Genomic DNA, 55817 nt, shown 5'->3' with positions numbered 1-55817 from the left:
GTCTTTTTTAGCAAACAGAACAACATAGCATTATTTTGGCTTTTGCACAACTTCTTTCTAACTGCTTAAATCTTGATAAATAGGGTATTAAAAAATAAATGCTACCGATCGTTCTAATTATATAAGAAAAGAGGAAAATAGCGATGACCGTATCTGCTTTAGAACAAGAAAAAGTAGAATTATCAAATGGAGAAATAATAAATTACCGAATGAAAAAAGGCGGAAAAGAGGTACTTTTGTTAATTCACGGAAACATGAATTCTTCCCTTAACTGGGATGTGCTAATGAACAAACTTCCAGAACATATCACGGCTTATGCCATCGATTTAAGAGGATTTGGAGACTCCACTTATCATACACCTATCCACACAATCAAAGACTTATCAGATGATGTCAAACTGTTTGCAGATGCTTTAAAGTTGTCTGCTTTTACAATAAGCGGATGGTCATTAGGAGGAGCAGTCGCTATGCAATATGTGATTGATCATCCGAATGATGCCAAAAATTTAATTCTCTTAAGCTCCGTCAACATCAAAGGATATCCCATTCCAAGAAGAACGTTTCTAGAATTGCCTATTCCTAACAACTTTATACAAACCAAAGAAGAAGTAAAAGAAGCATTTAGAATGGTAGAAAACGCAAAAGAAACAAAAAACACATGGTTTTTAAAAATGATGCTGCGTCAATTTTTATATACAAAAAATAAGCCGTCTGCTGATCAATTTGAAAAATATTTAGAAGGAACGATCAAGCAGCGCAACTTAATTGATATCAATTACGCACTCATGAGATTTAATATTTCAAACGATTTTAACGGTGTTGTGGAAGGGACAGGAGAGGTGGAAAAAATTACGATTCCTACTATGGTTATTCAAGGAGATGAAGATAAGATGGTTTCGACAAGAGATGCATCTGACATCGCGAAAGGCATAGGGGAAAATGCGACGTTAAAAATTATGAAAGGTGTGGGTCACTGTCCATTGTTAGATGATTTAAGCAGTTTAATGGACTTATACAACGCTAATTTAAGCAGGGCTTAGAAAAAGTGAGATTTTCGCTACTAACAGAAGTTTGATTATTGCTAGATGCAGCATGTTCTAAATTAACACAAGAAAAAGGATCTGCCTGCAAAATGCTGTGAGATAAACAAAGCCTGTTACCTTCTAAGGAAGCAGGCAACTAGTAAATAAAACAATTACAAAAAACGTAAGGTCTTTTTGAAGAGGCTTACGTTTTTTTGAGTGCACTTAGCCTATTCGATTCTGTTTTTCAAAATAAAGAAACAGATTGGTAATCCATTTTGATAGCAGTATCACACCGAGATAAAATACAAATAAATGACCGTAAGTAGCCCATTCATGCAGCTGGAAAAAGCCAATCCCTGTTAATAACGGTTTGAAAATAAAAGCAAAAAACAAACAAAGAGCAGTTGCATATACATAGTAATTTTTATGATGGTTAATTGTCCATTGATAAAGAAGCATAAAAGAGACAGGAATAAGCGAAGCATCTAGGCTAAAGCTTACGGGTATGATTGTGTTGATTTGGTAAGGATACGTCCACAGCCCGTTATAAACTCCAGCGGTGTCACTATAGTGAAACCAAACGTGCACGTTAAATCCATAAAACCCTAAATGAAAGGCTTTTTTTCGATCAATAAAAAAATAGAGAATGACTAAAGGCAAAATAAAAGCGCCCAAGGTAACCCAAAACTGCCAAGAGCCTGGACTGGAGTAGTGATGCCAATATTCAGCCCACGCTTTGGCTAGATTTTCTTGTATGCTATGTATTTTTTTTAGATATTCCTGTTGGTTTGGTGTCAATGTAATCCATCCTTTTAAGTAAGAAAAATTTCGTTACTTTTAAAATGCCCTTTTCTTAAGTTTTGGATACCTTTCCCTGTTGAGTTGTTTGTATTTTTCTGCACGTAAAACGATGTACGTATTTGGGGTGATCTGCATACTTACGTCGGTTTTGCTGCTCGGAGGGGCCGTTTATCAGCTCATCATCTAAAAATAAAAAGCAGTTACAGCGACTGCTTTTTTCCATTTTTATGAAACTTTTAGCGCGGTTTTTACGTATAAAAGGTATCAATAAAACAGTAGAAAAAAGGAGAGGTTTTTTTGTCTGAAGAAAAGAAAAAGACAGATTATCTAGGAATGGGATTAGGTCTGGGCGTTGCGATGGGGGCTTCTCTTGGGATGTTGATGGATAATATTGGGTTCGGTATTGCGATCGGAACGTCCTTAGGAGTTGCTTTTGGAACGGCAATGAATCAAAGAAATAAAAAGGAATAAAATTCTGAAAGAAGGAGTGCAGAATGAAATATTTTGACGAAGCAAAAGAACTATGGTTAAACTATGTTCCGAGAAATGGACAGTCGGATATCGTAGAAGGAGAGGTCATCCGAGCCATTGAAAAGCTTCGCTGTGAAGCTCAAGGCAACGGAAATGCCAATTGGGACGGCGGATTTGAGATGCTAGTGTTATATATACTAGACGTATTAAATGACCCGGATGTATTCAGCGCGGCTATGTTAGCCGAAATAAAAGCCGATGTTCACACCTTGCTCACTTCGGCAGAAAATCCGTATTTAGAAGACGACGTATACGATCGTTTAACGGACCGCGTCATTGAGTGGCATATAGCCAAAGGCGGACCTATCAAATGAGAAATAAATCCTCAATTGTATAGATAAACGTGAGAAAGGAGCTGTTTTAAACAAGCTCTTCTTTTTTTGAGTTCCTGAAGCTTTATTTAACTAACATGCATCTAATTGCATCATGTGCTAAATAAATACATATAAAAAATCAGCGGTTTACATCGCAGCAGTATAGCATAAGCTTCTTAAAAAATCGGTTCATAAATGGTTAAATGTTTGCTGACCTCCATAAAAAGTTCATAACTGACGCTGTTGTAAACACGTATAGTATTATATCTTTTACTAAATAAGAAATAAAGGAGAAGCGCCGATGTATATTCCAAAGTATTTTAAAGTGAATGATGAACAAATAATGTATGATTTTATTGAAGACAATGGATTCGCCACTTTGTTTTCATATCATAATGAAAAGCCTTATGCTACTCATTTGCCCCTGATGTTAAACCGGAAAGAAAAAGCTTTATACGGACATTTCGCTCGGCCGAATCAGCAGTGGAAAGATGCTGAAAATCAAGAAATTTTGGTTGTGTTTCAAGGGCCTCACTGTTATATTTCATCGTCTTGGTATGAAACGAATCAAGCTGTACCAACATGGAATTATGAAGCTGTTCACGTGTATGGCACCATGAAAATGATTGAAGAACCAACAGAACTGCTTGGGCTGCTGAGGAAGATGGTGGAGAAATATGAAAGCCCGAGCAGTACATATACACTAAATGAAGTTGATCCTGCTTATATGAATGGTTTAAGCAAAGGAATCATTGGGTTTAAAATCGACATTAGCAAAATGGAAGGCAAACAAAAGATAAGTCAAAATCATTCAGTCGAAAGACAGCAGTTAGTCATAGAAAAATTAGAGCAGACGTCTCGTGAAAATGAAACGAAAATTGCGGAGCTGATGAAGCAAAATGTGCAGCGCGTGCTTAAGAAGTAACCGCTGTTGGAAAAGATCAGCAGTTTGTTAAAGGGAAGATAAAGAGAAACTAACTATGTGTTTAGTTTCTTTTTTATGTTCACAACATTTTCTTGTTATTGACAAACAGTCTGTACATCCTTTAAAATTATCTTTAATTAGAGATAATTAAATTAAAGATAATTTTAGTGAAAGTTAAAAAATTTATATATTACGAAAAGAGGCGGAGCAGATGGAATTGTTAGGGTTGCATCATGTATCTATTTTGACGGGGAAAGCTGAGAAAAACTATCAGTTTTTCACCAAAGTTTTAGGCATGCGATTAGTAAAAAAAACGGTGAATCAAGATAACACTCAGTCTTACCACTTGTTTTATGCAGATGGGGAAGGGACGCCAGGAACGGAAGTAACGTTTTTTGATATTCCGGGGCTTGCAAGAACGCATCAAGGTTCATCTGACATTTCGACTGTTTCGCTTCGCGTTAAAAGCACGGATTCTTTACACTTTTGGAAAGAGCGCTTCGAGCAGTACGGAGTGGAATATGAAGAAATAGCTAAACGAGCTAATCGTGATACGTTAGCATTTAAAGATTATGAAGGGACACGTTTGCTTCTTGTCGCGGATAACGGTGAAAAAGGGGTAAGAGCAGGCGTGCCGTGGAAGCGCGAAGACATTCCGTTAGAACATGCGATTATCGGCTTAGGACCGGTCACGCTAACGGTGGGCACGGCAGAACCAACTGTTGATGTACTAACAAACATTATGGGATTTCGCTACGTGGGTTCTTATCCATCTCTTGCAGGAGATCATGGAGATATTTTGATTTATGCAACAGGTGAAGGCGGAAGCGGAGCCGAAGTTCATATTGAAACGAGACCCGATTTGCCGAAAGTTCGCTTAGGGCGCGGTGGCGTTCATCACGTTGCATTCCGTGTTCCAAATGAAGAAGAATACAATAAGTGGGCAAGTCGATTAAATGAAAACAGTCTGCCGAATTCCGGTAAAGTAGAACGATACTATTTTAAAGCACTTTATTTCAGAGAACCAAACGGCATTTTATTTGAATTATCAACGGACACACCTGGATTTGCGACCGATGAACCGCTTGAAACGATGGGCCAAACATTAGCCCTGCCGCCATTTTTAGAGCCGAAGCGCAAAGAGATCGAAGAGAAGCTGAGACCGCTAGATTTGGATGAAACGTTATAGGGTTTGTAGCTATTAAAACATGAAAAAACTCCAGTATTTATACTGGAGTTTTTTAGGTTAACACTCATCGTGCCAGAAACCGCAACCACATGCACCAATAATAATGAGTAAAATAAACAGTACGATGATAATGGCGAAACCATTACATCCATGATGAGGAACGCCATATCCACATTCAGGAACCATATATCCATAGTCAGGCATTGAATATCCGCAGTGTGGCATCATATGCTCATAAGCAGGAGCTGTATAGCCGTGGTGAGCCATAGCAGGTGAGAACGGCATATTTTCATTAGAACCAAAAGGTGCGTTTACGTTATTATGCATTTTGATATCTTCCCTTCATTTATAAAACTTTTATAAAGCTTTAATAACTTATTCATATGTTCCAAGGTCCTCATATGAAGCTTATTCACAGCCCAATTATGGTTAATTAACTATATTTTATGGTGAATGGAAATGAAGCAGTGAGTTTTACGGTGCTTGTGGCCTTATAAGTTATGTCAGAAGGGAAGGGGTTTACCTGTTTTCGATTGCATACCGCTGTTTCTAGAGTGGTTATGATGAACGTTTTGATTTTCTTAATTCTATATCGTATACGTACCCAAGCTTTCGATGGTTCATAACGTCTTCAGGAATTGTATTCCAAGGATACATCGGATCTCTAAAGTTTTGACCAAATGGCCCGTTTCCCATTCCCAATAAGGAAGGGTTACTTCTGGATTGATTGACTGAAGGTCACGTTCAAATCGTAAAAGGTATTCACGATGCCACGGCAAAAAAGCAGAACTCATATGTGCTGCATTTCGATCGCTGCCCGGAGGAGTATGAAATTTACCCGCTGCACCATGCCAAGCTATATAGCGGTCATATATCCCTTTTTCCTTTAGTATTAGCACGGTACGAACAAAATCTCTTTTTTCCATGTCGGTAAAATGCAATACGTTCTTTCTAACTCTGTACTTGTTACTCATTTTTTAACCTCTTTCTAAAAAAAGGATCCAGGGGCTGTTTCTTTTTTACATTTAGAATATGTCCAAGAGGTAAAAGTGCTACTGTAAATTTACAGAGACTTTTTTAAAGGTGTAAATCATAAATAGAGGTAAAATCAAAAAAAGCAGGCATGCGCCTGCTTTTATTCACTGCATTATTATTAATGACCAATTGGATACATGGTCGTTACGCTGTAGTCGTAGTCTTTGCCTCTGTAGTCAGTATACACAACTCTAACTTCTTGGTTTAAAGAACTAATATACTTTTCTTTAACGTAGTTGCCAGATTTATTGTTGGTGCCGTCTTCACCTTCGTTGATGACTTCTTCAGCAATAGACATCGCTTGTTTTTCATTTAAATACTTGCTGAATTGGCTTTTCCCTTGATAATTGTCAACGCCTGGTTTTTGCATATGGGCGACAATGTGGCAATATCCGTATTTATCATTTCCTTCTTGTAAGACAAGTTCTTTGCCGGTAAATAACCTGTCGCTTTGAGTCTCTGCAGAGCATTGGTTACTTGATGTACTGTCCGATGTGCTACTCGATGTGCTGCTTGAATTTTCATGCTGCTGAATGAGGGAAATAGGCGAATTGTTGGTAGATACAGCGATGAGGGCAATAACAAGTGCTACAATAGTGTATAGTATTTTGCTGTTTTTAAAAAAATCCATTCCTTTATGCGTCTCCTTTTTGAATCAACGTTAAAATCAAATCGACTTTCTTTTCTAGCTGATCAATTAAGTTTTGTTTTACTTGTTCTGATTGTAATAAAGCGCTTCTTAGTTCGTCCATATCTTTTTGCATATACGCACGGTTTTCTTTTTCTTGCTGCAGCTCTTTTTGAAGAGCGTGTATCGTGGACAGCAATTCTTTATCTTGGTTCATTTCTGCGTTCACCCCCTCTGTGCTGATAAAAGGCAACTTATGCCCACTATATAAAATACCACTATCTCCGCTGTAAATCGACTATTTGGATAGGAAATGAGTCCTCCCGGGTGAGGTTTTAGCAGGATATTGCTAGTTGAGAGGAGAATAGTATGGTTTACCGTAGATAGATAAGCTGCGCAGGAAAGAGGGAAGAAAATGTTTCCGGAATTAGAGACAAAACAGCTGATATTAAGAAAAATTGTAGAAAATGATGCGGGTGAGATTTTAGAATGCTTTTCTAATGAAGAGGTGCTGCGCTATTACGGGCAAAAATCTTTAGAATCGATCGACCAAGTGAAGGAGATCATTAAGAATTTTTCCAAAGGCTACGAAGAAAAGCGATTAATTAAATGGGGAATTCAGCTAAAAGGAAAAGAAAAGCTGATTGGAACAATAGGGTTTCAAGAGTGGTATTCTGAGCATAGGAAAGCAAACGTAAGTTATGCTCTTTTTCCAGAGCACTGGAACAAAGGATACGCAACAGAAGCCGTTCATGAAGCAATTTCTTATGGCTTCAACGAACTTCAATTAAACCGCATAGGAGCGATTGTGTTTACGCAAAATAGTGGATCTATCGCCTTGTTGAGCAAATTAGGATTTAAAAAGGAAGGGACGCTAAGAGAGTACATGTTTCAAAACGGCCTCCCGTTTGATACATATGTTTATTCGCTGCTGCGCGGGGAAGCAAAGATATAATTGCAAGCATAAAAAAAGGAACATGGGGAGATGTTCCTTTTTTTATGCTTATATTTGTTATTAGAACGTACGTGCAGCTTCTTTAGCGCGAGCAATGCCGTCTTCTTTAATTTCTTGTGCTTTATCTGGCATTGCAGCCTGTCCTTCTACAAATAGGCTTCCGATAGAAGGAACCCCGAAGAAGTTCATCATAATGCGCATATAGCGGTGACCCATTTCTAGTTCACCAGCAGGGCCGCGAGAGTAGATACCGCCGTTTGCTTGAATATGATACGCTTTTTTATCTGTTAATAGACCTACAGAACCTTCTGCTGTGTATTTAAATGATTTTCCAGCTACTGCTACAGCATCTAAGTATGCTTTCATCACTGGTGGGAATGAGAAGTTCCACATTGGTGTAACAAATACATATTTGTCTGCTTGAGCAAATTGGTCACTTAACTCGTTTAAGCGAGCAACTTTGCGCTGTTCTTCAGGAGTAAGCGCATCAAATTCTGCGCCGCTTCCAAGTTTACCCCATCCGCTGAATACATCACCGTCGATGTGAGGGATATGTTCTTGATATAAATTAACGTGAACAATCTCATCCGTTGGGTTTACTTCTTTATACTCGTTAATGAATGCGTCTCCCGCAGCCATACTGAATGATTGCGTAGCATCGTTAGGGTTTGCTGTAATATATAATACTTTTGCCATAATTCTTTTCACCTTTCTGTCTTCAATATATAAATGTTGTTTCGTGAATTAAAGATAATATGTTCGAAAACATCTACTACGTTATTAATAGTAACTTACGTAACAAATTTAGTCAAAGGTTTTTTATTGGATTTTATCATATTCACAAACGTCTTTAAGAGTATTACGCTTTTGGATTTTGTGGCTAAATCCTTTAAAAATAAGAGTTTATTTCATTTTAAAGCGTGATTTTAAACGTTATTCATTTAGAGGAACTATCTTTTTAGAACGTAGATAATAAAAAAATAAAAAAAAAATCGTGTATTTTTGTTTCGTGCGTTATTAATAGTAACAAAAAATAACAGCATTTAATGGTTCATTTAAGACATATTTTTAGCGTAGAACGATTTAGAAAGAGTGGATTATTTCAAGGGAAATATAAGATAGAAAGGAGGAAAGAAAAGAAAAAGACCTCGATCGGTTTCGAGGTCTTTTTGATTTTTATTGAATTTAAAACGTCTTGGCCATTGAATGGGCTTTTTGGAGTGCTTTTTCTTTAATTTGCGGAATTTGATCCGGGAATTTCACTTGCCCTTCAATAATAATGCTTTCAAACGCTTCGATTCCAAAGAAGTCCATCATGATTTCTAAATAACGATGGCCCATTTCTCTTGCCATTTCAGGGCCTTCTGAATACACATCTCCGCGGGATTGAATGTGAATTGCTTTTTTTCCTTTAAGCAATCCCTGAGCGTCTTCTTTTGTATATGTAAAGGTTTTGCCTGACACGGTAATCGCATCAATGTACGTTTTCATAATCGCAGGAACGGAAAAATTCCACATTGGCGTAACAAAAATATATTTGTCAGCGAGTACGAACTGTCCGCCTAGTTCGGCTAATCGTCCCACTTTTAATCGTTCATCGGTTGATAAATCCTGGATGGAAGAGTGAGAACGAAGCTTTTTCCATCCGTTAAATACGTCTGCATCTAAGTATGGAATATCTGCTTGATATAGATCTAAATGAACCACATCATCTTCTGGATGTGTTTGCTTATACACGTCGATAAATTCTTTCCCAACAGCCATGCTAAGCGATTCGTCTTCAGCTAAAGGGTGTGCAGTAATATAGAGAACATTTGCCATGATGCTCATCCTTTCTATGGAGTAATTTTAATAACGAAAACTAATCTTGGACCCAGCTTTCTGCCCACTGGCTAATCGGCCCTAATATTTTACCTAACTCCGTTCCTTTTTGAGTCAGCGAATATTCAGAACGAATAGGGCGGTCCGGAATGACATTTCGGACAACGATTCCGTGGTCTTCAAGCTCTTTAATCCGTTCTGTCAAAAGCCTTCTGCTTAAGGCTGGTATACTTTCATTTAATTCACTAAAGCGTTTAGGACCGCTCATAAGTACATAAATGATTAATCCTGTCCACTTCTTGCCAATCAGTTCGAAACTTTTTTCTACTTTAGGTTGAATATCTTTTGGCTCGTCCATATTACGTATCCTCCTTCAAACAATATGGATGAAAAATAACTTATGCATTTATTGTAACAGAAAAAGCATAAAAACATGTGGAAACTTTGGGTGAAGAAGGGTAAAATGAATAATTTCACTAGTATTTGTACCTTGCTTTTCACTTCTTGAAAACCTTTCACACATAGGCTTGTCACAGCATACGATGTATGAATTCATTTTAAGAAAAGGTGGTATGGTCATGGCAGGAGTTATTAACATCTGTAACACAAGAATTAATGGTATGGCGAGAAACGGATCGATGAATTTTGGAGAAGTTCTTCACAACGGACACACAGCGGATGTTAAATCTGTTGGAATTAACTCAACCTATGGAGACATTTCAGCTGCTTGTGCGCGAATGAAAAATACGAACCTGGATCCGGATATATTTGATCAAACAGATTTAGCGAATATTGATAACGCATATGGCAATCAGATATAAAAATGAGCAGCTTATACCAAATAAGGTTATAAGCTGCTTATTAGTTGCCTTTTTTCTAGGCGCATACTGGACAAGCATTTGAGCTTTCCATTGTTGTACGCTAAAACTAATTTCTTTATGTTAATGGTAAAAAGGTGGTAAGGTATGACATGTGCCAGAAAGAGGAGAGACTATAAAAAGAAGCGTTATAGGCACATTATCACGCTAGTTCATCTGTTTATTCTTAATAAAATTGGTAAAAAATGAATCTTTTTAGAGCTTGGTTCGTACTAGTAAGTAGATACATAATTTTGATGAAGAAAAGAGGTAGTACATTGAAAAACAAAGGTTTGATCGCTACGATCATTGTGTTAGTGCTTTTTGTGATTTACGGAGTGAGCTCTTACAACAGCCTCGTTAGCGCAGAGGAAGATGTAGACAATAAATTTTCACAAATAGATAATCAGCTAAAAAGAAGATCGGATTTAATTCCGAACTTAGTGGAAACCGTGAAAGGCTATGCTAAGCATGAGCAGGAAGCAATTGATTCGGTCACTCAGGCAAGAGCGCAGCTAGCGGGAGCTAAAACTCCTGAAGACAAAGCTGATGCTAATCAACAGTTAAGCGGTGCATTAAACCGCCTGCTCGTAGTGGTTGAAAAATATCCGGATTTAAAAGCGAATGAAAACTTTAGAAGCTTAATGGACAGTTTAGAAGGAACGGAAAATCGACTCGCTGTAGCGCGTAAAGACTATAACGATGAAGTTGCAAAATACAATAAATCGGTTAAGAGATTTCCTAAAAGCATCTTAGCGGGTACGTTTGGCTTTGAAAAAAAGCCATATTTTGAAGTAACAAATGAAGAAAAAAGAAGCGCCCAAAGTTGATTTTGGGAGCGATAAGTGATGAAATTTCTTGCTTCGTTTGCTTTATTATTGTCTCTTTTATGTAATATGGTAAGCGTTGCTTTTGCTGCACCTGATATTCCAAATCCGGTAGGCGATATTTACGTTCAAGATTTTGCTCATCTATTAAACGATCAGGAAAAAGCTGATATAAATCAAATGGGCAGAAAGTTAGATGATGAAACGAAAGCTCAAGTAGCGATTCTTACCGTGAATTCATTAGGTGATTCGGATGTAGAAGAGTACGCGAATGAAGCGTTTCGAAAGTACAAACTCGGTGATGAAAAGCTGAACAATGGCGTTCTTATTTTACTTGCTAAAAAAGAACGAAAAATTCGAATCGAAGTAGGATATGGGTTAGAAGGAGCCATCACCGATATCAAATCTGGAGAAATCATCGACTCTTATGCCATTCCTAACTTAAAAAATGGTAAATACGATACAGCCCTAGAAAGCACATACAAAGCTGTTTATAACCAAGTCGTAAAAGAGTATGATTTAGGAACAGATTTTGAACAAAAAGCACCAAAAGCAGATCCTCCCTCTGATAGCGGCGTTCATTTAACAACTCTTCAAACGCTGCTGATTGCAGCTGTTATTGTGGGCTTGCTTATTATCGACTTCGTCTTTTTTAAAGGAGCGATTACGCAATTTCTGCTAAACTTTCTTGTGATGTTTGGAGGAAGAGGCGGCGGAGGTGGCGGCAGTGGAAGCGGTCCTCGCGGAGGGGGAGGCGGCAGCTCTGGAGGCGGCGGAGCGAGCCGGGGCTGGTGAGAAGATGAGAGTAAAAAACCAAGCAGGTATAGAACCTGTTTGGCTTTTTTGCTTTGTGTACCTATATCTTAAAAAAAGATTTTTTTCCATTATATAAGCATAATCAGAAAAATTTAGGGAACTAAGAAAAAAGTTAGAGATTTACAAATAAAAAGGAAGGTCTTATATGAATACATTTAGATGGATAGCGGCAAGGAAACAGCTTTCTCCTCGTGCGTTCAAAGATGAGTTAAATAGCCAAATATGGTTTAGCCCCTTAATTTATGCTCTTTTTTCTGTTCTTTTAGCTGCACTGACGCTGTTTCTTGACTATTACTGTAAAGTAGGAGAGAAAGTTCCTTCATTTTTTTCAATCAACATGGATTTAACGAATACGTTAGTGAGTACGATTATGCCCGGAATTCTATCGATTACGACGTTTACCTTTAATTTAATGCTTGTTGTGTTTACATCCTTTGCAGCTCAGTTTTCTCCTCGCGTGTTAAAAAACTTTGCTTCTTCTAAATCTACTCAGCGAATTCTGGGGATTTTTATAGGGAGTTTTTTGTATACACTTTTTGTCTTTCTCTTTTTAAACAGTTCACAAGTAGACGGATATTTTGCGATTCCATTTGTGACGACGGCGCTATCGGTTTTTAGTGCGGGCACGTTTGTCTACTTTATTAATCACTCTGTGAAGTGGCTGCAAGTAAATCATATGACTCAATCGGTGAAAACAGCGTCCATAAAAGCAATTAAGACAACGATTCGAGAGGAACTGGAGATTCATCGAACGCAGTCTAGTCATAGCGAACAATTTTCCTTTCCAGAAGGAGAAAAAAACCGGTATGTATTCAAACATCTGGCTATATTCAAACAGTGAACTACAGCCAATTGATTCACTGTGCCAAAGAGCATAATTTAGTTATAAAAATGGAGCGTGAAGTAGGGGATTATGTGCTAAGCGGAACCGTATTGTTTTATTATTGGCATAGAGATTCGACAGAGCACGATGAAATAGATTGCACCGTTTTTCACCAATATGTCCATGTAGGGAAATCTCAAACTGATATTCAAGACACTACGTATATTATTACGAAGTTTGTGGAGATGGCGATTAAATCACTAGGAAATGATGACTTCAAAACGGCGGTTAACTCCATTCACCAAATTAGCGATATTCTTCGGGAAATTTGTGACGCTAGCCAATTTTCTTCTTACTTAGTTGATGATAAAGGCGTCATACGAATGGTGATACCAGACAAAAAGTTTGAGGACTTTTTATATGATGGATTTGCTAATATCCGCCACTATGCGAGACGTAATATTATCATTACAATGGAGCTGCTTAAAACGCTTGGAAATCTCGCTGAGGCCATTGGGCCAGCTTATTACGACAACATTTGGGAGTTTGCCGTCTACACGTCTCAAGGCTTTGAAGAAGAATATTTATTTGTTCAAGATAAAAAATATTTTTTACATATTCTTTATGATTTAGCTATTTCTACAGAAAAGGAAGAACAATATGAACAAATAACTAAACAAATGAAGAAGTAAAAAAGCCGAAGTCAACTCGTGACGTCGGCTTTTCTTTTCTTTATTTATTTGAACGTTTTAAGATGCTTTTAGCATGTGAAAATGTATCAAAGCTTGCTTTTCCGTGATACGCACCCATTCCGCTGTCACCAACACCGCCAAATGGAAGGTAGTGAGACGTCATGTGGTTAATTGTATCGTTAATAGAACCGCCGCCGAATGACACGCTGTTTAAGATGTGATCTTGGACTGCTTCATCTTCAGAGAAAAGATAAAGTGCCAATGGTTTTGGACGTTTTACGATTGCTTCAATTACTTCTGAGATTTCATCGTATACGATGACTGGAAGAATTGGTCCAAAGATTTCATCTTGCATCACATTGTCTTCCCATGAGATGTTGTCAAGAACAGTTGGTTCAATAAACAGACGAGAACGATCCGTTTTGCCTCCAAAAACGATATCTCCGTTTGTTAAGAAGCTGTTAAGACGATCAAAATGTTTTTCGCTCACTACGTGAGGGAAGTCTAGATTTTGTGAAACATCTTCGCCGTACGTGTTTGTTACGACTTGTTTTAGGTTAGCTAGCAGCTCGTCTTTTACATTGCGTTGAACAAGAATGTAGTCTGGCGCTACGCAAGTTTGACCAGCATTTGCAAATTTTCCGCGCGCAATACGTTTTGCTGCTTCTTCAATATTTGCATCTTCGTGTACAATTGTAGGACTTTTTCCGCCTAGCTCAAGCGTAACAGGAGTTAAATGTTTAGCTGCAGCTTCTGCCACAATTTTGCCGACCATTGTACTTCCTGTAAAGAAGATGTAATCAAAGTTTTCTTTTAGTAAAGCCGTGCTTGTTTCCACTTCACCTTCGACTACAGTCATGCATTCTTCAGGGAAGTTCTCATTAAACATCTTAGCAAGAAGGCTTGACGTGTGAGGTGTTAATTCAGAAGGCTTTAACACCACGCAGTTTCCTGCAGCAATCGCGCCTACTACCGGTGATACAGCAAGTTGGAACGGATAGTTCCAAGGTGCAATTACTAGAGCTAAACCGTACGGATCTTGATAAATGTAGCTTTTTGCTCCAGCGTGAGTAGATGGTGTTTCTACTTCTTTTGGCGCTGCCCATTCTGCGAGATTCTTAACTGCAAAGTCAATTTCGCTTAGCACAAGGCCAACTTCTGCACGTTTTGCTTCAAACTCTGGTTTATTAAGGTCAGCTTTTACTGCTTTTAAAATGTCGTCTTCATGACGTACCACAAGTTCTCTTAATTTCTTTAGCGTTTCGATACGGAACGCAACGTCTTTTGTTTTACCGCTGCGAAAGAATGAAAGTTGTTTTTTTGTAAGTTCTTGATAGTTATTCATTAGAAAGTCTCCTTTTACTTCACATTTTTACGGACCTTAATTTCTTATTACTTATTTCCAAGTTGTAACCGTATTGACTGGTAAACGGTAAGAAGCATGGCCTTCGCTTGCTGCTTTACCGATTGAGATAAGCATAATTGGAAGATAACGTTCTTTATCTAGACCGAATTCTTCTGCGATTAAGTGTTTTTCGTATCCGCCGATTGGATTTGTATCATATCCGTGAGCACGAGCAACAAGCATAAGCTGCATAGATACAAGTCCTGAATCAATCAGAACGATGTCTTTCATATCAGCTTTTGGCATGTTTTCATAAATCGGCTTAAAGAAATTCAGCTGCTGTTCTTTAATGTCTTGAGGCATATAGCCAAGCTCTACTGCTTTGCCGAAAATTTCATCTGCATATTCAACGTTGTTCATGTCACCAAACACGGCAATAACAGCTGAAGATGTATTAACTTGTTCACTGTTAAATTTCGCAAGTCTAGCTAGCTTTTCTTTTCCTTCCGGCGTTTCAATTACAACAAAGCGCCACGGCTGCATATTAACAGAAGAAGGAGCGCGCATAGCTTCTGTAAGAATTTCTTCCATTTCCTCACGGCTAATTTTTACTGAAGGATCATATTTTTTAATTGAACGACGTTTTAAAGCAATTTCGTTAAAATCTTTTATAGTCATAGTTATTATTCCTTTCTTTTTGGGCGTTAAGCTTATTTATTGTCATTTCCATACTTTTGATTGTGGACAATTGTTTGACATATCAATAATTGATACATCAACAATATAATACATTGATTTAAGAATTGCAAGGGAAAAAGTTTAAACTTTTGAAGTGGAGTTAATTGGAAGTGTGTAACCAAATCCTGCGGGGAACAGAGATGAAGAGAGTAAGTGGTGAAAATAAATAATAAGAATGATAAAACAAAAAGTTTGACTACTTTATTTCCCTTGGTTACTATAAGTAACTAAAAGAAACAAAAGTGAATTTGCTGTTTTTCAAATGAATGACAGTTTGAGAAAGAAGAGATAGAGAAACGCTTATTCTTTTTTTAAAACCTAAACTGTATTTGTAATTAGTACAGTATAGCAAGGCATATCACATAGAAAAAGTAGGAGGACTTCAAGATGTATACAGATTTAAAAGATAAAGTAGTAGTTGTAACAGGGGGTTCAAAAGGAATAGGTCGCGCAATGGCCGTTCGTTTTGGTCAAGAGCAGTCAAAAGTGGTTGTAAACTACCGCAGCAATGAAGAGGAAGCGCTAGAAGTAAAAAAAGAAATTGAACAAGCTGGCGGTCAAGCAATTGTTGTTCGAGGTGACGTAACAAAAGAAGAAGACGTTGTGAACCTTGTAGAGACAGCTGTTAAAGAATTCGGCACATTAGACGTAATGGTTAATAATGCTGGTGTTGAAAACCCGGTTCCTTCTCATGAATTATCATTAGAAAACTGGAATCAAGTCATCGATACAAACTTAACAGGCGCGTTTTTAGGAAGCCGCGAAGCGATTAAATATTTTGTTGAAAATAACATTAAAGGAAATGTTATCAACATGTCCAGCGTTCACGAAATGATTCCTTGGCCACTATGCAGCAAGTAAAGGCGGTATGAAACTAATGACGGAAACATTGGCTCTTGAATATGCGCCAAAAGGTATCCGCGTGAATAACATTGGACCTGGTGCAATCGATACGCCAATCAACGCTGAAAAATTCGCAGATCCAGAGCAGCGTGCAGACGTAGAAAGCATGATTCCAATGGGTTACATCGGCAACCCGGAAGAAATCGCATCAGTTGCGGCATTCTTAGCATCATCACAAGCAAGCTACGTAACAGGTATTACACTATTTGCTGATGGCGGTATGACAAAATATCCTTCTTTCCAAGCGGGTAGAGGTTAATAGGTAGAACTGAAGGAAAAAGACCTCGGAATATTCCGGGGTCTTTTTTGTATCTTATAAATGCATCAGGTATTTACCGAATATTGAAACTTTTATTAAAGTGCTACGTATATAAGCTAACGACAAATAAAGGACGTGTTGATATGCTACCGGAAACGATTCAACAAAAAGTAGATCAGTATAGAGGTTTTTATATCAGCTTAAAAAACGAGCTAAAATGGAAAGTGGCAGATCCCAAGCAGTTTATGGCTATCGCTTCTATGTATGCAGTGAAAGGCAAATCGCTCAAGCTTCCACAGTATATACAGTTAAGTGACTATATTAAGAATCAAGTAGGAATGTTTTCTACATTAAAATCATCACAGCGGTTTACGATCGCAGCCATGCTAGATACCAGCTATGAGAATCCAAAAGAAACGTTTCATGAATTTCTGGATGTATATGATCAATTAGTACAAGGCGGGTTTACTAGAGGCCCATTTACGTATATCGCGGCTTCCGCTATGCTGTCGAATGAGTCGAGTCGAAGTCATAAAGAAATGGTTCGAAGTTCAATAGAAATTTATCAAGGCATGAAAAAAAAGCATCTCTTCCTCACATCAAGCGGTGATGTACCTCTTGCCGTTTTATTAGCTGAAACGAGCGAGTCTGTTGACGATTTGATGCATGAAATTGAACACTTTTATACCACATTGGGGCAGCATGGATTTAAAAAAGGAAATGACCTTCAATTTTTAAGTCATATTCTCGCAATCGATAAAAACTTACATGGGGATACCCTTATTGAAAGGTGCCTAGCAGTAAAAGAAATCTGTGAATCGGCAGGTATGAAAGTAAAAGCAATGCATTACCCATTCATTGGCTTATTAGCACTGTTTGAAAAACCGGAAGCTGAAATTGAAATTATCCATGAAGCGGTAAAGCAGCTGAATGCAGATAAACTTTTTAAGTGGCAGAAAGACATCAATGTTATGCTGGCGGTTAATCTGGTTATCAGTGAAAAGCTAAAGGATTCTAGACTGGTCGAAACAGGCATCTATACAACGATTGAAACCGTTATTCAAGCCCAGCAAGCGGCTATACTAGCGGTTATTGCGAGCACTTCAGCGGTTGCTACTACGACTACTACTTGATAAATGAAACGGTTATAAAAAGAGGCTGGGGCAAAAGTATGTTAGTTGAAGGGTGACCTGAACGATGAATCGGTCGAATTTTTTTATTGGTAGAGGGAAGGTAGGTTTACTCAATTTAGTTACTTCTAGCTGTTGATTGGAGGGCAAGGCGAAGACTCCTGCGGGAAAAGCGGAAAGGGATGAGACCCCGCAGGAGCGCAAGCGGAAAGCGAAGCCTTGCACGGAAATCAACAGCGGTGTCATAAGCGAGCGATCCATGCGATCTCATTTGTCTGTCTTTAGATTGGAATGATTTTTTTATGTCTTAATCCCTTTTACTTATAGAGTATAAACCTCGCCATCATCTGGAACAAAGACGCGGGACGCCATATCTTTTTCGTTGATAAAGCTTTTTAACTCTTCTCTTGATAACGTCCAGTGATTTGCAGCTTCCATATGGACAGAAACAATCGTAGCATGAGGGGCCGCTTTAAAAACTTGGTAAATATCTTCTTTCCCCATCACAAGAGAACCGCCTTCTAAAAACTGATTATCGCCGCCGTTTACGACAATGACATCCGGTTTATGTGTGTTGATTTCTTTTCCAACAGCAGGGTACCATACCGTATCTCCAGCTACATAAAGCGTTTTTTCACTCTTATGTTTAAAAACAACACCGCATACTAAACCAGTACGCTTTAAAATTTCTCCTCTTCCGTGTTCGCCTTTTGTTTTGATTAATTGGATGCCTTGAAAGACTGTATTCTTTGTGAGTGCTTCTACATTTTTAAAACCAGCTTCTTTTACTACTGCGGTATCTTCTTCATTTTGAACGAATATTTTGATGTCTTTTGGCAAAGCCTGCTTAGCCGCATCGTCAAAATGGTCTAAATGGAGGTGAGTGACAATAACCGCATCTACACCATCAATAATCTCTTCAACGGATATCGGTAAGTTCACTAAAGGGTTGTTTTGATCTTGTCTGATCGAATTTGGGAAAGGAGGGTAAGTGTCTTTTTCCGCTAACATAGGATCAATTAAAAACGTTTTTCTTCCGTATTCAACAATTAGAGTAGCGTTACGAATATGTGTAATCTTCATCTGTATCTCTCCTTTTTTTGATCTACGTATAGTTTATAGGATAATCTACTCGCAAATACATAGGTAAAATCAAGTCTTTTAACACTTTCACTTGATAAATGAAAGAATAGTAGTCAAAAGCAAAAAGAACCGAAACAGTGCTGTTTAGGTTCTTTTTAGGATTTCTTTTATCTCTTTATATCTCCGTACTTGGTTGCGTCCATGTTGTTTGGCAGCGTACAGGGCGATATCTGCTTTATTCAACAGCTCATCTAACGTTTCATTTTCTTGTTTTTCCGCTTGTGCTACTCCAAGACTTAGCGTAACAGAAATGGTTTCTTCATTAATCAGTAAGGGCTGAGTCTCGACGTGACGGCGAATTTGGTCAGCAAGCGTTTCGCCTTCGGATAAAGTATAGCCCTTTAGCGCGAGTACAAATTCTTCACCGCCGTACCGAGCAAAAAGGGCTCCTTGCGGTAATACGGACTGGCAGGCTTTTACGACATGTACAAGCACCTGATCGCCGGTATAATGACCATACGTATCGTTCACTTTTTTAAAATAATCAATATCAAGTAAAAGAAGTGTGAAAGAAGATGCGGACTTTTTTGCTTCATCGAATGCTTGCTTGCTGTGCTGAAAAAATGCTCTGCGATTATAAATTTGCGTCAGCTCATCGTAATAAGCTTGATTTTCAAGCTTTAGCTGAAGTCTTTTTAGCTCCGTGATATCCGTAAAAATAAGCAGCAAGCCGGGACTGTTGTTAGCATACTGCAAAGGAGAGGTGCGAACTTGATACGTATACTGAGATTGATCCCCAGAAAAAAGCTGCAGCTCTTGACTGCTGTTTTTATTTTCTAATGTAAAAGGAAACGAACTGCCTGATAACGTTAACCAAATATCAGCAAAACGTTTTCCGAACATCGCTTTTTTTAGCTGCGGAAACATGTTTTTAGACGCTAGGTTAAATTCAATTAGCCTGTAGGATTCATCAAGTACGATAACACCGTCATTAATACTGTTAAATATGGCGTCTTTCGCAACGGGCATGACCGTAAACATACGCGATGAGTTAATGGACCATAAATATAAAAAAGAAGAAACCCATAAAACCATCGGAACTGGATCAATTCCCTGCGGCGTAAAGCCCATTAAATAGACAAAAGCTGTGACGATAGGGACTAATTGCCCGACCATTAATGCAATTAACTGCAGGCGGTAAGCTTTGGCTGCTTCTTTCCAGCGGTAAACGGCGAGCAAAAAAGCAACGAACATAGACGAAAAGATGAACATGCCGTGAATCGTGTACCATGGTCCAATTTCTTGATGAACGTAAGGAGCACCTAAAACTGGGTCAATTTCAAACACTCGGTAATGAAGGTGATGCCAGTCATTTGTTGCGACCATAATCAAACTAATAAACGGAATGATAAAAAGTGCAAAAATATGTTTTTTCCTCACCTTTATGCCGACATACTGCATAACAAACAGCAGTCCTGCAGGAGGTGAAAAAGGCATGCCCACGTATTGAATAACGGTCCAAAATTTCATTTCCACGAGGTTAACGGATAGTAAGCTAAATGCCGCACCAATACAATAAACGGCGGTGAATCCCGTATGAAGAATAAATAAATGCGCAATGTTAGCGTAGTGGTGACGCTTAATAAATACGTAAAAACATAAGTATAGATTAAGAACACCGGACGTGCAGATAAGCGTTATATAAGCTGTTAAATCTAAATTCACAATTGTATCCCTCATTAAGAAAGCATTTTTAGTTAAATGTAGCACAGTTGAAATAAAATGTGGATATTTTATGTAGGAAATTAGTAGTGTTGGAGATAGTAGAGGGACTATAAGGATAGGTCAGGATGATGAAAAAATGGTGCCTAAACAACAAGTAATTGAAACGAACGGAGAAGATTTATCTTCATCTCCAAAAGTCAAAGTTTCTCAGTAAAAAACACATGCCTGAAAACACGCGGTGTTCCTTCATCTGCGTGTTTTCAGGCTTATTTTTATTGTGAGTCTATTTAAATTTTACAAAGGTGCCACCTGCATTTTTTTCTGTCTAAAAAAGACCCAATCTGTAAAGCCTATTTCTTTAAGACGCTTTTTTACTAGTTCAAAGTCGTCGCCAATGCGCTCCGGGTCATGAGCATCAGAACCAAATGTAATGTTTACCCCGTAGTGCAGGGCTCTTTCTAAAATATCATCTGCAGGATACCAGCCTCCGCAGTCTTTGGTTTTACCTGATGTATTCACTTCTATGGCAATGTCATGTGCTGAAATCACTTTTAGCGTCTGATCAATTACAGCTGTCTCGATAGAAGAAAAAGAGGGATAGAATCCTTTCATGGCATCAATATGGCCAAGAATTTGAAACATTCTGCTCCGGGCGGACTCTTCGATCAGCTGATAATACGTTTCTTTCGTGCGCTGCTTTTCTTGCTGAGAAAGTCCTTCCCAGCGCGTTTTATGAAAGATGCTGATTTCATCAACTTGGTGGACAGAGCCGATTATGTAGTCAAACGGATATTTTTCATAATGGCTACGATATATCGCCGCATGCTCTGGGAAGAAATCAGACTCCACACCTAACAGCACTTCAATTTTTTCTTTATATTCTTCTTTTAGTTTCAAAATCTCAGCTACATATCCGGAAAATGCGCTTTTTCCCATCGCAATGTGAGGATACGGCTGATCTTCTTCGCTCGCAAAATAAGGAGAATGATCCGAAATTCCAATGATATCAAGGCCTTTATCAATAGATGCCTCTATATAATCTCGAATCGTACCGCGAGCATGTCCGCATCGGTCGTGATGGGTATGAAAATCAAATTTTAACTCAGTGTTCATGTATCATCACCTCTGTTATCTTTTTATGTAGTTTATAGAATAATTCTATAAAGAAACAACGTATTCCCCTGTAGAAATGGATTAAGAGAATATTTCTTAGGCTTACTGGTGTTTCATCTACTAAAAAGATTGTACAGAAACAAGTTATTTTATTTAATTTGCTGCAAAAATTGAAATGGAATCCATACCAAAAGTTACATTTGATTCGGCAAGCTAAAACGCATATACTACTCATAGACGATCTGAAATAACGTTCAGGTAATCGCTGCATCATTTGATGTAGAGGAAAGTCCATGCTCGCACGGTGCTGAGATGCCCGTAGTGTTCGTGCCTAGTGAAAAAATAAGCTAGGGCAGCTTGGCTTATAGCTTAGCTGACGGCGGGAAAAACCACCTAAGTCCTCGGATATGGTCGAGTATCCCTGAAAGTGCCACAGTGACGAAGCTTTGCTGGAAACAGCAAAGGTGGAACGCGGTAAACCCCACGAGCGAGAAACCCAAACAATGGTAGGGGAACTGTCTCTAAGGAATCAAACCGAGAGACGGACGGTTACATGTGTAATCGTAGATAGATGATTACCGCCTGAGTACGAGAGTGAAATCGTTTGCAGTACAAAGGTACAAAACATGGCTTATCGAACGTTGTTGAACAGAGACTGACTATAAAATACGTAACCAAAACAAACCAATGAGGTTTGTTTTTTTATTTGTTATTTTTCAAATCATAGCGCAGCTGCATTGATAGAGTGCTTGAATTTTCCTAACCATAGTATGAGAATTCAAGGTATATGGAAATACATATTGCCTAAATTGCGGTATAGTTTACTTGTACTTACTAAATACGGGAAAAGGGAGGAATATTCATGATTAAGAAAATGGAACATACAGCAATTATTGTTGGAGATATGGATGAAACGATTCACTACTACGGAGATATGTTTGGCTTTAAAGTTCGCCTTCAAGGCTCTACCGAAAAAAAGAGAGATGGCTTTTTTGTATCTTGAAGAACAGCTGGGTATCGAAATTGAGCTTATTCGAGATATTGATCCGATTGGCGAATACAACAAAAGCGGGATTGTGAACCACCTTGCGTTTACGGTAGAGGATATAAATAAGGCGATTCAACATTATAAGAGCAAAGGAATTGAATTTTTATCATCTGAGCCTCAGCCAACACTTGAAGGCGGCCGTATGATTTTATTTCACGGACCTAATGATGAACTGCTGCAGTTAGTAGAACGGGTTAAACTTTAAAAAGTTTACTTTAAGAGGTACATACAAGAAAAAATGTGTTTTACATTCTCAAAAAAGACCTTTCTTTGATTGCGATAGAAAGGTCTTTTTGATGTGAATTTACTACGATATCTTAGTTAGCTTTTTAATAACTTTCCTTACGTTTCATGACAAATTCTTCTTTCTGCTAAAAAATGATGAGTATAAAATTTTATAAGTGCCGTATACAGCAATCGTCAAGATGAATTAAAAACTTCCTCGAGTATGTTTCCATTTTTTATCGTAACACCCGCTATTTATAATGTATAATTCATTATAATTACATTTTCCATGTATCTGTGTAATGAATGAAGTAGCTTGATAAGGAGATGGTACAAAGTGGAATGGCAGCAGTTTAAATATTTTCAAACGCTAGCACGTACGCAGCATATGACGCGAGCAGCAGAAGAGCTGTTAATTACGCAGCCTGCGCTCAGTCGTTCAATTGCTCGTTTTGAAGAGGAAGTAGGAGCGCCTCTATTTGACCGGCAAGGACGTTCCATTCAATTAAATCAATATGGTAAAGTTTTTTTAAAGCGTGTAGATAACATAATGAAAGAATTTGATCAAGGACAAGAGGAAATTCAAGCGCTGCTAGATCCTGAAAAAGGGCAGGTGTCACTTGGATTTTTACATACGCTCAGCACAGATTTGATTCCAGATTTAATCGCGTCATTTCGCAGCTTATATCCTAAGGTTAATTTTCAACTGAGGCAAAGCCCTTCTCACGTTCTTCTTGAGCAGCTGCAGCTGGGCGAACTGGATCTTTGTTTGATTGCGCCTATGGAAGAGAAATCGGTCATCAAGTGGCAGCATCTTTGGAGTGAAGAGCTGTTTGTGATCGTACCGAAAAATCACCGGTATGCTGATCGTGAACGTATCCCGCTAGAAGAAATTGCTGAAGAATCATTTATTCACTTAAAAGAAGGTTTTTCTCTTCGTCTTACGTTTGAGCAGTTATTTGAAGAGACAGGGGTAAAGCCTCACATCATGTTTGAAGGAGAAGAAGCTGATACCGTAGCGGGACTTGTAGGAGCCGGCTTAGGAATTTCTATCCTTCCAGATTTACATGGAATCGATCAAAGTAAAATAGTGAAAATCCCATTAGCTAAAGCCAACTGCCACCGAGTAATTGGACTAGCATGGATTGAAGGAAGATATCTATCACCGGCTGTTAAACAGTTTAGAAACTTTGTTTTACATAAATTTAATGACCAGAAATAAAGGAGTTTCGTAGCCTAGACTTGTTTACAAACTTAGTTCTTTTTTCGTTGGAATAATCGTTTTAAAATCGATCTCTTTTTACCTACTACGCTGCTTTCTTTTGAAGCTTCTACTAATTCTGAAATGGCCTGCTGTTCACGCAAGCTTTTACGCAAAGATTGAATAAGCTGCTTATCTTTTTCCTGAAGAATTTGTTTTGTATCAGGCTCTTGTTGGGGTGAAGGCTGTACCGGCTGTTCGGGAGATGTCGGCTGCTGGTCGTCGGCCTCGGGCTGGTCAGCTGCTTCTGCTGTGTTCTCTGTGTCCTCTTTGTCTTCGGCTTCTTCTATAGACACGGCAGCTTGATCCTCGCTTGTAGTTAAAGAGAATTCTTTTTGCAGCGCTTCATTGATTTCTTCTGCTTGACAGCCCTCATCATAAAGCTGCTTAATTTTCAGTAAAACGGTCGCAGCCGCAGCTTCATATTGTTTTGGTCGATGATCTTCTTTTTGTATAAAGAAATATTGGAATTTATCTATATATCTTCTAATCGTTGAAGTAGGAATACTCGTTTCTTCAGATAACTCTTTTACACTAAGCCATTTTGTCATTTTCTCACCACTTTTTAAATGATTACTTATTCGTCAGCATCAATTTGAATTTGTACTAGTATCTACTGTTTATCTTATCATGTAACGCTTCTACGTACCTTGCTGTGTTGGTTTCTGTAACGTTTTTATAATCACAGTGTCATAAATGAGGTATAAGCTGCCACTCGCACAAAGATTTGTTAGTTGAAGAATAGGAAATAATCAGTAAGCATTTGTTTGGAGTATGTTGAACAATGATGAGCGTACTTCTTATTATTATCTTATAATGTTGCTGAAGAAAAATCGAGTGATTACTTCAATGTTTAATGATTATGGTAATGTTGTACTAAAGAATAAAAGGAGGGGCAGCATGAGTTTTACAGAACGAGCAGTAGCACTTATTAAACAAATACCATCCGGGAAAGTAATGACATACGGACAAATTGCCGGCCTGGCTGGTAGTCCGCGAGGTGCAAGGCAAGTTGTACGAGTACTGCATTCGATGAGTAAGAAACATAATCTCCCCTGGCACAGAGTCATTAATTCTAAAGGAGAAATTGGGTTTAAAGACGAAGGAATGTACGTTGTTCAAAAACTTTCACTCGAAGCGGAAGGAATACTCGTTTCTTCGGATGGAAAGCTTGATCTTAAAGTCTATCTCTATGAACCTGACGTGTATAAATGACGAAACAGAATGAGACAGAACGAAACCAATTTCATCTAAAGGCTAACAAATGAGATAAAGGAGCTGAACTGCTTGTGACACCGCTATTAAATTCCGTGCAAGACTTCGCTTTCCGCGGGCGGTCGGTGAGCCTCCTCGTCGCTTGCGCTCCTGCGGGGTCTCACGATTTCCGCTTTTCCCGCAGGAGTCTTCGTCTTGCCCTCCAATTAATAGCTAGAAGCACTTACATTTACCCTGCCAATGAAAAATCCGAACGAGTTTGATTCTCCATCAAGAATCAAACTCGTTCGGAACTTCCTTCAACTAACATATTTTCTTATTTATGTTTTTCAAAAGCCAGCTTTAATCCAAAACCGATTAAAACGACTCCTGTTGCTTTATCCATAAAGCGCTGAACGCTAGGTGTTGTGAGCCATTTTCGTAAATAGTTAATAAAAAAGACGAATACGAAAAACCACGTGATAGCAAGGATCGTGTATGTTATTCCCATAAGAAGTAATTGAAGCGTTACATTTTGATCACTTTGAACAAATTGAGGTAAAAAAGTTAAGAAAAACACAGCTACTTTTGGGTTAAGAACGTTTGAGACAAGGCCTTGACGAAAAGCGGATGTTTCTTTTGACTGCTCCTCTTTTATAGGAGAAACTGTATCGGTTTTTTTAGAAAGAAAAGCAGAGATTCCTAAGTACATTAAGTACAGGGCTCCTGCATATTTTACGATTTCAAATGCCAGAGCTGACTGAAGGAGAAGAGCAGATAAACCAAACGCGGCGGCGAATGTATGAACTAAAGAGCCGCTCGCTAAGCCTAATGCCATTTTATAGCCGCCCGTTTGTCCATCTGCCATCGTTCGTTTGGTAATAAGAGCAGTATCAATACCAGGACTCATAATAACAAATAATGTGAGAATCAAAAAAGTGAAGATGTCGTTCATTTTTTCTTCCTCCATACTGTGATAGTATTAAAATATATTTTATTTATTAAATATAATTTAACATAAGTAGTGCCGTTTATTAAGTTTAATTTAATAAAATTAAATGTGATTAAACATCTTTTACGGAGGAATCATCATGGAAAACATAGATATTGGAAAAAAAGTAGAGAAATTTCGAAAAGCAAAGGGGCTAAGCAGTCGGGAATTAGCCAAATTAGCGGAGATTACGCCGTCTATGTTAAGTCAAATTGAACGGGGATTAGCTAATCCGTCCATCTCAACGCTTAAAATTTTAGCTAAATGCCTCGATGTTCCTACTTTCAGCTTTTTACTTGAAGAAATAAACACCTCTCATTTAGTCGTGCGGGCGAACGAGCGTAAAACGATGAAAGTAAAAGAGTTAACGTATTCGCTAGTATCACCAGACTTTACGGGAAATCTAGCTACAGCGATCATGGAAGTACCGCCGATGAAGTCTTCATCAGAATCTCCTTTAGCGCATAAAGGGGAGGAAGTGGCATATGTCTTAGAAGGAAAAATTAAGGTGTCTTTGGAAGAGGAAGTATACGTGCTAGAAAAAGGAGACAGCGTCAAAATCCCTTCGCATCTGAAGCACAAATGGGACAATCCGTTTGAGGAGAAAGCGGCGATTTTATTCTCAGTTACGCCGCCTGTTTTTTAAAATACTTACGGTTTTCATACTGCTCATCTTCAGTGTTAGACACTTTTATTATATAAATGTGATAAAGCTATCATGTTTTTGGGGATAAACAATTGATAAAATAGCATTGTTGGTAATCTCTACTTAAGAGAATACATACTAAATACTTTTTTGAAAGGTGTTGAAGGGTAATGAAGACATGGAAAGAGATGTTTCGTACTTCAAAGCTTAAAAAAATGATGCCTGTACTCGCTCTGTCGTGCGCGGCGGCTGTAAGCTTTTCAAGCAGCGAGGTGCATGCTGAAACGGTAAAATGTCACAGACAAGAAACTAAGAGTGATCGAGAGTTTGCTAAGCTTGAAGAAAAATATGATGCGAATCTTGGCGTTTTTGCATTAGATACGGGTACCAATAAAACGGTAACGTATCATCCGGATGAGCGTTTTGCTTATGCGTCTACTCATAAAGCTCTTGCTGTCGGTGCACTTTTACAGCAGAAGTCAATCGAAGATCTCAACGAACGAATCTTTTATACGCGCGATGACCTTGTAAACTATAATCCCATTACAGAAAAACACGTGGATACAGGCATGACTCTTCGAGAACTCGCGGATGCATCGCTTCGCTACAGCGACAATACGGCAGGGAACTTAATTCTGCAGCAGCTGGACGGACCGGATGGATTTAAAGAAGCTTTAGAAAAAATAGGAGACGATGTGACGCTGCCTGAGCGCTTTGAACCGGATTTAAATGAAGTGAATCCAGGAGAAACCCACGATACAAGTACACCGAGAGCGCTCGCTACAAGTCTTCAAACGTATGTACTTGGACAGGCACTTCCTGAAAACAAACGTGCACTTTTAACAGATTGGATGAAGCGAAACACAACAGGGGATGCGTTAATACGAGCGGGCGTGCCGAAAAGCTGGGAAGTAGCCGATAAGACAGGCGCAGGCTCATACGCGACGCGAAATGATATTGCTATCCTTTGGCCGCCAAAAGGAGATCCAATTATTCTTGCGATCCTCTCCAATCGTACGGAAAAAGATGCGAAGTATAATGATAAACTGATTGCAGAAGCGGCTAAACAAGCGGTGAAGACTCTTAAAGTTACTCGCAAATAAAATTGGATAATAGTAGTTTAAATGTAAAAAAAAGATTGAAAAGATTGATAGAACATTCTATTATTAATTAGAAAAAATATAGGAAGGAAGTATCCATTATGAAAAAGATTTTTCCAGTTGTTCTATCTTTCGGTTTATTAACGAGCGTATCTTTTAGCACAGTTTCAAACGTAGATGCGGCAGCTAAATCTTACAAAAACTGCACGGAATTAAACAAAGACTACAAAGGCGGCGTTGCTCGTGCGGCTAATGTGAAAAATAAAGGCGGCAAAACAAAGTACAAACCGTATGTGTCAAAATCACTGTATGATGCCAATACAAAGCTAGATCGAGATAAAGACTATATCGCCTGTGAAAAATAAATACTAGCTGACTCATCCAAGCGCTTATAGTAAGCGCTTGGATTTTTTATTACTATCAACTTCTGTATGTTGCGAGCCGAGGTCAAAAATTAGTCAAATCGCACAAAAAAATATCAGAAAATTCACATAAATAATAATGAACTTACGGCAAAATTCATATACACTATGTACATGTTAAGTTAACTTACATCTAATGTTAGAAATAAGAGTGGGAATATTATAAAAAAGGAGTTGGTTGTATAGTGTCTACAAATGCAACAAGTACTGTTATAGAAGAGGTGCATTCTCATCAAGATGCAGGTCTTGATCCGTCACTGAAGCCAAAAGCGGAAAGTGATCGAAAGCTAACTCCGATGTCCTATATGTTTATGTGGATTGGAGACGGCGTTAATTTAGGAAATATGACGCTTGGCGCAAGCTTAGTAGTAGCAGGTACTGCGGTATTAAATCTTTTTCAAACGTTTGTGGCAGCGATTATTGCCATTGGTATTATTTCTACTTTTTTTGTGTTAAATGATCGAATTGGCTATAAGACGGGTATACCGTATGTGATGCAGCTTCGAATGTCTTTTGGAATAAAAGGTTCCGTCATATCGTCTCTTTTACGAGGTATTCCAGCTATCATTTGGTATGGTTTCCAAAGCTGGACAGGCGGTACCGCTTTAAACGAAATCGGGAAAATTGTGAGCAAAGGGTCTTTTGATAATCTTATTCTTTGCTTTATTATCATTCAGCTGCTGCAAATTGTGCTTTCTCTGTACAGCTTCCACGCGGTTAAATGGGTAGAGATGCTTGCTTCAATCATCATATTGCTTGGCCTCGTTTACGTATTTGGTGTTCTTTTAACTTCTCATAGTGAGGTAGTAGGGGAGAAGTGGGTACATACAAAAGGTTCATGGGGACTTCCGTTCTTTTCTTTCATTATGATGTTTATGGGAAATTATGCGGCGATTTTTCTAAGCGCAGCCGATTACTCTAGAGAACTGAAGCTAGGAATTAGCGACACAAAGCGTGGGTTCTTATACTTTACACCAATTCTAGTAGCCTACGGATTCGTTCTTACAATCGGAGCAATGCTTGCTTCTGCTACGGGCATATCCAATCCTGTCAAAGCGTTCGCGGTTGTAGTGGATAATTCATATATTACCGTCGCTGTATCAGCTTTTATTGTGATTGGCGTGATTGCCGTAAACATGGTGGCAAATATTATTCCGCCTACGTATGTCATTACCATGCTGACAAAAGCAAATTATAAAGTAGCCGTTACCATTACCGGACTGCTTGCTTTCTGTTCATTCCCTTGGGTGCTTGTTCAAGATTCGTCAGCTGCAGGACTTGGGCTGTTCATTTTGATTTACTCTGCTTTTTTAGGGCCGATTGTTTCTATTTTATTGGTCGATTACTATATTTTACGGAAACAAAGAGTAAACGTAGAAGAATTGTATCAAGAAGAAGGACCGTTTTCCGGCTACAATCCGTGCGCCATGCTTGCGATGCTCATCGGTGCAGGTGCTGCGTTTATCGAAGTCGATTTAGGCTGGATTATAGGAGTTGTAGTCGCAGGAATCTCTTATATTCTTTTAACGAAATTTGCTTTTAAACATTCAAAATTTAAAAAAGGAACCATCTTTGAACAATAATATTAAATAGATCAAAGCCTTTGCTTGCCGCAAAGGCTTCTTGTTTGTTTTCTATAGCGTCAGATTAAAACTCTTTGTCTAGTTCCCAAAAGAAGTGGGTAAAGTAAAGAAGAGAAAAAAGTTACCTCTATTATGAGTGGCTTTTAACAGGAGCGCATCTAATGTATCGCATCAATCTTATTTTAAAGGAGAGGGCAGAGTATGTATGAATTTAGAGTGTATACTCTTCGAGATGGAAGCGAAAAGGTAATCAAAACGCTGAAACATGAATCGTTTGCGGATGAAATTCAACGAGCGGGAATTAAGCAAACAGAAATTGCTCAAACGCAGCTAGTAGATAAACCGAGATAACGTATTTGCCTTTATTTTTACACGTTTTAAAAAAGCCGGATTCCTATGTCTTTACGCAGGAGTCCGGCTTTTTCTAATTTCTTATAGTTCTTCACCATTTGTTTCAATTACATGTTTATACCAGTTAAAGGAATCTTTTTTATAGCGCTTCATTGATCCGTTTCCTTCGTTGTCACGGTCGACATAAATCATGCCGTATCGCTTTTTCATTTCGCCTGTTGTAAAGGAAACAATATCAATAATTCCCCACGGCGTGTAGCCCATTAAATCAACACCATCGTACGTCACAGCTTTTTCTAACGCTTCGATGTGCGATTTTAAATATTCAATTCGTGATGCGTCATGAATGGATCCGTCTTCTTCAACTGTATCGATAGCGCCAAATCCGTTTTCTACGATGAACAGCGGAATTTGATAGCGGTCATAGAAGCGGTTTAACGTATAGCGCAAGCCCGTTGGATCAATTGACCAGCCCCAATCGCTTGATTTGATATAAGGATTTGCTACGCCGTTTGGCAATCCGCCGTTTACGATATCGCCCGTGTTGTCAGCTTCAACGTCGCTTTTAACCGTTGTAGACATGTAATAGCTGAAGCCTAAATAATCAACTTTTCCGTTTCGTAAAATTTCTTCGTCGCCTTCTTCAAACGGAATATGATAGCCTTCTCGTTCGAATTCTTTTAACGCATAGCTTGGATAATAGCCGCGAACTTGAACGTCAGGGAAGAAGTAGCGCTGTCTCATTGTTTCTTCTGCTAACATCACATCTTCAGGATTTGAAGAATACGGATAAATTGGCACGTGTGACACCATTGCTCCGATTTGGAAATTTGGATTAATTTCTTTTCCTTTTGATACGGCAAGAGCGCTTGCAAGCAGTTCATGATGTCCCGCTTGATACATCACTTCTTTTGCATTTTCACCCGGTTTTACAGAAACGCCGGAGTTCGTCCATAAGAATAGAGGGTTGTTCACGTCCATTTTGTTGTTAATTTCATTAAACGTCATCCAGTACGTCACTTTGTCTTTATAGCGGTCGAAACAAACCTCAGCGAACTTCACAAAGCAATCTACCGTTTTTCGGCTTCTAAATCCGCCGTATTCTCGAGCTAAATGCAGAGGCATTTCAAAGTGAGACAGCGTAATAACCGGTTCGATTCCGTGCTTTAACAGTTCATCAAATACATCGTCGTAGAATTTTAGTCCTTCTTCGTTTGGCTCAGCTTCATCGCCTTTAGGGAAAATACGGCTCCAGCCAATAGAAGTTCGCAAGCATTTTAAGCCCATTTCTGCAAACAGCGCGATATCTTCTTTGTAGCGGTGATAAAAATCAATTGCTTCGTGATTCGGATAAAATTTATCATCTTCCACTGTTTCAGTGATTTGTCGCGGTACACCGTGCGCACCTGCAGTCATAACGTCTACTACGCTCGGTCCTTTTCCGCCTTGGTTCCATCCACCTTCAAATTGATGAGCTGCTAATGCGCCGCCCCATAAGAAATTCTTTGGCATTTTTGTCATTGTTAGTTCCCCCTTATTTCACTACGGTAAATAATGTTTGATTCAGCCCGCTATTTTCAACATCTTCAACGATCACTTCTCGATAAGCGCTTGAATTGGTGATAATAACCGGCGTGATCGTTTGTAATCCCTGTGTTTCAATAAATTCTTTATCAAATTCAATCAGTAAATCACCTTTTTTAAACTTTACACCGTCTTCTACGTGCAGTGTAAACGGCTTGCCGTCTAATGTAACGGTATCTAATCCAATATGAACAAGCAGCTCAACGCCATATTCTGAACGAAGGCCGATGGCGTGCTTCGTTGGTGCTACCATGACTACCGTTCCGTCAAAAGGTGCATAAAGCTTATTATCCGAAGGATCAATTGCTAATCCTTGTCCCATCGCACCCGAGCTGAATACTTCGTCTGGTACGCTAGAAAGAGGGATAACTTTCCCGCTAAACGGCGCGCTGATGGTTTCTTCATTTTCGGTCGGATTGCTTACAGCGACTTCGTTTAAAGGGGAAGTAGCTGCTTCTTTTGCTGCATCTTCTCCGTAACCAAATACTTGAATAAGCACAACGGGAAGAATGATTGCAATGGCACATCCAATTAAAATGCCCCAGATCGACATCGGGTAGTCTTGACTGATCCCGTTTACAATGGTCAGAGGTCCGGGCAATCCTGCGTAAGCAAAGTAGTAAGGATGAAAGAAGCTTGCTACAACAGCACCAATAGCACCTGAAATGCATCCAAAGATAAACGGCTTTTTAAAACGTAAGTTTACGCCGTAAATGGCAGGTTCGGTAATACCGAATAATCCTGTTATCCCAGCGGAAACGCTCACTTTGCGTGCTTCTTGGCTTTTTGCTTTTAAAATAACTCCAAGTACCGCTCCGACTTGAGCTACCACGGCAATTGTTTGATACGCTTGAAACGAATCTCTGCCGTTTAAGTCAAAATTAGCAAGTACCATCGGCGTAATTCCCCAGTGTACCCCGAAGATAACAACAATTTGCCAGAACCCGCCAATGATTGCTCCGGCCAAAGCAGGTACGTTTTCAGCTAAAAAGTTATAGCCATGAGCGATTCCATTAGCGCCCATCGTGGTAACAGGACCAATAAGCAAAATTGTTACTGGAACCATAATTACCATACATAAAAACGGAACAAACAGCGGTCTAACTACTTCATGAATGCTCTTATTTAGGAACCTTTCAAGATAAGACAAAATCCATACTAAAAATAAAGGCGGTAAAACAGAAGAAGTATAGACCGTTTCGGATAAGGGAAGACCTAAAAACGTAATGCTGCTTCCGTCGGCAATTTTGGCTGCCATTTCTGCCCATGTTGGACTCACTAATGCAGCACAGCAAGCCACTGCGATGTAGGTGTTAGTTTTAAAATGCTTGGATGCTGTGATGGCGATAAATATAGGTAAAAAAACAAACGGTGCCCATGAAATAAAGCTTAATACTTGATATGCGCCCGTTTTTGCAAAGCTATCCGAAAACAAATTAATTAGTATTAACGAACCCTGTAAAATTCCTGCTGCTGCCAGGATGTATACAAACGGCGCAAACACCGCTGACATCGTAGCAATCACACGGTTTAAAATCGTGCCTTTGTTTTCAGTTTGCTCCTCAGTGGTATCCAAGTTTACTAAACTAGCAAACTCTTCATAAACGTCTCCTACATGCTGTCCAATAACAACTTGAAACTGTCCGCTGTTTTCAACAACTGTAATAACACCAGGCATAGAAGCCACCTTGCGTTTGGCTTCTGGCTTTGAGCGCTTTAACACAATTCGCAGTCTCGTAGCGCAGCGTGTAGCGCTTACGATATTTTCTTCGCCGCCTACCGCATCTAAAATGTCTGCTGCAAGTTTGTGATAATCTCTGATTTTCCCTCCCATATGTTCAACCCCCTTGTTGAGTATACGCTTTCAGTATAATTGTATCGGTACAATTTATCAATACCTAAATAAAATAATAATCATTAAATAATTTAAGTTTATGGCATGGAGTTAGATTATGGTATAATCGTGTTATTCTTGAGACAAATTCAGTAAAGAGGTATAGCTATGATCAAATACCAACAAATTGCAATTGAAATTGAAACCTATATTGAAGAACACAAGCTTCAGCAAGGAGAAAAGCTGCCTGTATTAGAAACCCTGATGGCGCAGTTTGAGGCAAGCAAAAGTACCGTAACAAAAGCCTTAGATCTGCTAGAGAAAAAAGGCGTGGTTTTTCAAGTGAGAGGAAGCGGCATTTTTGTCCGTCGCCATAAACGAACAGGCTATATTGGCTTGCTTTCTAATCAAGGATTTACGAGTGAACTTGAAGATTTTCAGTTAACGTCGGAAGTGATTGAGTTAGATGTACGAAAGCCGACGCAAGAAGCCGCGTTAAATTTAAACATAGAAGAAAATAGTGACGTCTATTATGTAAAAAGAGTACGGTATATTAACGGCCAGACGCTTTGTCTAGAAGAATCATTTTATAATAAATCTATCGTTACATACTTAAATAACGAAATTGTTTCAGAGTCTATTTTTCATTATATTAAAGAAGCGCTTGGCTTAAAAATCGGGTTTTCTGATCTATATCTTCACATCGACAAGCTGAACGTAGAAGAAGCAAAGTACCTAGGGTTAAAAGAAGGCGATCCTAAGTTATTTATTGAAACGCTTTTCCACTTAGCTAATGGACAGCCGTTTGACTTTTCAAAAGTAACGTACAACTACGAGCAGTCTCAGTTCTTTTTACAAGCAACAAGTCACGTTTTATAAAAAAAGCGTCCGTCTCTCAATTAGTCAGGAACGAGAGGCAGGCACTTTTTCTTCATTTTTCGAATGGAAATGTGAAAAAGATAAACATTGTAATAAATAGGAAATTAATATGCGATAAAATGGTTACAAGGTTTATCGAGATAGGGAAAAGAGGTGCTAAGTTGAAAAAGATGCTGAGTTATCTTATTCCGATGCTTTTTATGTTTGGTTTGCTTTCTATGAATTTATTTCAGCCGACTAAAGGAGATTTTATTGGTGTGGGCGTGATATCCATTCTTGCAGGTGCTGTGATTGGTTTTGCAGTTAACATAGGCTGTACAATATCAAAGTTAGTTAAAAATGAATTGGAGTAATCTTATTCGGGGCGGTGGAGTATTTTGAGTGAAAGTATCATTATTAAGCCATATGCTAGCAAGTATCAACAAGAAGTAGTAGATTTAATTCTTCATATTCAGCAGCAAGAATATCAAATTCCAATAACTGAGAAAGATCAGCCCGATTTATTTAAAATCGAAAGCTTTTATCAACAGGGAAAGGGAAACTTTTGGGTGGCTGTTTGCAACGAAAGAGTAGTAGGAAGCGTAGCTTTAATAGACATTGGCAGTCGTCAAATAGCGTTACGGAAAATGTTTGTAGCAAAGCCATATAGAGGAGCAAACTTCAAAACTGCTCACCGGTTATTGCATACAGCCATCGCGTGGGCAAAAGAGAGAGAAGTGGAAAGAATATACTTAGGAACCACCTTGCAATATAGGGCTGCTCATCGCTTTTATGAGAAAAATGGATTTCAACATATAGAGAAAGAAAAGCTGCCTGCGAATTTCCCGGTGATGAACGTAGATAAAAAGTTTTATACATATAAGGTATAAAGTAAGCCGCTAGATTCATAAATCTAGCGGCTTTTACTTTGGCAATGTCTCTTGATAGCGAACTCTTTTTTTCAATAGTAAACCGTCTAACTGAGCAATTAAAATCCCCGCGACCACAATAACAGAACCAATCAATTCTTTAAGCGTAAACAGCTCATGCAAAAAAAGAACGGCAAACAGCGCAGCAAAAATCGGTTCTGTTGCAAAAATAAGTCCTGTGTGAGTAGGAGTTGTATAGCGCTGCGCAATGGCTTGACAAATGAAGCCAATCGCGCTGCAAAGAACGCCAAGACCTAAAATCGCAATCCATGATGATAAAGTAGTTGGGATGCTTGGGTGTTCAAATAAAAAGCTGCAAAGCAGTGCAAATAGTCCAGCAAACCCAAGCTGTAAAATGCCAAGAGCAATTGGATTTTCATTTTTTGTAAACGTGCCAGTTAACGTAATATGAATGGCATAACATAGTGCGGTTCCAATGCAAAGTAAATCACCAGCATTCATATGAAAGGAGTGCTTTAAAGTTAAAACACCTATACCGGTTAGGGTAGTGATAACGCCAAGCCCAATCGGCCAAGAAGGAAGCTTCTTCACTAACAAGCAGTTGAGCAACGGAACAAAAATGACCGTTAAACTGACAAGAAATCCGGCGTTTGAAGCAGACGTCATGCTAACACCAAACGTGACAAATGCAAAAACGGAAAACAGTAAAAAGCCTAAAATAGCGGATGATAAAATCGTTTTGCGCGTGATTTGTCGTAAAGGCTTATGAAAAAACAGCCCAGCAATGAAAAAAGCAATCAAACATCTAAGCGCAATAATGGTAAATGATCCGAGCGAACTCAGCCCCATTTTCATAAACACGTACGACATGCCCCAAAATACGTTTACCCCAATCATCATCATATTTGCTCGCGTGCGGTAACTCACGTTCAACCCTCCAGTGTTTATCATGTACTCACAGTATACAAAGGAATTTGATATTAATAAAATGAATCTTTATAATAATGAACGTGAATTAAATTCATGTTGAGGCGGGGTAAAATGAGCTTAGTAAAATATGAAATTTTAAACAAAGTAGCGGAATTGCAAAGCTTTACAAAAGCGGCAGATGCGATGGCGCTCACGCAGTCAGCGGTCAGTCATGCCATTACAAATCTTGAATCGGAATTTGGATTTCCGCTTGTAAATCGAAACAGATCAGGTATTACCCTAACAACAGAAGGCGAAACGATGCTTCTTGCCATTCGGAAAGTGCTGCAAGAAAATGAAAAAGTTCATCAAGAAGCAGCCAGCCTATTGGGTCTTGCAAAAGGAACCATTAAAATCGGTATTTTTAAAAGCGTGTCGACCAAGTGGCTTCCTGAAATTATTCAGCTGATGGAGAAAAACTACCCTGAGATTCAAATTCAGCTCAAGGAAGGCGACTACCTTGAAATTGAACAGTGGCTGCTGAGCGGAGAAATAGACTGCGGCTTTATCAACATTACGCATTCAAGTCAATTTCATATTATTTCTTTAAAAAAAGATCGACTGCTGTGTGTCGTATCGGGTCAAAGTGCTCTATATCATCAGAAAACCGTTTCTTTTGAAGATTTAGAGAAAGAACCGTTTATTATGCCGACGTACGGCGGTTATCATGATATTAAGCAATTGTTTGAAGAACATGGCATTCAGCCTGACATCCGTTTTGAATTAATGGATGAAAGTGCTATTTTATCAATGGTTACGCATCACTTAGGTATTAGTATTTTACCTGAAATGCTTTTAGATTCGATCCCGCAGGTGCTGCGTGCGATTCCGTTTCAAGTAGACAGCTACCGTTCAATTGGTCTAGCTACTCGTTATCATCTTTCACCTGCAGCCAAAAAATTTGCTGGAACAACGCAAGCATGGCTGCAAAATTCGGACAAGTAAAAAGTTATTTATAAAACCAAAAACGGATATTTCATAAGACTCTTAGGAACTAAGCGCATCTTTGTGCTATAATAAAGCTATACAATTACCTATTAGTCATCATTGATGACTAATTTTTTTTGGAGGATAATATGGAAGATTTATTACAATTAAAGAACAAGAACATTGTGATTATGGGAGTTGCAAACGACAGAAGTATTGCTTGGGGTGTTGCAAAAGCCCTTCATCAAGTAGGAGCAAACTTAATTTTCACATACCGTAAAGAACGTTCACTAGGAAAATTAAACAAGCTGTTAGAAAAAAATGAAATTCAAGCGACATTAATTGCTGAATGTGACGTAAACAGTGACGAAAGCATTGAAGCAGCGTTCAAAAAAATCGGAGAAGAAGCAGGCACAGTTCACGGAGTCATCCACTCTGTTGCATTTGCTCATTCAGAAGATTTAAACGGTGAGTTCATTAATACATCAAGAAGCGGATATGCATTTGCTCAAGATACAAGCGCTTATTCATTTATCGCGGTAGCGAAAGCAGCAAAACCTCTTATGACAGAAGGCGGTTCTCTTATAGCGATGAGCTATCTTGGTGCAGAACGTGCGGTTGAAGGCTATAACGTAATGGGTGTAGCAAAAGCAGCACTTGAGTCTTCAGTAAAATATTTAGCATTAGACTTAGGAAAAGATAATATCCGCGTAAATGCGATTTCAGCAGGCCCAATTCGTACGCTTGCAGCGAAAGGCATTTCTGACTTTAACCAAATTCTTCACAAAGTTGAAGAAAAAGCACCTCTTAAGCGTAACGTAACGCAAGCAGAAGTTGGCGACATGACGGTTGTATTACTGAGCCATCTTTCACGCGGCGTAACGGGAGAAATCGTACACGTAGACGCTGGTTACAATATTGTAGGTTAATAAGTAAACACCTTCTCAAATGAGAAGGTGTTTTTTTGCGCCGAGTTCAGAAATTTAATGCCTTTTACTCTATTACAATGATCAGATTTTTTTATTCACAAACGCACTATATAGCTATAAAGCGTACATTCTTTTATAACTGTCAATATGAATACATAAGAAATCAAAACGCCCATATTTAAAAAAAGATAAGCTCTAAATCAAAGAATGAACATATGATGTGGCAAAGGAAAAGGAGTTGAAGAAACATGCATCAAGGACAGCAGCATTATGTTCCATGGGAACAATGGCATCACCAGCACCCGCACGGCACGTGGAATCAATGGCATCAGCAACATCCCCATGTACCTTGGGAGCAGTGGCATAAACAGTATCCGCACGGCACGTGGAATCAATGGCATCAGCAACATCCATACACACCTTGGAATCAGTGGCATCAGCAGTATCCGCACGGCACGTGGAATCAGTGGCATCAGCAAAATCCATACGTGCCTTGGAATCAGTGGCATCAGCAGCACCCACACAGTTCGTGGAATCAATGGCATAATATCTATCATCAAAGCTAATCAGCTTTTTACCATAAAAGGTCCGGTTCTCCTTAGGAACTGGACCTTTTGTGTGCAGACGTGAATGACACAGCAAGATTATTCTCCAGCGTGATATATTACCCCCAATGGTTCATTAGAATAGAAAAAGTATGTTAAGTTTTTTGCTTGATAGGGGAGGGGGTACACGAATTAAAGCAAGTTAAAGAAAACATGCGTGATCTCTAGTCGCTATAAAGGGGAGCAGTTCATAGTCATGCATTCGTATAGACAAGAAAAATTAAATGAGATTATTCCACTTGACATTATACCTATAGGGGTATAATATGAATCCTGTAAACAACATCATTCAAAAAAACAATGGACACTTTAGCGGCAGGTAAAGTATTAGAAATGCAAACCACGGATACTAAAAGTGATTTAACAGCGTGGGCAAAATCAACAGGACACGAGCTTATTGATTTTAAAGAAGAAGGCAGCACATTTATCTTTTACATTCAAAAGAGCTAATTTTTTTAGAGTTAAATATACCCCATAGGGTAAGAGGAGGAACAACATGACTGAACAAAAGAAACGAACAACAATTGTATTATTTAGCGGGGATTATGATAAAGCGATGGCAGCTTATATTATTGCCAACGGAGCGGCTGCTTATGATCACGAAGTGACGATATTCCATACGTTCTGGGGGTTAAATGCGCTTCGTAAAGAAGAAATGGTGCCGGTGAAAAAAGGATTTTTAGAAAAGATGTTTGGCAAAATGATGCCGCGCGGTGCGGATAAAATGGGCTTATCTAAAATGAACTTTGCAGGTATGGGACCTAAAATGATTAAAAACGTAATGAAAAAGCATAATGCCTTAACGCTGCCGCAGCTTATCGAAATGGCGCAAGAACAAGATGTGAAGCTAGTGGCTTGTACGATGACGATGGATCTTCTAGGGTTACAGGAAAAAGAACTGCTAGATAATATTGAATATGCGGGCGTAGCGGCGTATTTAGCCGACGCAGAAGACGGAAACGTAAACTTATTTATCTAAAAGATAACTCATGAAGCGAGGGTTAATATGATTATCAATGCGCTTATTATCGTCTTTCTGTTGTGGTTTCTATATCAACGTTTTGCACCAGTAAAAGGAATACAGCAAATATCGACGATGGAATTAAAAGCAGAGTTAAAAAATAAACATAAACAGTTTATCGATGTGCGAACACCACATGAATTTCGGACTAAACACATTAAAGGGTTTCGAAACATTCCTTTATCAGAGCTGCCGGCGCAAACAGGCCAGCTTTCAAAAGGCAAAGAAGTAGTCGCTATTTGTCAAAGCGGAATGAGAAGTATGAAAGCAAGTAAGCTTTTGAAAAAGCAAGGTTTTACATCCATCACCAACATTAAAGGCGGAATGAATACGTGGAGATAAATCAAGAAGGAGGAGACGTAGCGTGAAGACAATAGCAGCACAAGAAGTAGAACAATTAGTAAAAAAACAAGAACAAATTCACATTTTAGACGTGCGTGAAGTAGAGGAAGTAAAAACAGGTAAAATTCCAGACGCGTTAAATATCCCGCTTCCTTTTTTGGAATTCCGTATGCATGAGTTAGATAAAGAAAAAAATTATATTGTTGTCTGTCGTTCTGGAGGCAGAAGCGGTATGGCAGCTCGTTTTCTTGAGCGGCAAGGCTATAGTGTAACGAATATGACCGGCGGAATGATGGAGTGGAAAGAGGAAACGGTCTAATTTTTTTAGAGAAAAATATACCCCTACTAGTATTTAAACCAAGGAGGAAAAAGAAATGATGCAAGCAAACTTCGTATTAGATGCAAAAGGACTAGCGTGTCCAATGCCAATCGTAAGAACAAAGAAGAAAATGAATGAATTAGAAGCAGGTCAAGTACTAGAAATTCAAGCAACGGATAAAGGCTCTACGGCTGACTTACAAGCGTGGGCAAAAAGCACAGGTCATGAGTATTTAGGTACCGAGACAGAAGGTGACGTTCTTCACCACTTTCTTCGTAAAGGCGGTGCCGAAGAAAACGTAACGCCAATTCCTGAAATTTCATTAGAAGAATTTGCGAAAAAAGTAGAAAATGATGAACATCTTCATATTTTAGACGTTCGTGAAGTAGAAGAATACGATGCAGCTCATATTCCAGGCGTAGTTCATATTCCTCTTGGTGAAGTAGAAAAACGTTCGAATGAGCTAAATAAAGAGAATGAAATTTATATTATTTGCCGCTCTGGAAGACGAAGTGAAATGGCAGGGCAAACGATGAAAAAGCAAGGATTTAAAAACTTAGTTAACGTGGTTCCTGGTATGCGTGACTGGACAGGTAAAGTAGAATAACTAATGAATCATAGTGAATTAAAAAAATTTGATAGTTTATATACCTAAGGAGGTATTTTAATATGACAGTACACGTACTTACAGCAAAAGAAGTTACATCTAAAATTATCAATAAAGAACCACTATTTATCTTGGACGTTCGTAATGAAAGTGATTTTAGTGATTGGAAAATTGAAGGTCATCAATTCCAGCATTTAAACGTTCCGTACTTCGATCTTTTAGACGGAGTAGAAGAAATCTTAGAAAAAATCCCTTCTGATAAAGAAGTGTTAGTTGTCTGCGCCAAAGAAGGTTCATCCGTGATGGTAGCTGACATGCTTTCAGAAGCGGGTCTTACCGTATCGTACCTTAAAGGCGGTATGAAAGCGTGGAGTGAATATTTAGAGCCTGTTAAAGTCGGCGGTTTAAAAGACGGCGGAGAGATCTATCAGTTTGTTCGTATCGGTAAAGGATGCTTATCTTATATGATCGTATCAAACGGTGAAGCGGCTATTATTGATGCGACGCGTATGGCGGATGTGTATATTAACTTTGCCAAAGAACTTGGTGTCACTGTTAAGCATGTGTTTGATACGCACCTTCACGCAGATCACATTTCAGGAGGAAGAGTTATTGCTGAAGCAACAAATGCAGCGTACTGGCTGCCTCCAAAAGATGCAGAAGAAGTGATTTTTGACTACAAGGCGTTAGAAGAAGGCAGTGATGTCGTGATTGGTAACACAACGATTACGATTCAGCCTCTTTATTCACCGGGTCATACGATTGGATCAACTTCTTTCATCGTAGACGATCAATACTTGCTTTCAGGTGATATTTTGTTCATTGATTCAATTGGACGTCCTGATTTAGCTGGTATGGCTGAAGACTGGGTAGGGGATCTGCGCGAGACGCTTTATAAACGCTATAAAGCATTATCAGATGACTTAATCGTATTGCCAGCTCACTTTATGATTATTGATGAGCTAAATGACAACGGCAGCGTGGCTGAAAAGTTAGGTACTTTGTTTGCAGAAAATCATGGATTAAACATTAAAGACGAAGCAGAGTTCAGACACTTAGTAACAGATAACTTACCGCCGCAGCCAAATGCATATCAAGAAATCCGTGAAACTAATATGGGAAAAGTAAATCCAGATGAAGAAAAACAGCGTGAAATGGAGATTGGACCAAACCGCTGTGCAATTCGCTAAGTAAAAAATTCAACTTAAACAAAGGAGAGAGAGAAATGGAATCAAATAAAGTACTAGATGCAAAAGGGCTGGCCTGTCCAATGCCGATTGTTAAAACAAAAAAAGCAATGAATGCACTAGAAGCAGGTCAAGTGTTAGAAATTCACGCAACGGATAAAGGGGCGAAAAATGACCTTGCAGCTTGGGCAAAATCTGGCGGTCATGAGCTTCTTCAGACGGAAGAAGGCGACGTTCTTAAATTTTGGATTAAAAAAGGATAAGAAATAATGGACGAAAAGGGTATCTCTTGTAAAAGGTACCCTTTCCTTATATGAAACGGAGCGACTATAGATGGATCTTACATTTATCATCACGCTTTTTCTTATTGGATTTATTGGGTCGTTTATTTCCGGTATGGTCGGTATTGGCGGGTCTGTTATTAATTATCCGATGCTGTTATATATTCCTCCATTAGTAGGAGTAGGAGCATTAACGGCTCATCAAGTCTCAGGTGCAGGAGCTGTTCAAGTGTTCTTTGCGACAATAGGCGGCGTATGGGCGTATCGAAAAAGCGGATTTTTAAACAAATCATTAATTTTATATATGGGCAGCAATATTCTAATCGGCAGCATGCTTGGAAGCTATAGCTCACATTATATGAGTGAACAAGGATTAAATGTTATATATGGAATTTTAGCTCTTATTGCGGTTATTATGATGTTTATTCCAAAGAAAAATTTAGATGAGATAAAAGAAGGCGAACTTCAATTCAATAAAGGGCTAGCTTCTATTTTATCACTGCTTATCGGAGCCGTAGCAGGCGTGTTAGGAGCAGGAGGAGCCTTTATTTTAGTTCCTGTGATGCTCGTGGTACTTAAAATTCCAACTCGAATTACCATCGCAACTTCACTAGCCGTTACCTTTATTTCTTCCATTGGTTCGACGGTTGGAAAGCTGATAACGCATCAAGTCCCATTTATACCTGCACTTATTTTAGTTGCTGCAAGCCTAATTGCCTCTCCAATCGGTGCAAAAGTGGGGCAGAAAATGAATACAAAAGTGCTTCAGTGGATCCTTGCCGGTTTAATTTTAGCAACGGCAATTAAGATTTGGTGGGGGCTGCTATAAAAAAAGCTAAAGCTATGGATTCCCATAGCTTTAGCTTTTTTTATAGTACTTCATCACTTTCCACAAACGTTTCAAGCGCAGGATGAAATTCTTTTTGATAGTGGTTAGACGGACATACTTTCACAACAGTAGAGCGAAGAGCATTGGATTTTGATGTATTTAACACTTGCTTACATTTTGGGCATCGTTCATTAAACAGCAAATGAAGCCATTTCACTTTTCATCACTCCTGTATTAAAACCTTATATCCTTATCGAGTTAATAAGAATTATAACGAGTTTTATAGGGAAGGTCAATGAAAAGGGAAGGGATCTTACAAAATAGTTTACTGAGATAAATATATTCGCATAAAAAATTAAGAATTTATAGAATTTATTGTTTATTTATTTGATTTTTATGTTATCCTTTTTAACATACATTAAATACAAGGCCATAATTATCGTACGACCTTTGATTTGTATTACAAATAGTGAATGAGAAAAATATGTACCGAAAGGAGAACGTGGCATCAAGAAGAAATGAAGAGTCAGAGAGCAAGCAGATGCTGGTTGTCTATTAAAAAGGCATCTTTAAAGGCTTCTGTTTTAATTTTTCTGACTATTCTAATAATTGACTCGTTATTAAAAGTTTAAAATCTAGAAAAGGAATGATCATCAATGAAAGATAAATTTGCCCAACGAGCTAGTCTTGTAAAATCCTCTGAAACGCGCGAAATTTTAAAAGTGACGGAACGACCAGAAGTGATTTCATTTGCAGGAGGACTTCCAGCGCCGGAGCTATTTCCCGTTGAAGCAATGAACGATGCGTGCCGCGCCGTATTAAATGAAGACGGAGCCGCTTCGCTTCAATATAGTACAACAGAGGGGTATATCCCTTTAAGAGAGGCAATTTCTAAACGAATGCAGGACATCGGCATCGAATCCACTGTTTCGAACATTTTAATTACGTCCGGATCTCAGCAGGCAATCGATCTTACCGGAAGACTGTTTCTTAATGACAGAGACGTGGTAATCTGTGAAAGCCCCACGTATCTAGCGGCTATTAACGTCTTTAAATCCTACAATGCGACGTTTGTAGAAGTGGACATGGACGAAGACGGAATGATTATGGAAGAGCTAGAGAAAAAGCTTCAGGAAAATCCCCATGCTAAATTTATTTATACGATTCCTGATTTTCAAAATCCTACAGGGCGCACCTTAACGCGAGAAAGACGTCAGCGAATGATCGAACTTGCGAACGCATACGACGTGCTGATTGTAGAAGATAATCCGTACGGAGGAGTCCGATTTGCAGGAGAAACGCTGCCGCCGGTTAAGCATTTTGATACAGAAGGCAGAGTGATTTACATCAGCACCTTCTCTAAAATCTTTGCACCAGGTCTTCGAATCGGCTGGGTATGTGCAGATGAAGCTTTTGTTGATAAGTACGTAGCGTTTAAGCAAGTGGCTGACTTGCATACGGACAGCTTTGCTCAGCGCGTAACGGCTAAGTACATGGAGCTTTATGATATCGAAGAGCACATTCAAAAAATTAAAGCCGTATACAAAGAGCGATGTACCCAAATGTTATCGTGCATCGAAGAATTTTTCCCGGAGAATTTGTCTTACAGTAAGCCAGAAGGCGGATTGTTTATTTGGGTGGAACTGCCCCAAGGAATCGATTCAGCACATATCTTTTCAGAATGTCTAAAAAATAACGTAGCCTGCGTGCCAGGAACGCCATTCTTTCCAAACGGCACAAGAAACAATGCGCTGCGCTTGAATTATTCTAATATGTCTGCTGAACAAATCGTTGAAGGCATGAAGCGCATGGGAGACGTATTGCATCGTGAATTGACAAGGGAAACGACTGTTTTATAAAAGGAATGAAAAAATCAAATAAAGCGATTTTATTGATTCATGAAATATACGGTGTGAACGATCATATGAAGTTTATGAAAGAGAAATTTTCTAAGTTAGAGGCAGATATTATCTGTCCTAACTTATTATCTAAAGACGTTTCTTATAGTTATGAAGAAGAAGGAATGGCTTATCAAAACTTTGTTCAAAACATTGGTATTGATGAGGGTTCAAGACAAATTACTAACATGTTAATTCAACTAAAACAAGAATATGAAGAAGTAGGAGTTATAGGCTTCAGTGTAGGAGCAACAATATCGTGGCTATGCAGTGAAAGCAATTTGTGCAACTTTGTGATTGGCTGTTACGGATCGCGTATTAGAGATTATGTAAATAGAAGTCCTGTTTGCCCAACTCTTCTTATTTTTCCTGCTGAAGAGCAAACATTTGATGTAGACTGTTTAATAAATTCATTAGAGCAAAAAAGAGAGCCGCTTTTGGCAATCAAAAAGTTTTATGGTGTTCATGGTTTTATGAATCCTTTTTCACAAACCTTTAATAAAGAATCAGCAGACCAAGCCTTCCAAACAATAAGTGATTTTCTCGAAAAAAACTTAGCTGATAACTAGTATTATAATGAAAGTGATACCTTACAATAAGCAGAAACTGACCCTTTTTCAGTACATATACATGTATTAACATTTTCTTTAGACGTATTGAAAAGGAGCGAGGTTATGCTAAAGTCAGGTGAACTTGTAGGAACAGCGGTAAAACTAGTACCGCTTGAAAAAAAGCATGAGCAAGAATTATATGAAGCTGCAAAACCGAAAGAAATTTGGGAGCACCTCCCGGTAAAAGTTCATAGTCTAAGTGATATGAAACGGCTAATTGAAAGTGCTTTAAAAGCAAAGCAAGAAGAAAGAGAGCTGCCTTTTGCTGTCTTTGATGTAGAATCACATTCGATTGTAGGAAGTACGAGATTTTTAGATATTTCACTTCCAAACAAAAGCGTAGAAATAGGTTGGACGTGGTATCATCCGTCCGTGTGGCGCACCCGGGTTAATACGGAGTGTAAGTATTTATTATTAAAATACTGTTTTGAAGAGCTGAAGCTTCACCGCGTTCAATTCAAAACGGATGTGCGAAACAATCGGTCTAGAAAGGCTATTAAACGTTTGGGTGCCACGCAAGAAGGTGTCATTAGAAAACATATGGTTTTATCTGATGGATACGTACGAGATTCGGTTATCTTCAGTATAATTGACAACGAGTGGCCGTTTGTCAAAAAGCGACTAGAAGTTTTTTTACATGCAGCCAGTCAGGGAAACACAGAAAATATCAGCAGTTAATGGCATTTAAAGATAAAAAGCACAAGCTATAGCTTGTGCTTTTTTATCTTTAAAGAGCTTCTTTAATAATCTTTTTATAGTAAAGAACAGATAAAATACCAAAAATAGAGTAGAGGGCCGTATAGATAATCATGACGATAATCATTGGTGTCCAAAGCTCTGTTCCAAAAAAGAACCAGCCGGACTGTACGGCAAAATAGCTGTGAAGCAAGCCGACGGTTAACGGGATGCCGAAGTTAAAAAGCTGCTTAATTATTATTCCAGTTAGTAAGTCTTTTTCTGTAAAGCCTAATTTTCTAAGAATCGTATAGTTTGGTTTTTCGTCTTCACTTTCATCCATTTGCTTAAAGTAAAGAATGCACCCTGATGTGATTAAAAAGGCTAGTCCAAGGAAAGCGACAATGAACATAATTAGACCCATAGTCTGCTTTTGGCTTTTTACCGTTTCGATACGCGAATCATTGAAGGTATGATTGCCCAATTTCATTTCTTTGAAAATCTCATTTGCTTTTGGTAAGTCATTTTCTTGTGATATATCTATCCCTGTGTACACAGAAGATTCTCTTTGAATAGAAGGATCCACGTCTTTTTCCAGTTCATTAAACACGGAATCGGCTACAATCACAGTAGGCATACCGCTCGTAAAATAGGTAGATAAGAGAAATTTTCGATTTAAACCTATATACTTTTGCGGAATGACTTTTTTCTTTCCTTTTAGCTCAATTTCTCCGGAATCTTTAAATGAATTTACTCGTTGAAGCATATCATTATAGCCGGTAAACAAAGTTTCATTTTGAGCTACATTTACACCACTAACAGATTTTTCATTAACAACCGAAAAAATCATAGCGGACGAGTCCACCATTGGACTTTTTAGTTCATTTTCTAAGATGTTTTTTACGTTTGCTTTTACTTGGATGACGTCGATTTTTTTTTCTGTATATGCTATTTTCTTTCGATCCAGTGCGGCTTTAAACGAAGCAGCGTCTTTTGTATTATTGATAGAAAAATCGTTAGGCACATAATCTTCGGCCGACTTTTCAGCAGAATAATAAGAGATGTAGCTCAAGCACAATAGGCCAATAGCAAGAGCCGAGACGGTTGTAATAACCGTCAGCAACAATGCATTTGATTTCATGCGAAACATAATGGAAGAAAGAGATAATACATTGTTAATCGATAAGTAGCCTTTTTTGCTTTTTCGCATAAGATTTAATAAAAAGCGAACCGAGCCTTTATAAAACAAATAGGTTCCGATGATAACCAAAGCTAAAATGGATACCATTGCGATGGACAAAGCATTCATGCTTGTAAAAGATCCGTCAAACAATTTAGCAGAAATATAGTAGCCGGAAGCAATAAAGATCATACCAAGAATTCCAATAATAATTTCAAGAATACTAATTTTTTTTGTTTTGCTTTCTGTTGATGACGTAACGCGGAATAGTGCTAAAATGGTCTGTCTTTTAATAAAAAGATAGTTCATCGTCATAATCAACAAATAGATGACTCCGAATACAATCAGCGTTTGAATCAGGGCTTCTTCGGAAAAATGAAGCTTGGCAATGCCTTTTGTATCGGTGATTTTAAATAAAATCATGATGATTACTTTTGAAAACGAAAACCCGATTAAAATGCCGACAATCAGTGAGCTAAAGTACAGCATAAAATTTTCAGCCGTCAAAATACGAAAAATTCTTGTTTTGGTCATGCCAATCAGCTGAAATAAGCCAATTTCTTTACTGCGCCGCTTAATAAAAATCGTATTTGCATATAATAGAAAGATAGAAACAATAGCTACAAGTAAAACAGAAGCGGCCCGAACCGCTGCTCCTCCTTTAATGGAGCCTTTGGTTGCGTCAAGAGCCGGGTCATACTGAAGCGTGACAAAAGCAAAATATAAAGCTGCACTGAACATCAGCGCAAAAACGTATAAATAATAGTTTTTTACATTCTTTTTGAAGTTGCGGAAAATCAGCTGATTAATGTTCATGTTGAACTCCGCCTAGCACGCCTTGAGTTTTCATAATATCGTCAAAAAAGGCTTTTTGCGTTTGATCGCCTTTGTACAGCTGCGTATAAATTTGTCCGTCTTTTATAAAAATGACTTTGCTGCAGTAGCTGGCTGCCACTGGGTCGTGCGTTACCATCACTATACTTGCGCTTCTTTTGTTATTAAGATCCGTCAGTTTGTTTAACAAATCGCTGGCCGCTTTTGAGTCAAGTGCACCTGTTGGTTCGTCAGCAAAGATCATGCTTGGTTCATGAATAAAGGCTCTTGCGGCAGAGGTACGCTGCTTTTGTCCGCCCGAAATTTCATTTGGATATTTATCTTTTAGCTCATAGATGCCGAGCTGTTTGGCTAGCGCGTCAAATTTTTTGTGAGCTACTGCCGAAGGAGTTTTTACAACAGAAAGAGGCAAGAGGATATTTTCTTTGACTGTCAGCGTATCGAGCAAGTTATAGTCTTGAAAAATAAAGCCTAAATGTGTTTTTCGGAAGTTCGCTAACTGCTTTTCTTTCATTCTGCTAATTTCATTTCCTTCAATCTTGATCGTTCCGCCGTTGATTTTATCAATCGAGGAAAGCACGTTCAGAAGCGTGGTTTTACCTGAGCCTGAAGCTCCCATAATTCCTACAAATTCTCCTTTCATAATCGTAATATCTACACCTTTTAATACTTCTTGTTTATTAAATTTATTTCCGTAGCTTTTATGAATATTAGTAGCTTCTAATATGTTCATATATATTCACTCCTTTGATCTGATACGTTTATTATAAAAAAAGAGCTTTAGCTTTTCCTTTGATTCACCGAACAAATGACGAAAGCATGTGACATTTTTGTCATATGCTTTTCATTTCCACAAAATCATTTGATTTAGGAAAGGCAAGTGTAAACGTTGTGCCTTCATTAAGAGCAGACTGCACGCCAATGTGAATAGAAAGAGCATGCGCAGCTTTTTGAGCGAGATATAAGCCCATGCCTGTGGCACGGCTGTCTTCATGCTGCGTAGTTGAGGTGAAACCTTTCTCAAAAATGCGCGGCATATCTTGAGGAGAAATGCCCCGTCCGTTATCTTTTACCTCGATGTATACTTGACCGTGGTGCTCGTAGCTTCTAATCATCACATCAGCTTCTTCACTGTACTTGACTGCGTTTGTTAACAGCTGTCTCATAATAAATGAAAGCCACTTTGCGTCACACAGTACACGTTCTGCCTGCAGGTCCACATCAAACCCAATATTTTTTTGCATGCACCAAGCTTGCAGCGTTTTGATTTCAGTGAAAATAAGGGACTCTAAATCCAGATGTTCAATATACATATCATTTTCGATAAAGAAAATGCGCTTTTGATGCAGCTGTTGATCAAGTAAAAAGTGAATACGTAGCCACTCGAACGTCAAGTTTGCTTTAACTTCTCGATTTTCTAAGCGTTCAATTATTAAATGCATCGCAGTTAACGGCGTTTTAATTTCGTGAATCCAAGCTAACAGTTCATCTTTTTCCTGCGTCACGTGCAGCTGAGTTTGCACGCCATCTTTTTTCGCTTGTTCTAATTGTTGCATCAGATTTCGCTGAACAATCTTTTCAAACGGACGCAGCGGATGAGAAAGAGTAGAAGAATCAAAGAAGTCTTCTTCATCTTTTAGCTTTTGATAAAATTTCGTTTCTATATGATAGCGGAAGACGCAGAAAATAAGAAAGATAATCGATGATAAAAACACGATATAAAGAATCGAAGACAGAGGAATGGATTCATCAATATACGCGATAAATAGCATAAAAAAATGTATGATAAAAAAGAAAAGGATCCAGCTTAGACGCTCGCGAATAAAGAGTTTAATCATAGCGTTCCTCTTCAATGGCTACGTAGCCTTGACCGACTTTTGTTTCAATAAAAGTTCCCAGTCCAATTTCATCTAATTTTTTTCGCAGGCGATTGACGTTTACCGTCAGCGTATTATCACTGATAAACCGTTTATCTTCCCACAAACTATTAATCAGTTCATCTCGGCTTACAATCGTATTCTTTTTATGTATTAAGCATTTTAAAATAAAGATTTCATTTTTGGTTAAATCGATAGCTGTAGATCCCGCTGATACTTTGTTTCTTTCATAATCAATCGTAGCTCCTTGCCATGAAAGAAGGTTTACTTGTTCAACGCTGTAATTATATACGCGGCGGAGAAGGGCCTGTATTTTTGCTACAAGCACATCAAAATGAAACGGCTTTTGCACAAAGTCGTCTGCTCCAAACTGCATAGACATTACCATATCAGAAGGATGATCACGTGAAGATAGGAAGATGATAGGGATTTTTGAATGAGAACGAATCATTCTGCACCAGTGAAATCCGTCATACTTCGGCAGCTGAATATCCATAATAACTAAATCAGGTTTTACCTCGCTAAACTCCTGCATAACGTTACTGAAATCACGGATGCCGTAAACATCATAAGACCATTGCTCCAACCGCTCTTTCAGTTCGTTAAACAGCGTTACATCGTCTTCAATTAAAAGAAGTTTAAACAATAACACGTACCACGCTTTCTGTTTTTATACTTATTTTATAGCAATATCCTTTTATTTACCATATGTGATAGTAGATTCACCGGCGTTCTTTATAAAATGTGAAAGAATAGCTTTCGACGAGCATAGTTTATAAACATATATTGAACTCTAGTGAAAAAGGGAGAGCTGTTATGAAAGCAATGGTATGTACAAAGTATGGTAAACCAGATGTTCTTCAGCTTGAAGAAGTGGAAAAGACTATTCCAAAAGAGAATGAAATACTGATAAAAATTCATGCCACCACGGTCACATCGGGCGACTGCAGAGTGAGGAGTTTTAATAGTCCACTGCTACTGTGGCTTCCAATGCGAATAGTTTTAGGATTACGGAAGCCTAGAAAATCAATACTAGGCGTAGAGCTGGCCGGAGAGGTAGAGGAAGTTGGAAAGAACGTAACGCGGTTCAAAAAAGGTGATCAGCTTTTTGCGATGACAGGTATGAAGTTCGGAGGATATGCGGAATATATCTGCTTACCAGAAAAGGGGACAATAGCCGTAAAGCCAGAGAATGTAACCCATGAAGAAGCCGCTTCTATTTCTTTCGGCGGCACGACGGCTCTGCATTTTTTTAGAAAAGGAAACATTCAAGCTGGGCAAAAAGTGCTTATCTACGGTGCTTCAGGTGCCGTAGGAACTGCCGCTGTACAGCTTGCTAGCTATTACGGAGCTGAAGTGACAGGCGTATGCAGTGCTAAAAATAGTGAATTAGTAAAGTCTTTAGGAGCAGACCGCGTCATCGACTACCAACACGAAAATTTTACTGAAAAAGAAGAAAGATACGATCTTATCTTTGATGCCGTTGGGAAAATAGCAAAAAATCAGTGCAAGGAAGCGTTAGCCTTAAATGGACGCTTTGTTTCGGTCGAAGGGCAAGGAATCGCCAAAGTGCAGACGAAAGATTTATTACTTCTTAAAAAGCTGATGGAAGAAGGGAGGATAAAATCAGTGATTGATAGATGCTACTCTTTAGAACAAGTTCCAGAAGCTCATGAGTATGTAGAAACCGGACATAAAATAGGAAATGTAGCTATAGTTTTAAAAGAATAAAAGCACATATTTAAAAAGCTAATTTGACTTACCTGGATAGTAGGTATAACATGCAGATAAGTCAACTAAACATCTATTTAAAATCGATCGACCAGACGACTGGAGATGCTTTGAACAATCAAAGCATCTCTTTTTATTTGTCGTAAAAAGGAGGAAGTATACGTTGAGTAAAAAAAGAAAGCTAAAGCTAGGAGCAAATATTAAAGGCCTTGGAAGTACGACGGATGGATGGAGACATCCGGACGTAGAGCCTGATGCGAGCATTAATATTGAGTTTTATAAGAAACAAGCGCGTATATTGGAAAAAGGACTGTTCAGCTTTATCTTTATTGCGGATGGATTAGCCATATCTGAAAAGTCTATTCCTCACTTTTTAAATCGTTTTGAGCCAATTACGCTGCTGTCAGCTCTCGCTGCTTCTATGAGTCACATCGGACTAGTTGGGACGGTTTCAACAAGTTTCAGTGAGCCTTTTACAATCGCTCGTCAGCTGATGTCTCTTGATCATATAAGCGGCGGGAGAGCGGGATGGAACGTAGTTACTTCTCCGCAAGAAGGGGCAGCGCGCAATCACAGCAGAGGATATCTTCCTCTTCACAGCGAACGATACGAAATTGCAAAAGAGCATCTCGACGTAGTAAAAGGACTGTGGGATTCATGGGAAGACGATGCTTTTATCTATCAAAAAGAAACCGGTCAGTTTTTTGATCCAAAGAAAATGCATACGCTTGGATTTAAAGGCAAGCATTTTCAAGTTCAAGGGCCGTTAAATATTGCTCGTTCAAAGCAGGGACATCCGGTTGTGTTTCAAGCTGGTTCATCAGACCGAGGAAGAGGATTCGGAGCAGAGAATGCCGATGCGATTTATACAAATGCAAATACACTAGAAGAAGCGCAGGCATTCTATCAAGATATGAAAAATAGAGCAAAAAATCACGGGAGAAACCCTGAAGAACTTCTCATTTTTCCAAGTATTGATTTAATTATAGGAGATAGCGATGAAGATGTAGAAAGAATATATGGGGAGCTTGCTGCGCTAATTCCAATTGATCACGCCATTACATATTTAGCTCGTTTTTTTGATGATTACGACTTTCAACAATTTGACCTAGACGCACCGTTCCCAGAGTTAGGGGATATCGGAGCCAATGCCTTTCAAAGCACGACAAATAAAATTAAACAAGCGGCGGCGGCTCGAAAGTTAACGTTAAGAGAGGTCGCGCTTGAAACAATTTTGCCTCGTTCACCGTTTTCAGGAACACCTGAGCACGTAGCGAATGAAATGCAAAAATGGCATGAGCAGGGAGCAGCGGATGGATTTGTGCTTCGTCCGTTTATGAGCGATACGTTTCATCAATTTGTGGAAAAAGTAGTGCCTATCTTACAAGAGCGTGGGCTTTACGACACTTCATATGAAAGCAGTACGCTGCGAGGAAATTTGAACCTTTCCTTCCCAGCCAATCAATATAGTCAAACAAAGGAGGAGTATGTGTATGACAGTCAAATCAATCAGTGAATACAGCGTCACAGAAAGCTTAAAAAAGCAGGTAATTGAGTGGAGAAGACATTTTCATCGCTACCCTGAATTATCGTTTCAAGAACATCGAACGGCTCAGTTTGTTGAAGATACGCTTCGTTCGTTTGGAAGCTTTACCATTACTCGTCCTACATCAACAAGCGTGGTAGCTAGATTAATAGGAAAAGAAGAGGGAAAAGTAGTTGCGATTAGAGCGGATATGGACGCGCTGCCGATTGAAGAAGAAAACACGTTTGCATTTGCTTCGGTTCATAAAGGCGTGATGCATGCATGCGGACATGACGGTCACACGGCTATTTTATTAGGAGTAGCTTCTGTTCTTTCTCAGTTAGGAAATGAATTTAAAGGAGAAATCCGCTTGATTTTTCAACACGCAGAAGAGCTGCTGCCCGGGGGAGCGCAGGAACTTGTGAAAGAAGGCGTGATGGAAGGTGTGGATTATGTAATTGGCACGCATTTGAATTCTGGTCTTCCCGTCGGAGAAATCGGCGTGCTTGCAGGTCCTATGATGGCTTCGCCTGACACGTTTAATATATCGATTAAAGGAAAAGGAGGACACGCCGCAGCGCCTCATGAAACAGTTGATGCCATTGTGGTAGGAGCGCAAATTGTGACGAACCTTCAAACGATTGTTTCAAGAACGACCAATCCAATTGATAAATTAGTCGTATCGGTTACGCAATTTCACGGAGGAACTACGCACAATGTACTTCCTGATAAAGTGGAGCTTAACGGTACCGTTCGCAGCTTTGACGCGGCGCTGCGAGAAAAAGTTCCGGCACAAATTGACCGTATCGTAAAAGGGCTAACAGAAGCTTACGGTGCAGAGTACACGTTTACGTATGAAAAAGGCTATCATGCCGTCATTAACTCTGAAGAAATTACAAGGTTAATTGAAGAAACAGCTATCGCAGAATATGGAAAAGAACGTGTAAAGACGCTGTCTCCTAAAATGGGAGGAGAAGATTTTTCAGCTTACCTCCAGGAAACGGAAGGAGCATTTTTTAACATCGGAGCGCGAAATGAAGAACAAGGCATTGTATACCCTCATCACCATCCGAAGTTTACGGTAGATGAAGGCTCGCTTGAAGTTGGCGTAAAGATGTTTTTGCGCATAACAGAAAAGCTGTTGGCTCGTTAAAAAAAGAACAAGAACCTATTTGGTTCTTGTTCTTTTTTATGTATTCTTACTTCGTATCCTTATAATTCGTAGCAAATCCTGCTACAATTAAACCAACTAGACCCAGCACTCCTACAATAACGGTTATGATCACTATACTCACCTCAATCGCTCTTAATAATACGCTTCCATTTGTTTAATTTTACCATTAGTCTTCATGTGAAAGAAGCTTTTCTTTTAAAGGCTCTAGCTTCTTAAATTTTTGATCGTAGCTTTGTCGTTTTAACATGTCATTAGTGATGATTAGTGCATCTTCTCTACGCCCTGCATACAAGTAAGCTTCAATGACTTCGTCAAATCCTTCTGAGTAAGGAAATTTTTCATATTTTGCTAGTTTAAATGAGGCGTCGTAGTGTTTCGTTGCTTGTTCATACTGCTTTAGTTTCAAAAGCATACGCCCGTTTGCTAAATGTAAATCAGCTCGTTCTAAATCCGTAAGGGTATGGAGTTCGATCCCTTGGTTGCGTATATCAAGAGCATCTTCATATCGCTTTTTTCTTCTAGCTCAAACGCTTTCTCGTAAAAATGACCAAACTTCGTTAGCGGTCTTCTTGATTTATAGAACTTGTAAATGCCGTATAGGATCAAAAGCAGTAACCAAAGCAACTCGTTCAACTCTCTTTCTTTATGTATAATATTTATATTAAAGGAAATTAAATTCAGTTGATAGATTTATGAAAGACGCTTGGAGGAATATGATGGTCATTAACCAGCAAATCTATAATGTAAAAGGACTTCAGTACATCATTCGCTCAG

65 protein-coding genes, 1 other RNA gene and 2 pseudogenes (1 of these 68 only partly in view) are annotated in these 55817 nt (G+C 38.8%); 44 read left to right on the top strand and 24 right to left on the bottom strand.

The window, feature by feature from the left end; translation table 11 throughout:
• Positions 1-143 precede the first annotated feature (143 nt).
• Positions 144-1040, top strand: a complete 897-nt coding sequence (locus Q5794_RS17580; RefSeq protein WP_374988226.1) for an alpha/beta fold hydrolase — start codon at positions 144-146, stop codon at positions 1038-1040.
• A 207-nt stretch (positions 1041-1247) separates the two neighbouring features.
• Here Q5794_RS17580 and Q5794_RS17575 read toward each other — a convergent pair whose 3' ends face one another.
• Positions 1248-1823, bottom strand: coding sequence for a CBO0543 family protein (locus tag Q5794_RS17575; RefSeq protein WP_374988225.1), 576 nt, complete (start codon positions 1821-1823; stop codon positions 1248-1250).
• A 300-nt stretch (positions 1824-2123) separates the two neighbouring features.
• Here Q5794_RS17575 and Q5794_RS17570 point away from each other — a divergent pair, with 300 nt between their 5' ends.
• From Q5794_RS17570 to Q5794_RS17555, 4 genes are all read left to right on the top strand, one after another.
• Complete coding sequence (locus Q5794_RS17570; RefSeq protein ID WP_214986134.1) at positions 2124-2297, top strand: hypothetical protein; 174 nt, start codon at positions 2124-2126, stop codon at positions 2295-2297.
• Between the two features lie 23 nt (positions 2298-2320).
• Positions 2321-2671 (top strand): hypothetical protein, encoded by a 351-nt coding sequence (locus Q5794_RS17565; protein WP_214986132.1) that lies wholly within the window; start codon positions 2321-2323, stop codon positions 2669-2671.
• Between the two features lie 301 nt (positions 2672-2972).
• Positions 2973-3596: an FMN-binding negative transcriptional regulator gene (locus tag Q5794_RS17560; RefSeq protein ID WP_374988224.1), complete on the top strand. Its 624-nt coding sequence runs from the start codon at positions 2973-2975 to the stop codon at positions 3594-3596.
• Between the two features lie 211 nt (positions 3597-3807).
• A complete protein-coding gene (locus Q5794_RS17555) occupies positions 3808-4785 on the top strand; it encodes a ring-cleaving dioxygenase (protein ID WP_328245345.1) in 978 nt (325 codons plus the stop codon).
• 57 nt (positions 4786-4842) lie between these two features.
• Here the strand turns inward: Q5794_RS17555 and Q5794_RS17550 are convergent, their stop codons facing one another.
• The 4 genes from Q5794_RS17550 to Q5794_RS17535 all read right to left on the bottom strand — a co-directional run bounded on the left by Q5794_RS17550 (position 4843) and on the right by Q5794_RS17535 (position 6665).
• Complete coding sequence (locus Q5794_RS17550) at positions 4843-5112, bottom strand: YjcZ family sporulation protein (RefSeq protein ID WP_214986126.1); 270 nt, start codon at positions 5110-5112, stop codon at positions 4843-4845.
• A 293-nt stretch (positions 5113-5405) separates the two neighbouring features.
• Positions 5406-5759: a tyrosinase family protein gene (locus Q5794_RS17545; protein WP_374988223.1), complete on the bottom strand. Its 354-nt coding sequence runs from the start codon at positions 5757-5759 to the stop codon at positions 5406-5408.
• Positions 5760-5938: 179 nt separating this feature from the next.
• Positions 5939-6451 carry a hypothetical protein gene (locus tag Q5794_RS17540; RefSeq protein WP_192994536.1) on the bottom strand — a complete coding sequence of 171 codons (513 nt, stop codon included), beginning with the start codon at positions 6449-6451 and terminating at the stop codon, positions 5939-5941.
• A 4-nt stretch (positions 6452-6455) separates the two neighbouring features.
• A complete protein-coding gene (locus Q5794_RS17535) occupies positions 6456-6665 on the bottom strand; it encodes a hypothetical protein (RefSeq protein ID WP_014459119.1) in 210 nt (69 codons plus the stop codon).
• Between the two features lie 198 nt (positions 6666-6863).
• Here Q5794_RS17535 and Q5794_RS17530 point away from each other — a divergent pair, with 198 nt between their 5' ends.
• Positions 6864-7403 carry a GNAT family N-acetyltransferase gene (locus Q5794_RS17530; protein WP_214986122.1) on the top strand — a complete coding sequence of 180 codons (540 nt, stop codon included), beginning with the start codon at positions 6864-6866 and terminating at the stop codon, positions 7401-7403.
• Between the two features lie 60 nt (positions 7404-7463).
• On the opposite strand, the gene Q5794_RS17525 is transcribed toward Q5794_RS17530, so the two are convergent.
• The 3 genes from Q5794_RS17525 to Q5794_RS17515 all read right to left on the bottom strand — a co-directional run bounded on the left by Q5794_RS17525 (position 7464) and on the right by Q5794_RS17515 (position 9582).
• A complete protein-coding gene (locus Q5794_RS17525; RefSeq protein WP_013058078.1) occupies positions 7464-8099 on the bottom strand; it encodes an FMN-dependent NADH-azoreductase in 636 nt (211 codons plus the stop codon).
• A gap of 489 nt (positions 8100-8588) precedes the next feature.
• Positions 8589-9224: an FMN-dependent NADH-azoreductase gene (locus tag Q5794_RS17520; protein WP_374988222.1), complete on the bottom strand. Its 636-nt coding sequence runs from the start codon at positions 9222-9224 to the stop codon at positions 8589-8591.
• Between the two features lie 40 nt (positions 9225-9264).
• Positions 9265-9582 carry a helix-turn-helix domain-containing protein gene (locus tag Q5794_RS17515; protein WP_013058076.1) on the bottom strand — a complete coding sequence of 106 codons (318 nt, stop codon included), beginning with the start codon at positions 9580-9582 and terminating at the stop codon, positions 9265-9267.
• A gap of 220 nt (positions 9583-9802) precedes the next feature.
• On the opposite strand from Q5794_RS17515, the gene Q5794_RS17510 reads away from it, so the two are divergent.
• The 5 genes and pseudogenes from Q5794_RS17510 to Q5794_RS17490 all read left to right on the top strand — a co-directional run bounded on the left by Q5794_RS17510 (position 9803) and on the right by Q5794_RS17490 (position 13239).
• Positions 9803-10045 carry a spore germination protein gene (locus Q5794_RS17510; RefSeq protein WP_071272648.1) on the top strand — a complete coding sequence of 81 codons (243 nt, stop codon included), beginning with the start codon at positions 9803-9805 and terminating at the stop codon, positions 10043-10045.
• A gap of 314 nt (positions 10046-10359) precedes the next feature.
• Positions 10360-10930: pseudogene (locus Q5794_RS17505) on the top strand (LemA family protein).
• Positions 10930-11703: a TPM domain-containing protein gene (locus tag Q5794_RS17500; RefSeq protein ID WP_374988221.1), complete on the top strand. Its 774-nt coding sequence runs from the start codon at positions 10930-10932 to the stop codon at positions 11701-11703. The pseudogene Q5794_RS17505 and the gene Q5794_RS17500 overlap by 1 nt, the downstream one beginning before the upstream one ends.
• Positions 11704-11869: 166 nt before the next feature.
• On the top strand, positions 11870-12565 hold the full coding sequence (locus tag Q5794_RS17495; protein WP_374988220.1) for a DUF2254 family protein: 696 nt from the start codon (positions 11870-11872) through the stop codon (positions 12563-12565).
• Positions 12562-13239 (top strand): DUF2254 family protein, encoded by a 678-nt coding sequence (locus Q5794_RS17490; protein WP_374988219.1) that lies wholly within the window; start codon positions 12562-12564, stop codon positions 13237-13239. The genes Q5794_RS17495 and Q5794_RS17490 overlap by 4 nt, the downstream gene beginning before the upstream one ends.
• Positions 13240-13279: 40 nt before the next feature.
• Here the strand turns inward: Q5794_RS17490 and Q5794_RS17485 are convergent, their stop codons facing one another.
• Together Q5794_RS17485 and Q5794_RS17480 are read right to left on the bottom strand one after the other, a co-directional pair.
• The gene (locus tag Q5794_RS17485; RefSeq protein ID WP_214986116.1) at positions 13280-14584 is read right to left on the bottom strand and encodes an aldehyde dehydrogenase; all 1305 of its coding nucleotides are present in this window, start codon (positions 14582-14584) and stop codon (positions 13280-13282) included.
• Between the two features lie 51 nt (positions 14585-14635).
• The gene (locus Q5794_RS17480; protein WP_268578391.1) at positions 14636-15262 is read right to left on the bottom strand and encodes a nitroreductase family protein; all 627 of its coding nucleotides are present in this window, start codon (positions 15260-15262) and stop codon (positions 14636-14638) included.
• Positions 15263-15709: 447 nt separating this feature from the next.
• On the opposite strand from Q5794_RS17480, the pseudogene Q5794_RS17475 reads away from it, so the two are divergent.
• Positions 15710-16484 (top strand): annotated as a pseudogene (locus tag Q5794_RS17475) (SDR family oxidoreductase).
• Between the two features lie 143 nt (positions 16485-16627).
• Positions 16628-17617, top strand: a complete 990-nt coding sequence (locus tag Q5794_RS17470; protein ID WP_374988218.1) for a DUF4003 family protein — start codon at positions 16628-16630, stop codon at positions 17615-17617.
• A 318-nt stretch (positions 17618-17935) separates the two neighbouring features.
• Here the strand turns inward: Q5794_RS17470 and Q5794_RS17465 are convergent, their stop codons facing one another.
• The 3 genes from Q5794_RS17465 to Q5794_RS17455 form a co-directional block, all read right to left on the bottom strand.
• Positions 17936-18697: an MBL fold metallo-hydrolase gene (locus Q5794_RS17465; protein ID WP_374988217.1), complete on the bottom strand. Its 762-nt coding sequence runs from the start codon at positions 18695-18697 to the stop codon at positions 17936-17938.
• Between the two features lie 144 nt (positions 18698-18841).
• Positions 18842-20422 carry a histidine kinase N-terminal 7TM domain-containing protein gene (locus Q5794_RS17460; RefSeq protein WP_374988216.1) on the bottom strand — a complete coding sequence of 527 codons (1581 nt, stop codon included), beginning with the start codon at positions 20420-20422 and terminating at the stop codon, positions 18842-18844.
• Positions 20423-20716: 294 nt separating this feature from the next.
• Positions 20717-21535: a histidinol-phosphatase gene (locus Q5794_RS17455; protein ID WP_374988215.1), complete on the bottom strand. Its 819-nt coding sequence runs from the start codon at positions 21533-21535 to the stop codon at positions 20717-20719.
• Between the two features lie 250 nt (positions 21536-21785).
• Here Q5794_RS17455 and rnpB point away from each other — a divergent pair.
• From rnpB to Q5794_RS17435, 4 genes are all read left to right on the top strand, one after another.
• Positions 21786-22174, top strand: an RNA gene (gene rnpB, locus Q5794_RS17450) — RNase P RNA component class B.
• A gap of 223 nt (positions 22175-22397) precedes the next feature.
• The gene (locus Q5794_RS17445) at positions 22398-22538 is read left to right on the top strand and encodes a VOC family protein (RefSeq protein WP_374988214.1); all 141 of its coding nucleotides are present in this window, start codon (positions 22398-22400) and stop codon (positions 22536-22538) included.
• Positions 22528-22788 (top strand): VOC family protein, encoded by a 261-nt coding sequence (locus tag Q5794_RS17440; protein ID WP_374988213.1) that lies wholly within the window; start codon positions 22528-22530, stop codon positions 22786-22788. Before Q5794_RS17445 ends, Q5794_RS17440 begins: the two co-directional genes overlap by 11 nt.
• A gap of 357 nt (positions 22789-23145) precedes the next feature.
• Positions 23146-24030, top strand: coding sequence for a LysR family transcriptional regulator (locus Q5794_RS17435; protein ID WP_374988212.1), 885 nt, complete (start codon positions 23146-23148; stop codon positions 24028-24030).
• A 32-nt stretch (positions 24031-24062) separates the two neighbouring features.
• Here Q5794_RS17435 and Q5794_RS17430 read toward each other — a convergent pair whose 3' ends face one another.
• On the bottom strand, positions 24063-24620 hold the full coding sequence (locus Q5794_RS17430) for a MerR family transcriptional regulator (RefSeq protein ID WP_214986096.1): 558 nt from the start codon (positions 24618-24620) through the stop codon (positions 24063-24065).
• 349 nt (positions 24621-24969) lie between these two features.
• On the opposite strand from Q5794_RS17430, the gene Q5794_RS17425 reads away from it, so the two are divergent.
• Entirely contained in the window at positions 24970-25284 is a 315-nt protein-coding gene (locus Q5794_RS17425) for an MGMT family protein (protein WP_374988211.1), read from the top strand.
• 316 nt (positions 25285-25600) lie between these two features.
• On the opposite strand, the gene Q5794_RS17420 is transcribed toward Q5794_RS17425, so the two are convergent.
• On the bottom strand, positions 25601-26218 hold the full coding sequence (locus tag Q5794_RS17420; protein ID WP_374988210.1) for a LysE family translocator: 618 nt from the start codon (positions 26216-26218) through the stop codon (positions 25601-25603).
• A gap of 136 nt (positions 26219-26354) precedes the next feature.
• Here Q5794_RS17420 and Q5794_RS17415 point away from each other — a divergent pair, with 136 nt between their 5' ends.
• The 5 genes from Q5794_RS17415 to Q5794_RS17395 all read left to right on the top strand — a co-directional run bounded on the left by Q5794_RS17415 (position 26355) and on the right by Q5794_RS17395 (position 30356).
• Positions 26355-26900 (top strand): cupin domain-containing protein, encoded by a 546-nt coding sequence (locus tag Q5794_RS17415; RefSeq protein ID WP_374988209.1) that lies wholly within the window; start codon positions 26355-26357, stop codon positions 26898-26900.
• A gap of 170 nt (positions 26901-27070) precedes the next feature.
• Positions 27071-28003 carry a class A beta-lactamase gene (gene bla / locus Q5794_RS17410; RefSeq protein WP_374988208.1) on the top strand — a complete coding sequence of 311 codons (933 nt, stop codon included), beginning with the start codon at positions 27071-27073 and terminating at the stop codon, positions 28001-28003.
• 98 nt (positions 28004-28101) lie between these two features.
• The gene (locus tag Q5794_RS17405) at positions 28102-28365 is read left to right on the top strand and encodes an excalibur calcium-binding domain-containing protein (protein ID WP_192994488.1); all 264 of its coding nucleotides are present in this window, start codon (positions 28102-28104) and stop codon (positions 28363-28365) included.
• 242 nt (positions 28366-28607) lie between these two features.
• Positions 28608-30005, top strand: a complete 1398-nt coding sequence (locus tag Q5794_RS17400; RefSeq protein ID WP_374988207.1) for an NCS1 family transporter — start codon at positions 28608-28610, stop codon at positions 30003-30005.
• 201 nt (positions 30006-30206) lie between these two features.
• Positions 30207-30356: a hypothetical protein gene (locus Q5794_RS17395; protein ID WP_013058052.1), complete on the top strand. Its 150-nt coding sequence runs from the start codon at positions 30207-30209 to the stop codon at positions 30354-30356.
• Between the two features lie 81 nt (positions 30357-30437).
• On the opposite strand, the gene bglA is transcribed toward Q5794_RS17395, so the two are convergent.
• Both bglA and Q5794_RS17385 read right to left on the bottom strand, forming a co-directional pair.
• Positions 30438-31877 (bottom strand): 6-phospho-beta-glucosidase BglA, encoded by a 1440-nt coding sequence (gene bglA / locus Q5794_RS17390; RefSeq protein ID WP_164795865.1) that lies wholly within the window; start codon positions 31875-31877, stop codon positions 30438-30440.
• Between the two features lie 13 nt (positions 31878-31890).
• Complete coding sequence (locus tag Q5794_RS17385) at positions 31891-33774, bottom strand: beta-glucoside-specific PTS transporter subunit IIABC (RefSeq protein ID WP_374988206.1); 1884 nt, start codon at positions 33772-33774, stop codon at positions 31891-31893.
• 168 nt (positions 33775-33942) lie between these two features.
• On the opposite strand from Q5794_RS17385, the gene Q5794_RS17380 reads away from it, so the two are divergent.
• The 3 genes from Q5794_RS17380 (at position 33943) to Q5794_RS17370 (ending at position 35522) form a co-directional block, all read left to right on the top strand.
• Positions 33943-34653, top strand: a complete 711-nt coding sequence (locus Q5794_RS17380) for a GntR family transcriptional regulator (protein WP_214986086.1) — start codon at positions 33943-33945, stop codon at positions 34651-34653.
• Positions 34654-34823: 170 nt separating this feature from the next.
• Positions 34824-35006, top strand: coding sequence for a hypothetical protein (locus Q5794_RS17375; protein ID WP_226897387.1), 183 nt, complete (start codon positions 34824-34826; stop codon positions 35004-35006).
• A gap of 24 nt (positions 35007-35030) precedes the next feature.
• Complete coding sequence (locus Q5794_RS17370) at positions 35031-35522, top strand: GNAT family N-acetyltransferase (protein WP_214986081.1); 492 nt, start codon at positions 35031-35033, stop codon at positions 35520-35522.
• A 33-nt stretch (positions 35523-35555) separates the two neighbouring features.
• Here the strand turns inward: Q5794_RS17370 and Q5794_RS17365 are convergent, their stop codons facing one another.
• The gene (locus tag Q5794_RS17365) at positions 35556-36449 is read right to left on the bottom strand and encodes a DMT family transporter (protein WP_374988205.1); all 894 of its coding nucleotides are present in this window, start codon (positions 36447-36449) and stop codon (positions 35556-35558) included.
• Between the two features lie 114 nt (positions 36450-36563).
• On the opposite strand from Q5794_RS17365, the gene Q5794_RS17360 reads away from it, so the two are divergent.
• The 11 genes from Q5794_RS17360 to Q5794_RS17310 all read left to right on the top strand — a co-directional run bounded on the left by Q5794_RS17360 (position 36564) and on the right by Q5794_RS17310 (position 43538).
• Positions 36564-37436, top strand: coding sequence for a LysR family transcriptional regulator (locus Q5794_RS17360; RefSeq protein ID WP_374988204.1), 873 nt, complete (start codon positions 36564-36566; stop codon positions 37434-37436).
• A gap of 131 nt (positions 37437-37567) precedes the next feature.
• Positions 37568-38347 (top strand): enoyl-ACP reductase FabI, encoded by a 780-nt coding sequence (fabI, locus tag Q5794_RS17355; RefSeq protein ID WP_192994470.1) that lies wholly within the window; start codon positions 37568-37570, stop codon positions 38345-38347.
• Between the two features lie 248 nt (positions 38348-38595).
• Positions 38596-38913: a hypothetical protein gene (locus tag Q5794_RS17350; RefSeq protein ID WP_116075353.1), complete on the top strand. Its 318-nt coding sequence runs from the start codon at positions 38596-38598 to the stop codon at positions 38911-38913.
• 339 nt (positions 38914-39252) lie between these two features.
• Entirely contained in the window at positions 39253-39402 is a 150-nt protein-coding gene (locus tag Q5794_RS17345) for a sulfurtransferase TusA family protein (RefSeq protein WP_374988203.1), read from the top strand.
• Between the two features lie 46 nt (positions 39403-39448).
• The gene (locus tag Q5794_RS17340) at positions 39449-39931 is read left to right on the top strand and encodes a DsrE/DsrF/DrsH-like family protein (protein WP_013058040.1); all 483 of its coding nucleotides are present in this window, start codon (positions 39449-39451) and stop codon (positions 39929-39931) included.
• 27 nt (positions 39932-39958) lie between these two features.
• The gene (locus Q5794_RS17335) at positions 39959-40315 is read left to right on the top strand and encodes a rhodanese-like domain-containing protein (RefSeq protein WP_374988202.1); all 357 of its coding nucleotides are present in this window, start codon (positions 39959-39961) and stop codon (positions 40313-40315) included.
• A 22-nt stretch (positions 40316-40337) separates the two neighbouring features.
• Entirely contained in the window at positions 40338-40634 is a 297-nt protein-coding gene (locus Q5794_RS17330) for a rhodanese-like domain-containing protein (protein WP_374988201.1), read from the top strand.
• A gap of 55 nt (positions 40635-40689) precedes the next feature.
• Complete coding sequence (locus Q5794_RS17325; protein WP_374988200.1) at positions 40690-41241, top strand: sulfurtransferase TusA family protein; 552 nt, start codon at positions 40690-40692, stop codon at positions 41239-41241.
• Positions 41242-41303: 62 nt separating this feature from the next.
• Positions 41304-42431, top strand: coding sequence for an MBL fold metallo-hydrolase (locus Q5794_RS17320; RefSeq protein ID WP_374988199.1), 1128 nt, complete (start codon positions 41304-41306; stop codon positions 42429-42431).
• A gap of 35 nt (positions 42432-42466) precedes the next feature.
• Positions 42467-42691 carry a sulfurtransferase TusA family protein gene (locus tag Q5794_RS17315; RefSeq protein WP_374988198.1) on the top strand — a complete coding sequence of 75 codons (225 nt, stop codon included), beginning with the start codon at positions 42467-42469 and terminating at the stop codon, positions 42689-42691.
• 70 nt (positions 42692-42761) lie between these two features.
• Complete coding sequence (locus Q5794_RS17310) at positions 42762-43538, top strand: sulfite exporter TauE/SafE family protein (protein WP_192994458.1); 777 nt, start codon at positions 42762-42764, stop codon at positions 43536-43538.
• A gap of 40 nt (positions 43539-43578) precedes the next feature.
• Here Q5794_RS17310 and Q5794_RS17305 read toward each other — a convergent pair whose 3' ends face one another.
• Positions 43579-43755 carry a hypothetical protein gene (locus tag Q5794_RS17305; protein ID WP_165592324.1) on the bottom strand — a complete coding sequence of 59 codons (177 nt, stop codon included), beginning with the start codon at positions 43753-43755 and terminating at the stop codon, positions 43579-43581.
• Between the two features lie 439 nt (positions 43756-44194).
• Between Q5794_RS17305 and Q5794_RS17300 the strand changes: the two genes are divergently transcribed.
• The 3 genes from Q5794_RS17300 (at position 44195) to Q5794_RS17290 (ending at position 46725) form a co-directional block, all read left to right on the top strand.
• Positions 44195-45397: a PLP-dependent aminotransferase family protein gene (locus Q5794_RS17300; protein WP_374988197.1), complete on the top strand. Its 1203-nt coding sequence runs from the start codon at positions 44195-44197 to the stop codon at positions 45395-45397.
• A 5-nt stretch (positions 45398-45402) separates the two neighbouring features.
• Positions 45403-46005, top strand: coding sequence for a dienelactone hydrolase family protein (locus Q5794_RS17295; RefSeq protein WP_328245377.1), 603 nt, complete (start codon positions 45403-45405; stop codon positions 46003-46005).
• A 105-nt stretch (positions 46006-46110) separates the two neighbouring features.
• On the top strand, positions 46111-46725 hold the full coding sequence (locus Q5794_RS17290; RefSeq protein ID WP_374988196.1) for a GNAT family N-acetyltransferase: 615 nt from the start codon (positions 46111-46113) through the stop codon (positions 46723-46725).
• A gap of 49 nt (positions 46726-46774) precedes the next feature.
• Here Q5794_RS17290 and Q5794_RS17285 read toward each other — a convergent pair whose 3' ends face one another.
• From Q5794_RS17285 to Q5794_RS17270, 4 genes are all read right to left on the bottom strand, one after another.
• Positions 46775-48718 carry an ABC transporter permease gene (locus tag Q5794_RS17285; protein WP_374988195.1) on the bottom strand — a complete coding sequence of 648 codons (1944 nt, stop codon included), beginning with the start codon at positions 48716-48718 and terminating at the stop codon, positions 46775-46777.
• Positions 48708-49469, bottom strand: coding sequence for an ABC transporter ATP-binding protein (locus Q5794_RS17280; protein WP_192994448.1), 762 nt, complete (start codon positions 49467-49469; stop codon positions 48708-48710). Before Q5794_RS17280 ends, Q5794_RS17285 begins: the two co-directional genes overlap by 11 nt.
• Positions 49470-49569: 100 nt before the next feature.
• On the bottom strand, positions 49570-50574 hold the full coding sequence (locus Q5794_RS17275; RefSeq protein WP_374988194.1) for a sensor histidine kinase: 1005 nt from the start codon (positions 50572-50574) through the stop codon (positions 49570-49572).
• Positions 50567-51259, bottom strand: coding sequence for a response regulator (locus tag Q5794_RS17270; RefSeq protein WP_374989227.1), 693 nt, complete (start codon positions 51257-51259; stop codon positions 50567-50569). The genes Q5794_RS17275 and Q5794_RS17270 overlap by 8 nt, the downstream gene beginning before the upstream one ends.
• A 170-nt stretch (positions 51260-51429) precedes the next feature.
• Between Q5794_RS17270 and Q5794_RS17265 the strand changes: the two genes are divergently transcribed.
• From Q5794_RS17265 to Q5794_RS17255, 3 genes are all read left to right on the top strand, one after another.
• Positions 51430-52344, top strand: coding sequence for an NAD(P)-dependent alcohol dehydrogenase (locus tag Q5794_RS17265; RefSeq protein ID WP_374988193.1), 915 nt, complete (start codon positions 51430-51432; stop codon positions 52342-52344).
• Positions 52345-52507: 163 nt separating this feature from the next.
• Entirely contained in the window at positions 52508-53860 is a 1353-nt protein-coding gene (locus tag Q5794_RS17260) for an LLM class flavin-dependent oxidoreductase (RefSeq protein WP_374988192.1), read from the top strand.
• Positions 53838-55022 carry a M20 family metallopeptidase gene (locus Q5794_RS17255; protein ID WP_374988191.1) on the top strand — a complete coding sequence of 395 codons (1185 nt, stop codon included), beginning with the start codon at positions 53838-53840 and terminating at the stop codon, positions 55020-55022. The genes Q5794_RS17260 and Q5794_RS17255 overlap by 23 nt, the downstream gene beginning before the upstream one ends.
• Before the next feature lie 187 nt (positions 55023-55209).
• On the opposite strand, the gene Q5794_RS17250 is transcribed toward Q5794_RS17255, so the two are convergent.
• Positions 55210-55449 (bottom strand): hypothetical protein, encoded by a 240-nt coding sequence (locus Q5794_RS17250; protein ID WP_374988190.1) that lies wholly within the window; start codon positions 55447-55449, stop codon positions 55210-55212.
• Between the two features lie 310 nt (positions 55450-55759).
• Here Q5794_RS17250 and Q5794_RS17245 point away from each other — a divergent pair, with 310 nt between their 5' ends.
• Positions 55760-55817, top strand: partial view of a GNAT family N-acetyltransferase gene (locus Q5794_RS17245; protein ID WP_374989226.1) — the 5' portion only. The gene runs 488 nt beyond the window's last position; only the first 58 of its 546 coding nucleotides appear in the window; it begins with the start codon at positions 55760-55762; its stop codon lies off the right edge, out of view.

It is taken from the genome of Priestia megaterium (genome assembly GCF_041941685.1).
In the GTDB taxonomy this organism is placed as follows: Bacteria; Bacillota; Bacilli; order Bacillales; family Bacillaceae_H; genus Priestia; species Priestia megaterium_C.
Note: the sequence above shows the minus strand (reverse complement) of the source record. Positions and strands in the feature narration are given on the sequence as shown.

Coding starts and splice junctions, on each gene's coding strand:
- Q5794_RS17495 (WP_374988220.1), top strand. CDS start 11,870: ATGAATACATTTAGATGGATAGCGGCAAGGAAACAGCTTTCTCCTCGT.
- Q5794_RS17500 (WP_374988221.1), top strand. CDS start 10,930: ATGAAATTTCTTGCTTCGTTTGCTTTATTATTGTCTCTTTTATGTAAT.
- Q5794_RS17315 (WP_374988198.1), top strand. CDS start 42,467: ATGGAATCAAATAAAGTACTAGATGCAAAAGGGCTGGCCTGTCCAATG.
- Q5794_RS17385 (WP_374988206.1), bottom strand. CDS start 33,774: ATGGGAGGGAAAATCAGAGATTATCACAAACTTGCAGCAGACATTTTA.
- Q5794_RS17295 (WP_328245377.1), top strand. CDS start 45,403: ATGAAAAAATCAAATAAAGCGATTTTATTGATTCATGAAATATACGGT.
- Q5794_RS17265 (WP_374988193.1), top strand. CDS start 51,430: ATGAAAGCAATGGTATGTACAAAGTATGGTAAACCAGATGTTCTTCAG.
- Q5794_RS17550 (WP_214986126.1), bottom strand. CDS start 5,112: ATGCATAATAACGTAAACGCACCTTTTGGTTCTAATGAAAATATGCCG.
- Q5794_RS17345 (WP_374988203.1), top strand. CDS start 39,253: ATGGACACTTTAGCGGCAGGTAAAGTATTAGAAATGCAAACCACGGAT.
- Q5794_RS17485 (WP_214986116.1), bottom strand. CDS start 14,584: ATGAATAACTATCAAGAACTTACAAAAAAACAACTTTCATTCTTTCGC.
- Q5794_RS17565 (WP_214986132.1), top strand. CDS start 2,321: ATGAAATATTTTGACGAAGCAAAAGAACTATGGTTAAACTATGTTCCG.
- Q5794_RS17420 (WP_374988210.1), bottom strand. CDS start 26,218: ATGAACGACATCTTCACTTTTTTGATTCTCACATTATTTGTTATTATG.
- Q5794_RS17335 (WP_374988202.1), top strand. CDS start 39,959: ATGATTATCAATGCGCTTATTATCGTCTTTCTGTTGTGGTTTCTATAT.
- Q5794_RS17415 (WP_374988209.1), top strand. CDS start 26,355: ATGGAAAACATAGATATTGGAAAAAAAGTAGAGAAATTTCGAAAAGCA.
- Q5794_RS17525 (WP_013058078.1), bottom strand. CDS start 8,099: ATGGCAAAAGTATTATATATTACAGCAAACCCTAACGATGCTACGCAA.
- Q5794_RS17455 (WP_374988215.1), bottom strand. CDS start 21,535: ATGAACACTGAGTTAAAATTTGATTTTCATACCCATCACGACCGATGC.
- Q5794_RS17520 (WP_374988222.1), bottom strand. CDS start 9,224: ATGGCAAATGTTCTCTATATTACTGCACACCCTTTAGCTGAAGACGAA.
- Q5794_RS17290 (WP_374988196.1), top strand. CDS start 46,111: ATGCTAAAGTCAGGTGAACTTGTAGGAACAGCGGTAAAACTAGTACCG.
- Q5794_RS17280 (WP_192994448.1), bottom strand. CDS start 49,469: ATGAACATATTAGAAGCTACTAATATTCATAAAAGCTACGGAAATAAA.
- Q5794_RS17580 (WP_374988226.1), top strand. CDS start 144: ATGACCGTATCTGCTTTAGAACAAGAAAAAGTAGAATTATCAAATGGA.
- Q5794_RS17340 (WP_013058040.1), top strand. CDS start 39,449: ATGACTGAACAAAAGAAACGAACAACAATTGTATTATTTAGCGGGGAT.
- Q5794_RS17560 (WP_374988224.1), top strand. CDS start 2,973: ATGTATATTCCAAAGTATTTTAAAGTGAATGATGAACAAATAATGTAT.
- bla (WP_374988208.1), top strand. CDS start 27,071: ATGAAGACATGGAAAGAGATGTTTCGTACTTCAAAGCTTAAAAAAATG.
- Q5794_RS17360 (WP_374988204.1), top strand. CDS start 36,564: ATGAGCTTAGTAAAATATGAAATTTTAAACAAAGTAGCGGAATTGCAA.
- fabI (WP_192994470.1), top strand. CDS start 37,568: ATGGAAGATTTATTACAATTAAAGAACAAGAACATTGTGATTATGGGA.
- Q5794_RS17395 (WP_013058052.1), top strand. CDS start 30,207: ATGTATGAATTTAGAGTGTATACTCTTCGAGATGGAAGCGAAAAGGTA.
- Q5794_RS17405 (WP_192994488.1), top strand. CDS start 28,102: ATGAAAAAGATTTTTCCAGTTGTTCTATCTTTCGGTTTATTAACGAGC.
- Q5794_RS17375 (WP_226897387.1), top strand. CDS start 34,824: ATGCTGAGTTATCTTATTCCGATGCTTTTTATGTTTGGTTTGCTTTCT.
- Q5794_RS17530 (WP_214986122.1), top strand. CDS start 6,864: ATGTTTCCGGAATTAGAGACAAAACAGCTGATATTAAGAAAAATTGTA.
- bglA (WP_164795865.1), bottom strand. CDS start 31,877: ATGACAAAAATGCCAAAGAATTTCTTATGGGGCGGCGCATTAGCAGCT.
- Q5794_RS17380 (WP_214986086.1), top strand. CDS start 33,943: ATGATCAAATACCAACAAATTGCAATTGAAATTGAAACCTATATTGAA.
- Q5794_RS17465 (WP_374988217.1), bottom strand. CDS start 18,697: ATGAAGATTACACATATTCGTAACGCTACTCTAATTGTTGAATACGGA.
- Q5794_RS17425 (WP_374988211.1), top strand. CDS start 24,970: ATGAGTTTTACAGAACGAGCAGTAGCACTTATTAAACAAATACCATCC.
- Q5794_RS17470 (WP_374988218.1), top strand. CDS start 16,628: ATGCTACCGGAAACGATTCAACAAAAAGTAGATCAGTATAGAGGTTTT.
- Q5794_RS17310 (WP_192994458.1), top strand. CDS start 42,762: ATGGATCTTACATTTATCATCACGCTTTTTCTTATTGGATTTATTGGG.
- Q5794_RS17430 (WP_214986096.1), bottom strand. CDS start 24,620: ATGACAAAATGGCTTAGTGTAAAAGAGTTATCTGAAGAAACGAGTATT.
- Q5794_RS17255 (WP_374988191.1), top strand. CDS start 53,838: ATGACAGTCAAATCAATCAGTGAATACAGCGTCACAGAAAGCTTAAAA.
- Q5794_RS17540 (WP_192994536.1), bottom strand. CDS start 6,451: ATGGATTTTTTTAAAAACAGCAAAATACTATACACTATTGTAGCACTT.
- Q5794_RS17555 (WP_328245345.1), top strand. CDS start 3,808: ATGGAATTGTTAGGGTTGCATCATGTATCTATTTTGACGGGGAAAGCT.
- Q5794_RS17350 (WP_116075353.1), top strand. CDS start 38,596: ATGCATCAAGGACAGCAGCATTATGTTCCATGGGAACAATGGCATCAC.
- Q5794_RS17535 (WP_014459119.1), bottom strand. CDS start 6,665: ATGAACCAAGATAAAGAATTGCTGTCCACGATACACGCTCTTCAAAAA.
- Q5794_RS17275 (WP_374988194.1), bottom strand. CDS start 50,574: ATGATTAAACTCTTTATTCGCGAGCGTCTAAGCTGGATCCTTTTCTTT.
- Q5794_RS17480 (WP_268578391.1), bottom strand. CDS start 15,262: ATGACTATAAAAGATTTTAACGAAATTGCTTTAAAACGTCGTTCAATT.
- Q5794_RS17300 (WP_374988197.1), top strand. CDS start 44,195: ATGAAAGATAAATTTGCCCAACGAGCTAGTCTTGTAAAATCCTCTGAA.
- Q5794_RS17510 (WP_071272648.1), top strand. CDS start 9,803: ATGGCAGGAGTTATTAACATCTGTAACACAAGAATTAATGGTATGGCG.
- Q5794_RS17445 (WP_374988214.1), top strand. CDS start 22,398: ATGATTAAGAAAATGGAACATACAGCAATTATTGTTGGAGATATGGAT.
- Q5794_RS17515 (WP_013058076.1), bottom strand. CDS start 9,582: ATGGACGAGCCAAAAGATATTCAACCTAAAGTAGAAAAAAGTTTCGAA.
- Q5794_RS17320 (WP_374988199.1), top strand. CDS start 41,304: ATGACAGTACACGTACTTACAGCAAAAGAAGTTACATCTAAAATTATC.
- Q5794_RS17285 (WP_374988195.1), bottom strand. CDS start 48,718: ATGAACATTAATCAGCTGATTTTCCGCAACTTCAAAAAGAATGTAAAA.
- Q5794_RS17325 (WP_374988200.1), top strand. CDS start 40,690: ATGATGCAAGCAAACTTCGTATTAGATGCAAAAGGACTAGCGTGTCCA.
- Q5794_RS17545 (WP_374988223.1), bottom strand. CDS start 5,759: ATGAGTAACAAGTACAGAGTTAGAAAGAACGTATTGCATTTTACCGAC.